This window comes from Paraburkholderia sp. XV, assembly GCF_020177535.1.
Lineage (GTDB): Bacteria > Pseudomonadota > Gammaproteobacteria > Burkholderiales > Burkholderiaceae > Paraburkholderia > Paraburkholderia caribensis.
In genome coordinates this window covers 1-57215 of sequence record NZ_JAGUUD010000031.1, presented here as the reverse complement: position 1 = coordinate 57215, position 57215 = coordinate 1, and the positions used below count along the sequence as shown (strand labels likewise).

Annotated in this window: 52 protein-coding genes and 2 tRNA genes (1 of these 54 running past the window's edge); 35 read left to right on the top strand and 19 right to left on the bottom strand. The window is 63.4% G+C overall.

Going from position 1 to position 57215, the window contains the following annotated elements:
* Nucleotides 1-888, bottom strand: partial view of a tetratricopeptide repeat protein gene (locus KFO72_RS17235; protein WP_225032658.1) — the 5' end (the start) only. It extends 2340 nt beyond the left edge of the window; the window shows 888 of its 3228 coding nt (coding positions 1-888); its start codon is at nucleotides 886-888; its stop codon lies beyond the left edge, outside the window.
* Between the two features lie 291 nt (nucleotides 889-1179).
* The gene (speB, locus tag KFO72_RS17230) at nucleotides 1180-2172 is read right to left on the bottom strand and encodes an agmatinase (RefSeq protein WP_054933983.1); all 993 of its coding nucleotides are present in this window, start codon (nucleotides 2170-2172) and stop codon (nucleotides 1180-1182) included.
* 162 nt (nucleotides 2173-2334) lie between these two features.
* Here speB and KFO72_RS17225 point away from each other — a divergent pair, with 162 nt between their 5' ends.
* Nucleotides 2335-3249 (top strand): LysR family transcriptional regulator, encoded by a 915-nt coding sequence (locus KFO72_RS17225; RefSeq protein WP_054933982.1) that lies wholly within the window; start codon nucleotides 2335-2337, stop codon nucleotides 3247-3249.
* Nucleotides 3250-3258: 9 nt separating this feature from the next.
* On the opposite strand, the gene lolA is transcribed toward KFO72_RS17225, so the two are convergent.
* Together lolA and KFO72_RS17215 are read right to left on the bottom strand one after the other, a co-directional pair.
* Entirely contained in the window at nucleotides 3259-3954 is a 696-nt protein-coding gene (gene lolA, locus KFO72_RS17220; RefSeq protein WP_107203172.1) for an outer membrane lipoprotein chaperone LolA, read from the bottom strand.
* A gap of 104 nt (nucleotides 3955-4058) precedes the next feature.
* Nucleotides 4059-6374 carry a DNA translocase FtsK gene (locus tag KFO72_RS17215; protein ID WP_225032657.1) on the bottom strand — a complete coding sequence of 772 codons (2316 nt, stop codon included), beginning with the start codon at nucleotides 6372-6374 and terminating at the stop codon, nucleotides 4059-4061.
* A 476-nt stretch (nucleotides 6375-6850) separates the two neighbouring features.
* On the opposite strand from KFO72_RS17215, the gene trxB reads away from it, so the two are divergent.
* From trxB to KFO72_RS17200, 3 genes are all read left to right on the top strand, one after another.
* The gene (trxB, locus tag KFO72_RS17210) at nucleotides 6851-7852 is read left to right on the top strand and encodes a thioredoxin-disulfide reductase (protein ID WP_035986045.1); all 1002 of its coding nucleotides are present in this window, start codon (nucleotides 6851-6853) and stop codon (nucleotides 7850-7852) included.
* A gap of 213 nt (nucleotides 7853-8065) precedes the next feature.
* A complete protein-coding gene (locus tag KFO72_RS17205; protein WP_225032660.1) occupies nucleotides 8066-8881 on the top strand; it encodes a Smr/MutS family protein in 816 nt (271 codons plus the stop codon).
* Between the two features lie 15 nt (nucleotides 8882-8896).
* Nucleotides 8897-9517, top strand: coding sequence for a trimeric intracellular cation channel family protein (locus KFO72_RS17200; protein WP_054933977.1), 621 nt, complete (start codon nucleotides 8897-8899; stop codon nucleotides 9515-9517).
* Nucleotides 9518-9990: 473 nt separating this feature from the next.
* Here the strand turns inward: KFO72_RS17200 and KFO72_RS17195 are convergent, their stop codons facing one another.
* The 4 genes from KFO72_RS17195 to KFO72_RS17180 form a co-directional block, all read right to left on the bottom strand.
* Nucleotides 9991-11106 carry an ABC transporter ATP-binding protein gene (locus tag KFO72_RS17195; RefSeq protein WP_054933976.1) on the bottom strand — a complete coding sequence of 372 codons (1116 nt, stop codon included), beginning with the start codon at nucleotides 11104-11106 and terminating at the stop codon, nucleotides 9991-9993.
* Nucleotides 11107-11219: 113 nt separating this feature from the next.
* Nucleotides 11220-12077: a carbohydrate ABC transporter permease gene (locus KFO72_RS17190; RefSeq protein WP_176054276.1), complete on the bottom strand. Its 858-nt coding sequence runs from the start codon at nucleotides 12075-12077 to the stop codon at nucleotides 11220-11222.
* Entirely contained in the window at nucleotides 12067-13005 is a 939-nt protein-coding gene (locus KFO72_RS17185) for a carbohydrate ABC transporter permease (protein WP_054933974.1), read from the bottom strand. Before KFO72_RS17185 ends, KFO72_RS17190 begins: the two co-directional genes overlap by 11 nt.
* Before the next feature lie 165 nt (nucleotides 13006-13170).
* Entirely contained in the window at nucleotides 13171-14418 is a 1248-nt protein-coding gene (locus KFO72_RS17180) for an ABC transporter substrate-binding protein (RefSeq protein ID WP_054933973.1), read from the bottom strand.
* Nucleotides 14419-14948: 530 nt separating this feature from the next.
* Here KFO72_RS17180 and zwf point away from each other — a divergent pair.
* From zwf to KFO72_RS17165, 3 genes are all read left to right on the top strand, one after another.
* A complete protein-coding gene (gene zwf / locus KFO72_RS17175) occupies nucleotides 14949-16406 on the top strand; it encodes a glucose-6-phosphate dehydrogenase (RefSeq protein ID WP_225032656.1) in 1458 nt (485 codons plus the stop codon).
* Between the two features lie 235 nt (nucleotides 16407-16641).
* Nucleotides 16642-17349: a 6-phosphogluconolactonase gene (gene pgl / locus KFO72_RS17170; RefSeq protein WP_060601993.1), complete on the top strand. Its 708-nt coding sequence runs from the start codon at nucleotides 16642-16644 to the stop codon at nucleotides 17347-17349.
* A complete protein-coding gene (locus KFO72_RS17165; protein WP_060601996.1) occupies nucleotides 17327-19243 on the top strand; it encodes a bifunctional transcriptional regulator/glucokinase in 1917 nt (638 codons plus the stop codon). The genes pgl and KFO72_RS17165 overlap by 23 nt, the downstream gene beginning before the upstream one ends.
* A 912-nt stretch (nucleotides 19244-20155) precedes the next feature.
* On the opposite strand, the gene KFO72_RS17160 is transcribed toward KFO72_RS17165, so the two are convergent.
* Nucleotides 20156-21358, bottom strand: coding sequence for a Bcr/CflA family multidrug efflux MFS transporter (locus tag KFO72_RS17160; RefSeq protein WP_054933968.1), 1203 nt, complete (start codon nucleotides 21356-21358; stop codon nucleotides 20156-20158).
* A gap of 193 nt (nucleotides 21359-21551) precedes the next feature.
* On the opposite strand from KFO72_RS17160, the gene KFO72_RS17155 reads away from it, so the two are divergent.
* The 8 genes from KFO72_RS17155 (at nucleotide 21552) to KFO72_RS17120 (ending at nucleotide 29084) form a co-directional block, all read left to right on the top strand.
* On the top strand, nucleotides 21552-22193 hold the full coding sequence (locus tag KFO72_RS17155) for a hypothetical protein (protein WP_054933967.1): 642 nt from the start codon (nucleotides 21552-21554) through the stop codon (nucleotides 22191-22193).
* 210 nt (nucleotides 22194-22403) lie between these two features.
* The gene (gene hemL / locus KFO72_RS17150; protein WP_225032655.1) at nucleotides 22404-23684 is read left to right on the top strand and encodes a glutamate-1-semialdehyde 2,1-aminomutase; all 1281 of its coding nucleotides are present in this window, start codon (nucleotides 22404-22406) and stop codon (nucleotides 23682-23684) included.
* A 39-nt stretch (nucleotides 23685-23723) separates the two neighbouring features.
* Nucleotides 23724-24845, top strand: a complete 1122-nt coding sequence (gene ribD / locus KFO72_RS17145) for a bifunctional diaminohydroxyphosphoribosylaminopyrimidine deaminase/5-amino-6-(5-phosphoribosylamino)uracil reductase RibD (protein WP_054933965.1) — start codon at nucleotides 23724-23726, stop codon at nucleotides 24843-24845.
* A 24-nt stretch (nucleotides 24846-24869) separates the two neighbouring features.
* Entirely contained in the window at nucleotides 24870-25484 is a 615-nt protein-coding gene (locus KFO72_RS17140; protein ID WP_054933964.1) for a riboflavin synthase, read from the top strand.
* A 114-nt stretch (nucleotides 25485-25598) separates the two neighbouring features.
* Complete coding sequence (ribBA, locus tag KFO72_RS17135) at nucleotides 25599-26735, top strand: bifunctional 3,4-dihydroxy-2-butanone-4-phosphate synthase/GTP cyclohydrolase II (RefSeq protein WP_042310510.1); 1137 nt, start codon at nucleotides 25599-25601, stop codon at nucleotides 26733-26735.
* Nucleotides 26736-26813: 78 nt separating this feature from the next.
* Nucleotides 26814-27332, top strand: coding sequence for a 6,7-dimethyl-8-ribityllumazine synthase (gene ribH, locus KFO72_RS17130; protein WP_054933963.1), 519 nt, complete (start codon nucleotides 26814-26816; stop codon nucleotides 27330-27332).
* Complete coding sequence (nusB, locus tag KFO72_RS17125; protein ID WP_007749953.1) at nucleotides 27329-27766, top strand: transcription antitermination factor NusB; 438 nt, start codon at nucleotides 27329-27331, stop codon at nucleotides 27764-27766. The genes ribH and nusB overlap by 4 nt, the downstream gene beginning before the upstream one ends.
* Before the next feature lie 124 nt (nucleotides 27767-27890).
* A complete protein-coding gene (locus KFO72_RS17120) occupies nucleotides 27891-29084 on the top strand; it encodes a pyridoxal phosphate-dependent aminotransferase (protein WP_225032654.1) in 1194 nt (397 codons plus the stop codon).
* Nucleotides 29085-29210: 126 nt separating this feature from the next.
* Here the strand turns inward: KFO72_RS17120 and KFO72_RS17115 are convergent, their stop codons facing one another.
* Entirely contained in the window at nucleotides 29211-30419 is a 1209-nt protein-coding gene (locus KFO72_RS17115) for a transglycosylase SLT domain-containing protein (RefSeq protein WP_176054272.1), read from the bottom strand.
* Between the two features lie 614 nt (nucleotides 30420-31033).
* Between KFO72_RS17115 and KFO72_RS17110 the strand changes: the two genes are divergently transcribed.
* Both KFO72_RS17110 and KFO72_RS17105 read left to right on the top strand, forming a co-directional pair.
* Nucleotides 31034-32611 (top strand): UbiD family decarboxylase, encoded by a 1578-nt coding sequence (locus KFO72_RS17110; protein ID WP_225032653.1) that lies wholly within the window; start codon nucleotides 31034-31036, stop codon nucleotides 32609-32611.
* 47 nt (nucleotides 32612-32658) lie between these two features.
* On the top strand, nucleotides 32659-33336 hold the full coding sequence (locus KFO72_RS17105) for a LysE family translocator (protein ID WP_035986098.1): 678 nt from the start codon (nucleotides 32659-32661) through the stop codon (nucleotides 33334-33336).
* 127 nt (nucleotides 33337-33463) lie between these two features.
* On the opposite strand, the gene KFO72_RS17100 is transcribed toward KFO72_RS17105, so the two are convergent.
* Complete coding sequence (locus KFO72_RS17100; protein WP_054933970.1) at nucleotides 33464-33745, bottom strand: hypothetical protein; 282 nt, start codon at nucleotides 33743-33745, stop codon at nucleotides 33464-33466.
* 99 nt (nucleotides 33746-33844) lie between these two features.
* On the opposite strand from KFO72_RS17100, the gene KFO72_RS17095 reads away from it, so the two are divergent.
* On the top strand, nucleotides 33845-34063 hold the full coding sequence (locus tag KFO72_RS17095) for a hypothetical protein (protein WP_225032652.1): 219 nt from the start codon (nucleotides 33845-33847) through the stop codon (nucleotides 34061-34063).
* 79 nt (nucleotides 34064-34142) lie between these two features.
* On the opposite strand, the gene KFO72_RS17090 is transcribed toward KFO72_RS17095, so the two are convergent.
* Nucleotides 34143-34304 carry a hypothetical protein gene (locus tag KFO72_RS17090; RefSeq protein WP_007735200.1) on the bottom strand — a complete coding sequence of 54 codons (162 nt, stop codon included), beginning with the start codon at nucleotides 34302-34304 and terminating at the stop codon, nucleotides 34143-34145.
* 265 nt (nucleotides 34305-34569) lie between these two features.
* Here KFO72_RS17090 and KFO72_RS17085 point away from each other — a divergent pair, with 265 nt between their 5' ends.
* The 5 genes from KFO72_RS17085 (at nucleotide 34570) to trmB (ending at nucleotide 37829) form a co-directional block, all read left to right on the top strand.
* Nucleotides 34570-35508: a Rossmann-like and DUF2520 domain-containing protein gene (locus KFO72_RS17085; protein ID WP_225032651.1), complete on the top strand. Its 939-nt coding sequence runs from the start codon at nucleotides 34570-34572 to the stop codon at nucleotides 35506-35508.
* 170 nt (nucleotides 35509-35678) lie between these two features.
* Nucleotides 35679-35999: an EthD family reductase gene (locus KFO72_RS17080; RefSeq protein ID WP_054933969.1), complete on the top strand. Its 321-nt coding sequence runs from the start codon at nucleotides 35679-35681 to the stop codon at nucleotides 35997-35999.
* A 136-nt stretch (nucleotides 36000-36135) separates the two neighbouring features.
* On the top strand, nucleotides 36136-36699 hold the full coding sequence (locus KFO72_RS17075; RefSeq protein ID WP_054933958.1) for a YggT family protein: 564 nt from the start codon (nucleotides 36136-36138) through the stop codon (nucleotides 36697-36699).
* Nucleotides 36700-36780: 81 nt separating this feature from the next.
* Nucleotides 36781-36854: transfer RNA gene (locus tag KFO72_RS17070), tRNA-Gly, on the top strand.
* A gap of 186 nt (nucleotides 36855-37040) precedes the next feature.
* On the top strand, nucleotides 37041-37829 hold the full coding sequence (gene trmB, locus KFO72_RS17065) for a tRNA (guanosine(46)-N7)-methyltransferase TrmB (protein WP_107203183.1): 789 nt from the start codon (nucleotides 37041-37043) through the stop codon (nucleotides 37827-37829).
* Nucleotides 37830-37925: 96 nt separating this feature from the next.
* On the opposite strand, the gene KFO72_RS17060 is transcribed toward trmB, so the two are convergent.
* From KFO72_RS17060 to KFO72_RS17050, 3 genes are all read right to left on the bottom strand, one after another.
* On the bottom strand, nucleotides 37926-38762 hold the full coding sequence (locus tag KFO72_RS17060) for an undecaprenyl-diphosphate phosphatase (protein WP_054933956.1): 837 nt from the start codon (nucleotides 38760-38762) through the stop codon (nucleotides 37926-37928).
* A gap of 81 nt (nucleotides 38763-38843) precedes the next feature.
* The gene (locus KFO72_RS17055; protein ID WP_060602023.1) at nucleotides 38844-39437 is read right to left on the bottom strand and encodes a DUF1439 domain-containing protein; all 594 of its coding nucleotides are present in this window, start codon (nucleotides 39435-39437) and stop codon (nucleotides 38844-38846) included.
* A 178-nt stretch (nucleotides 39438-39615) separates the two neighbouring features.
* Complete coding sequence (locus KFO72_RS17050; protein ID WP_054933954.1) at nucleotides 39616-39912, bottom strand: YkgJ family cysteine cluster protein; 297 nt, start codon at nucleotides 39910-39912, stop codon at nucleotides 39616-39618.
* Between the two features lie 251 nt (nucleotides 39913-40163).
* Between KFO72_RS17050 and hemN the strand changes: the two genes are divergently transcribed.
* Together hemN and KFO72_RS17040 are read left to right on the top strand one after the other, a co-directional pair.
* Nucleotides 40164-41576, top strand: coding sequence for an oxygen-independent coproporphyrinogen III oxidase (gene hemN, locus KFO72_RS17045; protein WP_225032650.1), 1413 nt, complete (start codon nucleotides 40164-40166; stop codon nucleotides 41574-41576).
* Nucleotides 41577-41682: 106 nt separating this feature from the next.
* Nucleotides 41683-41767 (top strand) — tRNA-Leu (locus KFO72_RS17040).
* A gap of 156 nt (nucleotides 41768-41923) precedes the next feature.
* Here the strand turns inward: KFO72_RS17040 and KFO72_RS17035 are convergent.
* Nucleotides 41924-43312 carry an amino acid permease gene (locus KFO72_RS17035; RefSeq protein ID WP_060602028.1) on the bottom strand — a complete coding sequence of 463 codons (1389 nt, stop codon included), beginning with the start codon at nucleotides 43310-43312 and terminating at the stop codon, nucleotides 41924-41926.
* Nucleotides 43313-43588: 276 nt separating this feature from the next.
* On the opposite strand from KFO72_RS17035, the gene KFO72_RS17030 reads away from it, so the two are divergent.
* Complete coding sequence (locus KFO72_RS17030) at nucleotides 43589-44533, top strand: alpha/beta fold hydrolase (protein ID WP_060602031.1); 945 nt, start codon at nucleotides 43589-43591, stop codon at nucleotides 44531-44533.
* A 22-nt stretch (nucleotides 44534-44555) separates the two neighbouring features.
* On the opposite strand, the gene KFO72_RS17025 is transcribed toward KFO72_RS17030, so the two are convergent.
* A complete protein-coding gene (locus KFO72_RS17025; protein WP_225032649.1) occupies nucleotides 44556-45815 on the bottom strand; it encodes an MFS transporter in 1260 nt (419 codons plus the stop codon).
* A 114-nt stretch (nucleotides 45816-45929) separates the two neighbouring features.
* Nucleotides 45930-47360 carry a PLP-dependent aminotransferase family protein gene (locus KFO72_RS17020; RefSeq protein ID WP_225032648.1) on the bottom strand — a complete coding sequence of 477 codons (1431 nt, stop codon included), beginning with the start codon at nucleotides 47358-47360 and terminating at the stop codon, nucleotides 45930-45932.
* Between the two features lie 207 nt (nucleotides 47361-47567).
* On the opposite strand from KFO72_RS17020, the gene KFO72_RS17015 reads away from it, so the two are divergent.
* From KFO72_RS17015 to KFO72_RS16990, 6 genes are all read left to right on the top strand, one after another.
* Complete coding sequence (locus KFO72_RS17015) at nucleotides 47568-48743, top strand: mandelate racemase/muconate lactonizing enzyme family protein (protein ID WP_225032647.1); 1176 nt, start codon at nucleotides 47568-47570, stop codon at nucleotides 48741-48743.
* Between the two features lie 63 nt (nucleotides 48744-48806).
* Nucleotides 48807-49844, top strand: a complete 1038-nt coding sequence (locus KFO72_RS17010) for an ABC transporter substrate-binding protein (RefSeq protein ID WP_054933944.1) — start codon at nucleotides 48807-48809, stop codon at nucleotides 49842-49844.
* Nucleotides 49845-49885: 41 nt separating this feature from the next.
* On the top strand, nucleotides 49886-50875 hold the full coding sequence (locus KFO72_RS17005) for an ABC transporter permease (protein WP_054933943.1): 990 nt from the start codon (nucleotides 49886-49888) through the stop codon (nucleotides 50873-50875).
* Nucleotides 50876-50889: 14 nt separating this feature from the next.
* Nucleotides 50890-51711: a quaternary amine ABC transporter ATP-binding protein gene (locus KFO72_RS17000; RefSeq protein WP_225032646.1), complete on the top strand. Its 822-nt coding sequence runs from the start codon at nucleotides 50890-50892 to the stop codon at nucleotides 51709-51711.
* Nucleotides 51712-51848: 137 nt separating this feature from the next.
* Complete coding sequence (locus KFO72_RS16995) at nucleotides 51849-52553, top strand: pseudouridine synthase (protein WP_060602050.1); 705 nt, start codon at nucleotides 51849-51851, stop codon at nucleotides 52551-52553.
* Between the two features lie 165 nt (nucleotides 52554-52718).
* On the top strand, nucleotides 52719-52907 hold the full coding sequence (locus KFO72_RS16990) for a hypothetical protein (RefSeq protein WP_035986131.1): 189 nt from the start codon (nucleotides 52719-52721) through the stop codon (nucleotides 52905-52907).
* A 15-nt stretch (nucleotides 52908-52922) separates the two neighbouring features.
* Here the strand turns inward: KFO72_RS16990 and KFO72_RS16985 are convergent, their stop codons facing one another.
* Nucleotides 52923-53975 carry an NAD-dependent epimerase/dehydratase family protein gene (locus KFO72_RS16985; RefSeq protein WP_225032645.1) on the bottom strand — a complete coding sequence of 351 codons (1053 nt, stop codon included), beginning with the start codon at nucleotides 53973-53975 and terminating at the stop codon, nucleotides 52923-52925.
* A gap of 74 nt (nucleotides 53976-54049) precedes the next feature.
* Between KFO72_RS16985 and KFO72_RS16980 the strand changes: the two genes are divergently transcribed.
* From KFO72_RS16980 to KFO72_RS16970, 3 genes are all read left to right on the top strand, one after another.
* A complete protein-coding gene (locus tag KFO72_RS16980) occupies nucleotides 54050-55081 on the top strand; it encodes a CDP-6-deoxy-delta-3,4-glucoseen reductase (RefSeq protein ID WP_054933940.1) in 1032 nt (343 codons plus the stop codon).
* Nucleotides 55082-55416: 335 nt separating this feature from the next.
* Complete coding sequence (locus KFO72_RS16975; protein WP_224099915.1) at nucleotides 55417-56601, top strand: acetylornithine transaminase; 1185 nt, start codon at nucleotides 55417-55419, stop codon at nucleotides 56599-56601.
* Between the two features lie 14 nt (nucleotides 56602-56615).
* On the top strand, nucleotides 56616-57050 hold the full coding sequence (locus tag KFO72_RS16970; RefSeq protein WP_263627672.1) for a GNAT family acetyltransferase: 435 nt from the start codon (nucleotides 56616-56618) through the stop codon (nucleotides 57048-57050).
* The last annotated feature ends 165 nt before the right edge of the window (nucleotides 57051-57215 follow it).

Genomic DNA, 57215 nt, shown 5'->3' with positions numbered 1-57215 from the left:
CCCGCGCGCCTTGAGCATCGGCAGATAGCGGCAGAACTGGGGGCTGTCGCCGTGTCCCTGCTCGGGCCACACGAGCAACGACTTGCCAGCGAGCGGCTCGCCTTGCCAGATCGGAAATTCGACGGGCGGCGGAGCAATCTTGCGCTGCGGCCACGCGGGATCGTAACGCGTTTCGAACAGCGCCCACCCTTCTTCCAGACGCCCCACGTTGAGCAGCAGATGCGCGAGGTTGATCTTCACCTCGTAGTAATCAGGCTGAAGCGCGAGCGCTCGACGGTATGAGGCTTCCGCTTCGACGAAGCGATGCTGCATCTTGAGCACGACGCCCAGGTTGAAGTGCGCGCTGACGTCGCTCCGATTGGCAGCCAGCGCGCGTTTATACGCGGCCTCTGCTTCGGTAACGCGCATCTGATCCTGGTACAGCACGCCAAGATTCACATAAGCATCGCCGTTGCCAGGCTGAAGTTCGAGCGCATGCAGATAAGCGGATTCTGACTCGTGCGGACGGCCGAGTTCTGCATAGAGCCGCCCGAGGTTCACATAAGCACCCGCGTGCTTCGGCGTGATGGCCAGCGCGTTGCGAAAGCACGCCTCGGCTTCGTCCAGACGACCCAGTTCCTTAAGCGCGACGCCCAGGTTGTTGTGTGCATCGCAGTAATCCGGCTTGACGGCGATCGCGCGACGCCAATACGTCTGCGCATCGCCCAGACGATCCAGCGACAAGCAGCATGCGGCGGCCAGGTTGAGAAACTGCGGGTCAGCGGGTTGCATCGTCAACAGCGGTTCGAGCACAGCCAACGCTTCGTTGAACCTGGCCTTGCCGTAAAGCGAGACCGCGGCTGAAAAGTGATCGACTGCGGCCTCGGAATTCTGAAAATCGCCGTGCATGACTTACCCTGCGAGAGACGTATTGAGATAAAGCACTCGGGGGGCGCGTCTTTACGATTTATCCAAGAATTTCGGTGGAAAGCGCGCCGGAACCCCTTGCAGCGTACCGTTGCGGGCAGTCAGTCTCTAGCTCACTAGTCTTAAAAATGCTGGCGGATCGCCGAATTGCGGCGCGCGGCGATCAGAAAGCACAACGCCCATAACGGACGTTATGGGCGTTGTCTTGTGCGATGCCGCGAACCCTCCTGCTGCTGCATGCGGCGCCATGCAGGCGCCTGAAAGCGGGATGACTTACCGCGTAGCCGGCCGGTATTCGACGCCCGGCAGCACACACAGCAGTTCAAACGCGAGATTCGCGCCAAGCAGCGCCGTGGTGCCGAACGGATCGTACGGCGGCGCGACTTCCACCAGATCGCAGCCGACGATATTCAGGCCGCGCGCGCCGCGAATGATTTCGAGCGCCTGCGGCACCGTCAGACCCGCGATCTCCGGCGTGCCCGTGCCCGGCGCGAAGGCGGGATCGATACCGTCGATATCGAACGTGATATAGACGGGGCCGTCGCCCATCTGCTCGCGCACGCGCGACATCAGCGGCACCAGCGATTGATTCCAGCACGCCTCGGCCTGCACGACCTGGAAGCCTTGATCGCGGCACCAGTCGAAGTCCTCCGCCGCGTAACCCGTGCCGCGCAGACCGATCTGCACGACCCGGTCGCAATCCAGCAGGCCCTCTTCGACCGCACGGCGGAACGGCGTGCCGTGCGCGATCTTTTCGCCCATCATCGTGTCGTTGACGTCCGCGTGCGCGTCGACGTGAATCAGACCGACCTTGCCGTACTTGCGATGAATGGCGCGCAGGATCGGCAGCGCGATCGTGTGATCGCCGCCCAGCGTGATCGGCTTCGCGCCGTGTTGCAGGATTTCGTCGTAAGCGCGCTCAATCCGGCCGATCGAATCCAGCAGGTTATACGGATTGATCGCAACGTCTCCGATATCGGCCACGCGCAACGAGTCGAACGGCGCGGCGCGCGTCGCCATGTTGTACGGGCGCAGCAGCACCGATTCCGCGCGAATCTGACGCGGGCCGAAGCGCGCGCCCGTGCGGTTCGACGTCCCCAGATCGAACGGCACGCCGACGAAACACACGTCGAGCCCTTCCGCCGACCCGACATTGGGCAGCCGCATCATGGTGGCGATCCCGCCCGAGCGCGGCATCGCGTTGCCCGACAGAGGCTGCGGCCGCTCAGTGAGGTCCGGGGAAACGAAATTCGAAGAAGTATTCATCGTGGTTCGCCAATGAAAGGCACAGTGTCTTATAAAAGCGTTGGATCCAGCCGCCGCAAGGCGCGCGGGGCCGGGGCATTTCTTATTTTTGTGCAGTTCCGGCGAAGATAAAATGCCAACAGAAAAAACTTCACATCGATTCGCACCGATGTATTCTGCCGTATGTTCTCGCAACTCACCGATCTAGACCTTCGCCTGATCCGCGTATTCCTCGCCATTGTGGACGCGGGCGGCGTTTCGCCCGCGCAGGCTACCTTGAATGTAGGTCAATCTACGATCAGCACCCAACTATCGACGCTCGAAACCCGCCTGGGTTACCGGCTGTGCGAGCGCGGGCGCAGCGGATTTAGCCTGACCGCGCGAGGCGAACAGTTTGTCGAAGCGGCGCGCGCGCTGCTTTCCGCCGTCGATGCGTTCGGCGCGCAGGCGCGAAACGTCGGACGAAAGCTGGTCGGAACACTCGGAATCGGGATGATTGGACACACGCCGGTGTCGGAAAGCGCGCGAATCAGCGATGCCATTGCCCGCTTCCGCGCCCGAGACGAATCTGTGCGTTTCTCAATTCTCGTGCGCTCGCCGGGCGAACTCGAAGAATTGCTGCTGAGCGGACGGATTCAGATCGGCATCGGATATTTCTGGCATCGCGTGCCGTCGCTTGAGTACACGGAGATTTTCTCCGAGGAACAGCTTGCGTATTGCGCGAAGGGGCATCCGCTTTTCTCCCAGGCGGGCAATGTTTCCCCCGCCGACGCCGCACAGCATGAATGGGCGTGGCGCAGTTATCCGCTGCCCGAAGCCGAAGCGTCGACGACGCCGCACAACGTCACCGCCGTTGCCGACAACATGGAAGCCGTCGCGATGCTCGTGCTGTCGGGACATCACCTCGGCTATCTGCCGGGGCATTTCGCCGCGCCGTATGTGAAGGAAGGTTTGCTCGCCGCGCTGAACCCGCAGCAGATGGGCTACCGCGTCGCGTTTCACATGGTCACGCGCATGCGGCAGCACCGGACGGAAATCGTCGATGCGTTTATCGACGATATGAAGGCCGCGCATCCGTCGCCCGGCCTTCAGGCGTGAACGAGACGCTTAGCCGTTGATCACGTCGGCGCCCTTCGGCACCGTGAACTTGAATGCGTCGGCGGGTAGCGGCGGGTTCTTCTGGATGTTCGAGAATTTCAGCAGCGTCACGTTGCCGAACACGTCGTGTAACTCCATTGCTTCGAGGTTGCCGTCACGAAAACCGATGCCGACGCGCTGGAATTGCGTGTCCTTCGACTTCGGAATCAGTTCGAGCCAGTCGATGCCCGCCTTCACGCCCGCGTCCTTCAGGTTGAAGTTCTTGTCGAGATCGTTGCTGCCGAACAGGATCGCCGCCGGACTCGCGCCGAGCGCGCCGCCCAGCTTGCGCACGGTCACCTGGTTCAGGTCTTTGTCGTAGACGTAGAGCTTGTCGCCGTCGGCCTGCAGCAGTTGCGCGTACGGTTTCTCATACGCCCAGATGAATTTGCCCGGACGCGCGAACGTGAACGTGCCACTCGACACCTTGTTCTGCGACGCGTTCTGCGTCGACAGCACGCCGCTCGCCTGCTGCTGCGCGTTGCTCGGCGCCCGCACTTCCGTTTGCACGAATTCGCCGCGCGCCGAATGGACTTGCGACACGAACTGCTTAAGTTGGTCCGTACCGCCTGCGAATGCATGCGACGCGACGAGCATCGACGCGCCGAAAGCCAGCGTGCGCATCAAATTGCCAAGACGGGTCTTAGACCCAACGATTTGCAGCATATTGTTTTCTCCCTTAACCAGACCGAAGCGTGTGTGAATCAGAGCAGCGGCAGCGCTCGACGCGTGCCGCTGTCCGTCATCAGTCGCATGTGGAACGCCGGATATCAATCCGTCTCGCGCGCCGGCACCAGAATTTCGCGGTTGCCGTTCGACGACATCGCCGACACCAGCCCCGACTGCTCCATCTGTTCGAGCAGACGCGCGGCGCGGTTGTAGCCGATGCGCAGATGCCGCTGCACGAGCGAGATCGACGCGCGGCGGTTCTTGACGACGATTTCGACCGCCTGATCGTACAGAGGGTCGGACTCGCCGCCGCCCGAGCCAGTTCCCGACGCGTCTGCCGAGCCTTCGTCGCCTTCGCCCGACACGCCGCCTTCGAGCAGCCCTTCGATATAGTTCGGCTCGCCCTGTTCCTTGAGTTTCTCGACGACGCGATGCACTTCGTCGTCGGACACGAACGCGCCATGCACGCGAACGGGCAGACCGGAGCCCGGCGGCAGATACAGCATGTCGCCCATGCCGAGCAGCGATTCCGCGCCCTGTTGATCGAGAATCGTGCGCGAGTCGATCTTCGACGACACCTGGAACGCCATCCGTGTGGGCACGTTGGCCTTGATGAGGCCGGTGATGACGTCGACGGACGGACGCTGTGTCGCGAGAATCAGGTGGATGCCCGCCGCGCGCGCCTTCTGGGCGATACGTGCGATCAGTTCTTCAACCTTCTTGCCGACCACCATCATCAGGTCAGCCAGTTCGTCGATCACGACGACGATATGCGGCAGACGCGACAGCGGTTCCGGTTCGTCCGGTGTCAGGCTGAACGGATTCGGAATCTTCTCCTCGCGCTTCGTGGCTTCGTCGATCTTGTTGTTGAAGCCCGCGAGGTTTCGCACGCCGAGCTTGCTCATCAGCTTGTAGCGTCGTTCCATTTCGGCGACGGTCCAGTTCAGCGCGTGACCGGCCTGACGCATGTCCGTGACGACAGGACACAGCAGATGCGGAATGCCCTCGTAGACGCTCATTTCGAGCATCTTCGGATCGATCAGGATCATTCGCACCTGATCCGCGCTCGCCTTATACAAGAGCGAGAGAATCATCGCGTTGATACCGACCGATTTGCCCGAACCCGTCGTACCCGCAACCAGCAAGTGCGGCATCTTCGCGAGGTCCGCGCACACCGGCTTGCCGCCGATGTCCTTGCCGAGACCCATCGTCAGCGGCGAGCCGGCGTCGGCATAGACGGCCGAGCCGAGAATCTCAGACAGCCGCACCGTCTGACGACGCTGGTTCGGCAGTTCGAGCGCCATGAAATTCTTGCCCGGAATCGTTTCGACCACACGAATCGACGTTAGCGACAGCGAGCGCGCCAGGTCCTTCGCGAGGTTCACGATCTGGCTGCCCTTCACGCCAATAGCCGGTTCGATTTCGTAACGCGTGACCACAGGACCGGGATAAGCCGCAACCACGCTCACATCGACGCCGAAATCCTTCAGCTTCTTCTCAATGAGGCGCGAGGTGAATTCGAGCGTATCGGCGGAAATGGTTTCTTGCGATGCGGGCGCGGGATCGAGCAGCGAAATGGCCGGCAGCGTGGAATCGCCGGGCAAGCTGTCGAAGAGCGGCACCTGGCGTTCTTTCTCGACGCGCTCGGACTTCTCCGGTTTCGTCACGGGCGGCACGATCACGACGGGCTCGTGCTCTTCGATCTTCACGCGGCTCTGCACGACCTTGCCTTCGCGCTTCACGGCAGCCGCTTCGCCGAGCTTGCGGTCGCGGCCCGCTTCACGGCGCAGCTTGGCCAGCGTGACACCGTTGATGATCGAATCGCCAACCCGCTCGCACACCGACAACCACGAGAAGCGGAAGTACAGCGACAAGCCAATGCCCAGCGCGATCAGCAGCGCCAGCGTGCCGCCCGTGAAGCCGAGCGCATGCGAGACACCCTTCGCGACCGCCTCGCCGACCACGCCGCCCGGCGCGCGCGGCAACTGCACTTTCAGCGACCACATGCGCAGCGCCTCGATGCCGTCGCAGGCGAGCAGCACCAGTACGAACGCGAACACGTCTGCGAGCCAGCTGTGGTCGCGCGGCGCGTCTTCGTCGGGTTCTTCGTGACGCGTGATGCGCTTGTAATTCGCCGAAATGCGGCGCGCGATCAGCACGATCCACCACCAGGCGGACAGGCCGAAAAGCAGAAGGAAGATGTCGGAGGTCCAGGCGCCGACGCGGCCGGCCCAGTTCGAGATGTGATCGACCTGCGCTGCGTGTGTCCAGCTTGGGTCGCGGCGGCTGTAGCTGATCAGCGCCATCACGAGGAAAACGCCGAGCGCCACCTGAAGAATCCAGCGGATTTCGGTGAAAAGGCGCGACATGCGATGAGGCAATGCCTGCGCGTTCGCGGAATAGGGAGCTTTTGCCATTGAGCCTGTTGCGTGTGCGGCCTGCAGCGGTTTCAGGTGCCGGTCCTCGCGGGGCCGGTTCCCGTTGCCCTTCAATTCACCGTCGGGACCGATCCCGGTGCCGACGCGTTGAGCCGAATCCTGCCGGCAAGCCGCCTGTCGTTCGTCGGCGACTATTGTAAACGCACTGTTGCGTGCAAGGCTGTAAATGACAGTAACGTTGGCCGAACGGCCAGGAATGTCGTAATTCCCATACGTTTTGGGGCAAAACGCGGGCGTTTTGGGCCGGTTTTGGTGCTGAAACAGGGGTTAGGCGGTCGGCGTCGACTATCGGTTTGATCGTAAAGCTTCATGAAGCAGCCGCCAGCCCCGCCCTTTATAATACGGCGCTGATACCCATCTAACGTGTCAAGCAGGTTTTCCGGCTCGACGCCAGTACCGCCGGTCATGGCAGCCGTGTTTCAGCCGCCGACCGACGCTTTTTACGGATTTCGATCATGCCAGCTTCCCCGACCAAACACGCGAAGGTTCTGATTCTCGGTTCCGGCCCTGCCGGTTACACGGCGGCCGTCTATGCGGCGCGCGCCAACCTGTCGCCCGTGCTCGTCACGGGCCTCGCGCAAGGCGGCCAGCTGATGACCACGACGGACGTCGAAAACTGGCCCGCCGACGCCAACGGCGTGCAAGGTCCGGAACTGATGGCGCGCTTCCTCGAACACGCCGAGCGCTTCAACACCGAAATCATCTTCGACCACATCCACACGGCCAAGCTCGACGAGAAGCCGATCCGCCTGATCGGCGATTCGGGCGAGTACACGTGCGATTCGCTGATCATCGCGACGGGCGCGTCGGCGCAATATCTCGGCCTGCCGTCGGAAGAACTGTTCATGGGCCGCGGCGTGTCGGCATGCGCGACCTGCGACGGCTTCTTCTACAAGCAGCAGCACGTCGCCGTGGTCGGCGGCGGCAATACGGCGGTGGAAGAAGCGCTGTATCTCGCGGGCATCGCGAAGAAGGTCACGGTGATCCACCGCCGCGACAAGTTCCGCGCCGAGCCGATCCTGATCGACCGTCTGCTGGAGAAGGAAAAGGAAGGCGTCGTCGAGATCAAGTGGAACCACACGCTCGACGAAGTGAAGGGCGATGACGGCGGCGTCAACGGTCTGCGCATCAAGGATGTGAAGACGGGCGCGACCACGGATATCGAACTGCAAGGTCTGTTCGTCGCAATCGGCCACAAGCCGAATACGGATATCTTCGAAGGCCAGCTGGAGATGAAGAACGGCTACATCATCACGAACGGCGGCTTGACGGGCAATGCAACGGGCACGAGCGTGCCGGGCGTGTTCGCGGCAGGCGACGTGCAGGATCATGTGTACCGTCAGGCGATCACGAGCGCAGGCACGGGTTGTATGGCCGCGCTGGATGCGCAGCGTTATCTGGAAAGCATCCACGAGTCGATCGGCGAGCGCGCGATGAGCGCTGAAGCCGAGCGTTGATCGTTGTTGACGCGTCCGGGTTTGCCGGGTTGTTTCAGCAGAACGGCGGACGCGGATCGGTAGAATAGCGGCAAACACCTGTTTGCCGCGGTTGTTGAGATTGTTTTGACGTTGGAAGGGCCGCGGCGGATGTCGGCGGCCCTTTTTGTTTTGTGTTCGCCCGGGTTGCCGGGTGATTGTCCGTTGTCCGCTTCGAATCATCGTCTGATCGCTATGCCTAAGAATCTGCCCCATCCGAGCGAACCGAAACGGCCGCGTATTGCGGCGGCTACTCCTGCTAACGATGATTCGTCGGCATTGTCTGGTGCTGGGTCGTCTTCGGCTTCGGCTTCATCGAAAAAGCCGTTGGTCGAGTCTGGTGCTGGCTTGGCTGGGCTTGGCGGTCTGCGCGATGCCTTGAAAGTCGCTTCTCAACGCGCTCAACGTCAAAAGGCGGCGGCAGCGCAAGCATCGCGTGAGGCGGCTGCCGATGCCGATATGTTCCGGCGTGAGATCGGCGAAGTCGCGCCGCTCGGCGCGAAACCGCGAGCGACTGTGCCTCGTACGCCGCCCGCGCCTCTCCCCGTTCAGACGAAACTCGATGAAGAAGCCGTGCTGCATGAGGCGATCTCCGATGAGTTCGATCCTGAAGTCTTGCTCGACACCGATGAGTCGCTTTCTTATTGTCGGCCGGGCGTGAGCCAGGAAATCGTTAAGAAGCTTCGGCGCGGTGCCTGGATTGTGCAGGCGCAGCTTGATCTGCATGGGATGCGTCGCGAAGAAGCGCGTGAGGCGCTGTCCGAGTTCATTCGTGAATCGAGCAAGCGCGGGTTGCGGTGCTTGCGGGTGATTCATGGGAAAGGGCTCGGGTCGATTGGGAAAGAACCCGTGCTCAAGGGCAAGGTGCGCGCTTGGCTCGTGCAGAAGGAAGAAGTGATCGCGTTTTCTCAGGCGCGTGCGCATGATGGGGGCGCGGGTGCTGTGCTTGTGCTGTTGCAGCCTGGGTCGGTTGGTTCCGGGTCTTCCTCTTCGTCGTCTAGCAAAGTCTGAGAAGGCTTTTCAACGATGCATCCTCGTCTCACTCTCGCGCTTGCCATCATGGAAGCGCTGGCTATTTTCGCCTACGCAATCTCAGGGTTCATCGAAGCTCGTACCAGACGGCTCGATGCCGTTGGGACTTTTCTTGTGGCGATGGCGACGGCTTTTGGCGGTGGGACGGTTAGAGATATCTTGCTCGATCGGAGACCGTTCTATTGGGTCGAGCATCAGTGGTATGCGATTCTGATTTTTGTTCTCTCGTTTTTTGCGCCGTTTGTGCTGAAGGCTTATACGCGGGTTTTTAATGAGCGCGTGTTGCTGGTGGCGGATGCGGTTGGGCTTGGGCTGTTTAGTATTTCGGGGACTTCGCTCGCGCTCGATGCACAGATGCCCTGGTTCGTGGCTTCGATGATGGGTGTCGCCACCGGCGTGTTCGGCGGGATTATTCGGGATGTGATTTGTAATGAGGTGCCGTTGATCTTGCGGGATTCGAGGCCGTATGCGACTTGTGCGTTGGTTGGGTGTTGGGTTTATCTGCTGCTTGATTACATCAACTTTGATACGGTCTACAGCGTTTTGATTGCTACGGGGTTCATTCTTGTGGCGCGGCTGGTGACGTTTAAGTTGGACGTGCGGTTGCCGCATTGAGAGAAACCGTACAGTTTGAGTCTTCGCGACGGACCACAAGTGAATGACGGCACTCGCGATGCGATGCCGTCTTCTGAAATCACTGTTATTGCGACTCCACATATTCTTGAAGAATCGCCGCTAACAAGAGAACCGCCCGACACTCGCTTCCAAACGGGTGAGCGGGCACATGACAAGGTTGGAAGACCGGAATCGCACACCGGCGAGCCTCGCGGCTCCCCTACCACGGCCCGCCCATAGACGTGCTGAGGCAAATGCTCGGACCCGCTTGCGCGGGCCTTTGCAGTGATGCGACTAGCAGGCTTCCAAACCCGGCCACCTTTGTTTAGGTAGCAATCCAAAGTATATGACTGCCTGCCAACCGCCCTTTCACCCGCACAAGCTAAACCAGAGCCCCAAAAACCAGAAGGCCCCGAGCGCATCTTAAACGCTCGGGGCCTTCCCCAAAACAACTCAACTACAGCAATTAACCTTTAAGCAATCCGCGCTTCAGTCTTAGGATCAAACAGAACCGCCTTAGAAACATCGAACATCAGCGACATGCCTTGATCCGGTTGCGGATTTGCGCTCGGGTGAACGCGGCTAACGATACGCTTCCCATTCACCTGCGCAAACACCAACGTATCCGGTCCAGTCGGCTCGATCACATCGACCTTAACGTCGATCGCTTGCAGCTTGGCGTCGTCAGCGTTATGAGCATTGCGAGCATCGGTAATGCGTTCAGGGCGCAGACCCAAAATCACATCCTGCCCGATATGCGACTTCACAGCGCCATCGAAAGGCAGATTCAGCACCGACCGCTTCACACCCGTATCGAGTTCAAGCCCAACACCGGAACCTTGCTCAACAACCTTACCTTGAATGAAGTTCATCGGCGGCGCACCGATAAACCCAGCCACAAACAGATTCGAAGGCGAATCATAGATCTCTTGCGGCGCCCCAAACTGCTGAACAACACCATCCTTCATGACGGCAATACGATCGCCGAGCGTCATAGCCTCGATCTGATCGTGCGTCACATAAACGATGGTCGTACCCAGGCGTTGATGCAGCAGCTTGATTTCCGAGCGCATCTCGATCCGCAGCTTGGCATCGAGGTTCGACAACGGCTCATCGAACAAGAACATAGCCGGATCGCGAGCCAAAGCCCGCCCCATCGCCACCCGCTGACGCTGGCCGCCTGACAACTGCCCAGGCTTCCGATCCAGCAAATGCTCGATCTGCAGCAATTTGGAAACACGAGCCACAATCTGATCCTGCTCGCCCTTCGCGACCTTCCGGATATTCAACCCGAAAGAAATATTCTCGCGCACCGTCATCGACGGATACAGCGCGTACGACTGAAACACCATCGCGATATCGCGATCTTTCGGCGACAGGTTGTTCACCGTCTTGCCGCCGATCTGAATATCACCCTTCGTCACGGTCTCGAGACCGGCGATCATGTTGAGCAGCGTCGACTTACCGCAGCCCGAGCCGCCGACGAGAATCAGGAACTGACCGTCTTCGATGTCGATATTGACACCCTTCAGGACAGGCACCCCGTTCGGGTAGGTCTTGTACACGTCACGGATGGAAAGGCTTGCCATGCTGTGAATCCTCTAGTCTCTGTACTGCGGATGCGTCGCTAGCTGGCGACGCGAGCCGGATACCGTTGAGCACCGCCGCCCACGCCAACGCGCAAGCAGCGGCCTACACAAAATTAACCCTTCACCGCGCCCGCCGTCAGGCCGCGCACGAAATAGCGGCCGGCGATCACGTAGACGAGCAGCGTCGGCAGTGCCGCGATGATCGCGCCCGCCATGTCGACGTTGTATTCCTTCACGCCCGTCGACGTATTCACGAGGTTGTTCAGCGCCACGGTGATCGGCATCGAATCGACGCCGGAGAACACGATACCGAACAGGAAGTCATTCCAGATCTGCGTGAATTGCCAGATCAGGCACACCATGAAGATAGGCAGCGAGATCGGCATCATGATCTTCGTGAAGATCATGAAGAACCCCGCACCGTCGATACGCGCCGCCTTTACCAGTTCCGCCGGCACGCTCACGTAGAAGTTGCGGAAGAACATCGTCGTGAACGCGATACCGTAGACCACGTGCACCAGCACCAGCCCGCCAATCGTGTTCGACAGGCCGAAGTAGCCTTGCACGCGCGCCATTGGCAGCAGGATCGCCTGGAACGGAATGAAGCAGCCGACCAGCAGCATCGTGAAGAACGCATCCGCGCCGCGGAAACGCCAGTGCGTCAGCACATAACCGTTGAACGCGCCGATGATCGACGACAACAGCACGGCCGGAATCACCATCTTCACCGAATTGAAGAAGAACGGCTGCATGCCTTCGCAACGCACGCCCGTACAGGCTTCGCTCCACGCTTTGATCCACGGCGCGAAGGTCCAGTGCGTCGGCGGCGTCAGCAGGTTGCCGCTGCGCAGCTGGTCGATATCCTTGAACGACGTCGACAGCATCACGTACAGCGGGAACAGGAAGTACAACGCAAACAGAATCAGCGCCGCATAGATGACAACGCGGCTGATGTTCATCTTAGGCTGCATTGCGCGTGCTCCTCGATTCAAGGTACATCAGCGGCACGAGCACGGCCACGACGGTTGCGAGCATCATCATCGACGACGCAGCGCCGACGCCCAGTTGCCCACGGTTGAACGAAAACGTGTACATGAACATCGCGGGCAGCGACGACGACGTGCCCGGACCGCCCGCCGTCAACGCGACGACGAGGTCGAAGGTCTTGATCGTGATGTGGCAGAGAATCAGCAGCACCGAGAAGAACACGGGGCGCATGCTCGGAATCACGATCTTGCGGTAGATAGTGGGCAGCGTCGCGCCATCCACCTGCGCAGCCTTGAAGATCTCGCTGTCCACACCACGCAAGCCGGCGAGGAACAACGCCATCACAAAACCGGTGGATTGCCACACGGCCGCGATCACGACGCAGAAAATCGCCTTGTCGGGGTCGCCCAGCCAACCGAACGAGAAGCTCGTCCAGCCCCAGTCGTTCAGCACTTTCTGGAAGCCGAGATCGGGGTTCAGAATCCACTGCCAGGCCGTGCCCGTCACGATGAACGACAGCGCCATCGGATACAGGAACACCGCACGCAATGCGCCTTCGTTGCGAATCTTCTGATCAAGCAGGATCGCGAGGAACAGACCCAGGCCGACGCAGATCGCGATAAACGGAATACCGAACCAGCCAAGGTTCGCCGCCGACGTCCACCAGACGTCGTTATCGAACAGTTCGACGTACCGGTCGAAACCGGCGAAATCGTAACGCGGCATCAGTCGCGACGTAGACAGCGACAGATAACCCGTGATGAGAATAAAACCGTAGACAAAGACCAGGCTGATAACAATGCTGGGAGACAACACCAGCTTCGGCATCCAGCGGTCGGCCAATGCCGCCATCGGCGACACGCGTGCTGTTGACGCCGTGCCTTTTGCGTTTCCGCTAATAGAAGCAGTCACAACTTGACTCCTGGAACTGTGCCGTCAGGCATCAGGGGAAGACACCGGAACGGCAGAGGCGCGGTGATGCATTGCACCATGCATCGCACCATCGTCGTCCGGCGCGCATGGGTTGTTAAAGGCCATACGCGCCGGGCGTTCTGCTACAACTGTGCTACGACTGCCTTACTTGGTCTTCGCAGCCTTCGCGAGTGCAGCAACGGCCGTCTTGGAGTCCTGATTCGAGTTCATGAACTTCGTCACGACGTCCGAGATTGCGCCTGCTGCTGCGTCCGGCTGAGCCATGCCGTGAGCCAGCGACGGCACGTAGCCGCCCGACTTGATAGCCGTCTGTTCATCAGCGTAGGACTTCTTCGCGCAGTCGTCGAATTTATCCATCGACACACCCAGGCGAACCGGGATCGAGCCCTTGTACAGGCTGAACTGTTCCTGGAATTCCGGGCTCATGATGGTCTTCGCGAGCGCGAGCTGGCCCGGCGTTGCTGCCTTTTGGCCCTTCTGCTGGAAGAACACGAACGAGTCGACGTTGAACGTGTACGACTTCTCCGTGCCCGGAACGGCTGCGCAGATATAGTCCGAACCGGACTTCTTGTTCGCGTTCGCGAACTCGCCCTTCGCCCAGTCGCCCATGAACTGCATGCCGGCCTTGCCGTTGATGACCATTGCCGTTGCCAGGTTCCAGTCACGGCCCGTGCGGCCGCTGTCGAAGTAACCCTGGATCTTGCGGACCGTGTCGAACACCTGGACCATCTTGTCCGAGGTCAGCGTCTTCTGATCGAGGTCGACGAGCGCCTTCTTGTAGAAGTCCGCGCCTTCCGACAGCACGACGTCTTCCCACAGCGTCAGGTCTTGCCACGGCTGGCCGCCCATCGCGATCGGCTGGATGCCGGCTGCCTTCATCTTGTCGGCGACAGCGAAGAACTCGGTCCACGTGGTCGGCACCTTGCCGCCCGCCTTGTCGAGTGCTGCCTTGTTGATGTACAGCCAGTTGACGCGGTGCACCGAGAACGGCGCCGCGACGTAGTGGCCGTCTGCGTGGATGATCTTGTCGATTTCGGGCGGCAGGTTCTTCTTCCAGTCACCCGCGACGGAGTCGATGTTCACCAGCACGCCTTGCGATGCCCAGTCCTGGATCAGCGGACCCTTGATCTGAGCCGCGCTCGGCGCGTTACCCGAGATCACCTGGGTCTTCAGTGCCGTCATGGCCGCTGCGCCCGCACCGCCTGCCACCGCGAAGTCCTTCCACGTGTAACCCTGCTTCTGCAGGTCGTCCTTCAGCACGCCGACAGCCTTCGATTCGCCGCCCGAGGTCCACCAGTGCAGCACTTCAACCGATTCGGCCGCCTGTGCCGTGGCGACGCCACACATCAGACCTGCGGCGCACAGGGCGCCCATGATCGCACGGAATTTCATTGCTTATCTCCTCCAGACACCTGAACTAAAAACGAGTGGCCCCTGATGTCACCAGGGTGTGATGGTTGGTCAAACAGGCAATGCGATGGACGGTCGAGCGTCGGGCAGGCACATGGTGATGTGGTTGTGCCGGCGTGCCGAGGTTCGGCCGCGTGACGCTCAAGAGATGAGTGATTTGCGATGCAAGAACTGTCTCCTCTTTTGATTTTTGCCTGCTCCGCCTTCTGACTGCGGCGCGTTGCAGACTCGAGGTGGTCCGCGCACGTCATTCGCTGAAAACGCCTGTCTCCGCCATGCTGCGCCGCACTCGGAGAGCACTCTGGCGCATGCCGGAACGCGTTGTCCATTAACATGCAGGGAAGCTACGTGCACCCGCGAAAAGGCGCTTGTTCACAAGCCCCGCACGCTTTTTTCATCGAATTCACGTTACCTCTTGATTTGGATTGTAGTTAAACTACAATTCAGTGTCAAAAAATATTTTATCGGACTACGGGCGCCTTACAGGCCCATCGGATATCCCACGGAGACGCATGCAAACCGACTCTAGCTTCACCTTCGTTCTCTTCGGCGGAACTGGCGATCTGTCGATGCGCAAGATTCTCCCTGCTCTGTATGAAGCGCACCGTGCAGGCATGCTCGCGGCGGGCGGCAAGATCGTTGCCGTTGCGCGTCATGAGGAAGACCGTGCGAGTTATCTGCAATGGGTCAATGAACACGTGAAGGCGCATGTCGCGAAGAGCGGCGTCGATGAAAACGCGTGGACGAGCTTTGTCGATCGCATCGAGTACGTGAAGCTCGACCTCGGCCGCGCCGAAGACTTCGTCAAGCTGCGCGATGCGCTGCAGGATCAATCCGGTACGCGCGTGTTTTATCTGGCCACGGGCCCGTCGCTGTTCGTGCCGATCTGCCATGCGCTGGCGTCCGTCGGCTTGAACGAGAATGCGCGCATCGTGCTGGAAAAACCGCTTGGCTACGATCTGCGTTCGTCGAATGCGATCAACGACGCCGTCGGCGAGATCTTCAGCGAAGAGCAGATCTACCGTATCGACCACTATCTCGGCAAGGAGCCCGTGCAGAACCTGCTGGCGCTGCGCTTCGGCAATGCGCTGTTCGAGCCGCTGTGGCGCCGCGAGTGGGTCGAGAGCATCCAGATCACGATTGCTGAAGAACTCGGCGTCGAAGCGCGCGGCGACTTCTACGACAATACGGGCGCGTTGCGCGACATGGTGCAGAACCATTTGCTGCAACTGCTTTCGATCGTCGCGATGGAACCGCCGCATTCGATGGATTCCGATTCCGTCCGCGATGAAAAGCTGCGCGTGCTGCGCGCACTGAAGCCGATCGATCCGCGCGATATCAGCAAGGTCGCCGTACGCGGCCAGTATCACGCGGGCGTCATTCGCGGCACGTCCGTGCCCGCGTATGCGACGGAACCCGGCGTGAAGCCGGACAGCACGACGGAAACGTTTGTCGCGCTGAAGGTGGAGATCGAAAACTGGCGCTGGGCGGGCGTGCCGTTCTTCCTGCGCACGGGCAAGCGGCTCGCTGATCGTGTCGCGGAGATAGTCGTGAATTTCCGCGCGGTGCCGCATTCCGCGCTCGGCGCGTCGGCGTTGCGCGCGGGTGCGAACCGTCTGGTGATCCGCCTGCAACCGAACGAAACCATTCGCCTCTATTGCCTCGCGAAGAAGCCGGGCGAAGGGATGAACCTGTCGAGCGTCCACCTCGACCTCGCCTTCGACCAGTTCTTCAAGGAAGGCCAGATGGAGGCGTATCAACGTCTGCTGCTCGACGTGATCAACGGACGCCTTGCCCTCTTCGTGCGTCGCGACGAGCAGGAAGCGGCATGGAAGTGGGTCGAGCCGATCCTCAACGAATGGGCCGCGTCGGGCAAGCCGAAGCCTTACGCGGCGGGCACGTGGGGGCCTGCCGCCGCGAGCGCGATGCTTGCGCAGCACGGCACCTGCTGGCTCGAAGAAGAGAATTGAACCGGCGTAAGTGGCGTTTGAGCGGCGCGTTTTGTTTTGTCCTGCGATGATCGATGTCCGGTTCGTAGCGCGCCGTAGGAAGGTATCGGTTGAACACAGCATGAATCGCCGCACTGGTCCTGGATCGAAGGACCGTTTGCGGCCGCAGCGGGACACGTCGACGCCGGCTTCTATCGGGAACCGCCGTCGCCCCGCAGCAATTCAGATCAAACAAAGAAAGCAGCATGGAGGAGAAGTGATCGAGCTTCACGCTTTCGACGACCCGCGCGCCCAATCCGACGCGCTGGCGAAGGCGGTCGGCGACGCGTTACATGCGTCGCTCGCCGCCCGTGCGAGCGCCACCCGCGCCCGCGCGACGACGCTTGCCGTGTCCGGCGGCACGAGTCCGCGTCCGTTTCTGCAAACCCTGTCCGCGCAGCCGTTCGACTGGAAGCGCATTGCGGTGACGCTCGTCGACGACCGCTGGGTGCCTGAAACCGACGCCGCCAGCAACGCCCGCCTCGTGCGCGAGACGCTGTTGCAGCATGCCGCGCGTGAGGCCGCATTTCTTCCGCTCGTGGATACGACGCAATCGCTCGACGCCTGCGTTGCCGCGCTGAACGGCGAAGTCGCGAGCGGCGATCGTCAGCTGCCCGATATCGCCGTGCTCGGCATGGGCGAAGACGGCCACACGGCATCGATTTTCGCGGACGCGCCCGAATGGGATCACGCGATCTCGACGGCCGAGCCGTTCGTCGCCGTGCATCCCGGCGCCGCGCCGCATGCGCGCGTGAGCTGGTCGATGTCCGCCTTGAAGAAAATCGACCGGTTGTTTCTGTTGATCGCCGGTCAGAAAAAGCTCGACGTGCTCAATGCCGCCGCAGCCGCCCAACAAAAAAATGCCATCTCGACGTTGGCGAACGACAAGGGAGTGAGACTCGATGTCTACTGGTGTGCAAACTAAGACTGTCCCCGGTGCGGGCCAGCACGCCGACGGACCGAGGCTGCTTGCCGACATCGGCGGCACCAATGCGCGCTTCGCGCTTGAGACGGGTCCTGGCGAAATCACGCAGGTCCTGGTCTATCCCTGCGCGGACTATCCGGGTGTCGCAGAGGTCATCAAGAAGTATCTGAAGGACAGCAAGATCGGACGCGTGAATCATGCGGCGATTGCGATTGCGAACCCGGTCGATGGCGATCAGGTGAGCATGACCAATCACGACTGGACGTTTTCGATCGAAGCGACGCGCCGCGCGCTGGGCTTCGATACGCTGCTGGTCGTCAACGACTTCACGGCCTTGGCAATGGCACTGCCGGGTCTCACCGATGCGCAGCGCGTGCAGGTGGGCGGCGGCGCGCGTCGTCAGAACAGCGTGATCGGTTTGCTCGGGCCGGGCACGGGCATGGGCGTGTCGGGTTTGATTCCCGCTGATGACCGCTGGATCGCGCTCGGCAGCGAAGGCGGCCACGCGACGTTCGCGCCGATGGACGAGCGGGAAGACCTGGTGCTGCAGTACGCGCGCAAGAAGTGGCCGCATGTGTCGTTCGAGCGTGTGGCGGCCGGCCCCGGTATCGAAGTGATTTATCGCGCGCTGGCTCAACGCGACAAGAAGCGCGTGCCCGCGACGCTCGAAGTATCGGAGATCGTGAAGAAAGGCCTTGATGGCGACGCGCTCGCGGCCGAAACGATCGATGTGTTCTGCGGCATTCTCGGCACCTTCGCCGGCAATATTGCGGTGACGCTTGGCGCACTGGGCGGCATCTATATTGGCGGCGGCGTCGTGCCGCGACTGGGCGAAGTGTTCGCGCGCTCGTCGTTCCGCCAGCGCTTCGAGGCGAAGGGCCGCTTCGAGGCGTATCTGAAGAACGTGCCGACTTATGTGATCACGGCGGAGTATCCGGCGTTTCTCGGTGTTTCGGCGATTCTCGCGGAGCAGTTGTCGAACCGTGCGGGTGGCAGTTCGTCAGCGGTGTTCGAACGGATTCGCCAGATGCGCGATGCGCTGACGCCCGCCGAGCGACGCGTCGCGGATCTCGCGTTGAATCATCCGCGTTCGATCATCAACGACCCGATCGTCGATATCGCGCGCAAGGCCGACGTGAGCCAGCCGACGGTGATCCGCTTCTGCCGTTCACTGGGCTGCCAGGGCTTGTCCGATTTCAAGCTGAAGCTGGCGACGGGTTTGACGGGTACGATTCCCGTCTCGCACAGCCAGGTTCATCTTGGCGATACGGCGACGGACTTCGGCGCGAAGGTGCTGGACAACACGGTGTCGGCGATTTTGCAGTTGCGCGAGCATCTGAACTTCGAGCACGTCGAGGCGGCGATCGATCTGCTGAACAGCGCGCGGCGCATCGAGTTCTATGGGCTCGGCAACTCGAATATCGTCGCGCAGGATGCGCACTATAAGTTCTTCCGGTTTGGCATTCCGACTATTGCCTACGGCGATCTTTATATGCAGGCGGCGTCGGCTGCATTGCTCGGTAAGGGTGATGTGATTGTCGCTGTGTCGAAGTCCGGACGTGCGCCGGAACTGCTGCGTGTTCTGGAAGTCGCCATGCAGGCGGGCGCCAAGGTGATTGCGATTACTTCGAGCAATACGCCGCTGGCGAAGCGCGCGACTGTTGCGCTGGAGACGGATCATATCGAGATTCGCGAGTCGCAACTGTCGATGATTTCGCGCGTTCTGCATCTGTTGATGATCGATATTCTTGCGGTTGGGGTGGCGATTCGCCGCGCCGCGCCGGCTTCTGAGGTCAGTGCTGCTGTGACTAAGGCCCGCAAGGGCTCGGATGAGGATACGTCGGCTGTGCTCGACTGGCTGAGTCATGGGGCGGCGGCTTCGCCGCGGGATTGAGGTTTTTGGTTTTTTTTGCCTGCGGCGCTGAGGGTTCGTTGTTGGGGGTTCTCGCGGTGTAGGCGGTTGGTGCTTTTTGTTGGTTTTGGCTTTAGCGTGGGCATTGCGCGGTTTGTCGTGCCGAGGCGCACGTTGTTCTTCGTTTTTTTGCCTTTTGCGCTGGCATCCGCGTTACGTTAGCGTGCTTCACGCATCGCCCCTGTGCGGGGCGGCACCTACTTTTCTTTGCCGCCGCAAAGAAAAGTAGGCAAAAGAAAGCGGCTCACACCGCCAATTCTTGACGTTTGCCCACGGGCCCCCAACGTCCCCGCACTTCACATGGCAACGCACCGGTTCGCGTGCGTTGCCAACGTTCTCTCTGTACGTCTCACCCGCCTCATATACCCGCGTCACTGCACGCCGTTCCAGAAAGTCTGCCGCCGCCCAGGTGGCAAACTGTGTGTCGGCCTTCGCGCCATACGCGCATCACTCCGGACCGGGTAGCAGGATTGGTGTTTCTGATAAGAGCGCTAACGTGTGAGGGGCTACAACCTACACACAGTTTGCCACCTGGGCGGCACATACCATTCGCTGCCGCTTGCCCGGGTACGGGTGCCTGAAGCGGGTGAGGCATCTGTTCGAAGCGTTGGCAACGGGCACTACCAAGGGCACGGGCGTGTGAAGTGTGGGGACGTTGGGGGCCCGTGGACAAAGGTCAAGGGCTGGCGGTGTGAGCCGCTTTCTTTTGCCTACTTTTCTTTGCGGCGGCAAAGAAAAGTAGGTGCCGCCCCGCACAGGGGCGACGCTTGAAGCACGCTAACGTAACGCGGATGCCAGCGAAAGCAAAGACCGACACACCGAACGGCGACGCGCAAACCACAAAACGCAGCAGATGCGCCAGAACACCAACCCAACCCGCGCCGCGAAAACCTCTCAACGCCGCGAATGCCACCTCAAAACCAACCCCCTCCCCACAAAACACAACGACCCAGCGACAGCAATCGTAACCCCCATCCCTTGCGGCGACCCGTCATGCCAGAGCCCAACGGCAAAACTGGACAAAGCGCCGAGTGCAAGCTGCATAGCGCCAAACACCGCCGCCGCCGCGCCGGCATTCCGCGGATAGCGATGCATGAGATCCGTCGTGCAATTAGCCGACAGCAAACCGACCACGCCGACCACAAAGAACAACCCGGCGACGATCGACCACAATCCGCCCCACCCTGTCAGACACATCAGCGCGACGAACAGCGACGCAACGAAGCTGATGGTCGCAGCCGCCGAAATAACAGGCAAAGGCCCAGTACGCCCGACAACCCGCGTGTTGATGAAATTCCCAAGCATGATGCCCACGATGTTCAGCCCGAACAGAAACCCGTAATGCTGCGCGGACACATGAAAGTATTCGATGTAAACAAACGGCGTAGCCGTGATGTAAGCGAACATCGACGCGAACGCCATGCCGCCACACAGCATGTGCCCCCACGTGACGGGGTCTTTCAGCAACGTGCCGTACGCGGCGAATGATTGCAGCACCGCCCCATGTGCGCGCTTCTCGCGAGGCCACGTCTCGGGAACACGCAAGAACGCAGTAACGGCGCAGACCGCGCCAAAAATCGTCAGCGCGACGAAGACGACACGCCAGCCGCCAAGCAGCAACAATTGCCCGCCAATCAAAGGCGCCAGCAACGGCCCTATCGACGTGACGATAGCGAGCATCGACAAAACGCGCGCCGCGTCGCTCGGTCCATGCGCATCGCGGGCAATCGCGCGCGCCAGCACCGATGCCGCGCCCGCACCGAGCGCCTGCAAGAAGCGGAAAGTAATGAGCGCGCCAATTGACAGCGACATCGCGCAGGCAATCGTCGCCAGCGTGTACATGATGATGCCGCCGAGCAGCACGGGACGCCGCCCATACGCATCGGACATCGGACCGTACAGCAACATGCCGATCGAGAAGCCCAGCATGAAGCTGGTCAGCGTGCTCTGCGCGGCGCCCACGCTGACGCTGAACGCCTGCGTGATGGACGGCAGGCTGGGCAGGTACATATCGATCGAAATCGGCCCGCACGCGGCAAGCGCGCCGAGCAACAGAATCAGCCGGGCATCCGGCCGGGATCTGACGTCCTGAGACATGGAATTCCATTGAGAAGCAGCGCACGATGACCGGCCGATGCTCGGCCCAACGGACCGCGCCGCGCTGCGGATACGGCCCCCGATTGTACCCGACGCCCGCCATCGCCCCGCCCGCCCGCCGCCCACGCCGGGCTTTCCTCGCCTGATCGGTTAAGCTGGCCGTCCGTTCCTTCGATACCGACATCCGACCCAGATGACTGCCTTTCTGCTGATCTGGAGCCCGAAGAAGTGGCCGTGGCCCGAGTTGCCGGACGTCGCCAGACGCGTCGCGGCCGGCGAAGCCGTCACCGACGTCTGGGGCTGCGGCTTCTCGCGCAGCATCCTGCCGGGCGACCGCGTGTTCATCCATCGCGTGACGCTGGAGCCGAAGGGCGTGTTCGCGTCGGGCTACGTGACCCGCGCGCCGTACGAAGTGCCCGACGCGACCAAAAAGCGCGGCTACCGGCTGTGCGTCGATTTCGTCTACGACTATCTGGTCGACGCACATCATGAAGTCGTGATCGCACGCGACGAATTGCGCAAGCATCCGTTCTCCGTGCAGACGTGGGACGCCCAAACCTCGGGCATCTCGATCAAGCCGATGGCCGAGGGCGCGCTCGAAAAACTCTGGATCGAACGCACCGGCAAACGCGCGCGGCCCGTAATCGCGCCGCACGCGGACGCGCCCGCCACGTCGACCAAAGAGCAAGCCTCGCAAGCGTGGAGCGCGGCGAACAAAGCCGCTGCCGGCAAGCGCGCGGCGCGGGTCGCGATGTACTTCAGTTCGCCCAAACGGCCCAATAGCACGCCCGGCGACGGCGAAGGCAATGGCGGCGGCGACCCCGGCGACACCTGAGCGCAATACCCGGCGCGTCGCCGCACCGGCACGGCTCGCGGCTGACCGCACACGACTCCGGTACAATTTCGTGAGGTCATTCCCAGGCTCGCGCGAATGCTGCGCGCTTCGCGGCAAGCCTTTGCACCGCATCGATATCGCCCTTGTACCGCATTCGCGCCCGTCATAGCCGCCCGACGCGCGAGCCCAACCCAAGCAGGTCCAACGCTCATGTCCAGCAATCAAGAACTCTTCGACCGCGCCCAGAAAACCATTCCGGGCGGCGTCAACTCGCCCGTGCGCGCCTTCCGTTCGGTCGGCGGCACGCCGCGTTTCATCGAGCGCGCGCAAGGCGCGTACTTCTGGGACGCCGAGGGCAAGCGCTATATCGACTACATCGGCTCCTGGGGACCGATGATCGTCGGCCACGTGCATCCCGACGTGCTGGAAGCCGTGCAGCGCGTGCTGGTGAACGGCTTCTCGTTCGGCGCGCCGACTGAAGCCGAGATCGAGATAGCCGAGGAAATCTGCAAGCTGGTGCCTTCGATGGAACAGGTGCGGATGGTGTCGAGCGGCACGGAAGCGACCATGAGCGCGCTGCGCCTTGCGCGTGGCTTCACGAACCGCAGCCGCATCGTCAAGTTCGAAGGCTGCTATCACGGCCACGCGGACAGCCTGCTCGTGAAGGCTGGCTCCGGCTTGCTGACGTTCGGCAACCCGACCTCGGCGGGCGTGCCCGTCGATATCGCGAAGCACACCACCGTGCTCGAATACAACAACGTCGCCGCGCTCGAAGAAGCGTTCAAGGGATTCGGCAACGAGATCGCTTCCGTGATCGTCGAGCCGGTGGCGGGCAACATGAACCTCGTGCGCGCGACGCCGGAGTTTCTCGGCGCGCTGCGGCGCCTGTGCACCGAATACGGCGCAGTGCTGATCTTCGACGAAGTCATGTGCGGTTTCCGCGTCGCGCTGGGCGGCGCGCAAGAACTGTATGGCATCACGCCGGACCTCACCTGCCTCGGCAAGGTGATCGGCGGCGGCATGCCGGCGGCGGCCTTCGGCGGACGGCGCGACATCATGGCCCATCTCGCGCCGCTGGGCGGCGTGTATCAGGCGGGCACGCTGTCGGGCAACCCCATCGCCGTCGCTGCTGGCCTCAAGACGCTGCAACTGATCCAGGCGCCGGGCTTCTACGACGCGCTGTCGCGTCAGACCACCCGCCTCGTTCAAGGTCTCACGCAAGCCGCGCGCGAAGCCAAGGTGCCGTTCGCGGCGGATTCCGTGGGCGGCATGTTCGGCCTGTACTTCTCGGAATCGGTGCCGGGCAGCTTCGCGGAAATCTCGCGCTGCGACGTGCCGCGCTTCAACACGTTCTTCCACAAGATGCTGGATGCGGGCGTCTACTTCGCGCCGTCGGCGTATGAAGCAGGCTTTGTGTCGAGCGCGCATGACGACGCGATCGTCGACGCCACCATCGAAGCCGCGCGCGGCGCATTCAAGTCGCTCGCCTGAGCCACTACGACGAAATACTGAACGGATAACCCGAAGCCGATGTTTTCGCAGAACGATTTCGTCCACATGGAACGTGCGCTGGCCCTCGCCTGGCGCGGCCTGTACACGACCGACCCGAATCCGCGCGTCGGTTGCGTGCTGGTGAGAAACGGCGAGGTGATCGGCGAAGGCTACACGCAGCCTGCCGGACACGATCACGCGGAAATCCAGGCGCTCAAGGACGCGCGCAGTCGCGGCAACGATACGCGCGGCGCGACCGCCTACGTGACGCTCGAGCCGTGCAGCCACTTCGGCCGCACGCCGCCGTGCGCGAACGCGCTGATCGAGGCGAAGGTCGCGCGCGTGGTCGCCGCGATGGAAGATCCGAACCCGCGCGTGTCGGGACGCGGCCTGACGATGCTGCGCGAAGCAGGTATCGAAGTGCGCTGCGGCCTGCTCGAAACGGAAGCGCGCGAACTGAACATCGGTTTCGTCTCGCGGATGATGCGCGGCAGGCCGTGGGTGCGGATGAAGGTGGCAGCCTCGCTGGATGGCCGCACGGGTTTGCCGTCGGGCGAAAGCCAGTGGATCACGGGCGAAGCGGCGCGCAACGACGGGCATGCGTGGCGCGCCCGCGCATCGGCGATCCTGACGGGCATCGGCACCGTGAAGGAAGACAATCCGCGCATGACCGTGCGCGCCGTCGATACACCCCGCCAGCCGCACCGCGTGTTGATCGACAGCCAGCTGGAAGTGCCGCCCGAAGCGCAGATTCTGGCCGGCGCGCCGACGCTGATTTTCTGCAGCACGCTCACGCCCCTGCTCGAAGAGCGCGCCGCCGTGCTGCACGACCGCGGCGCCGAGATCGTGCCGCTCGCGAACGAGAACGGCAAGGTCGATCTGCCGCGCATGCTCGAAGAGCTCGCGAAGCGCGAGGTCAACGAACTGCATGTCGAAGCCGGCTACAAGCTGAACGGCTCGCTGTTGCGCGAAGGCTGCGTCGACGAATTGCTGGTTTATCTCGCGCCAAGCCTGCTCGGCAACGAATCGATGAGCATGTTCAATCTCGCCGCGCCCGGCTCGCTGGATGTGCGCACGCAACTCGAATTTCATGCCGTGGACCGGATTGGCAGTGACGTGCGGATTCTCGCGCGCCTGCTGCCGACGCCGCCCGCGCACTGACCGATAGATAGAGGACACGACACGATGTTTACGGGAATCGTCGCGGCTGTCGGCCGCATTGCAGCGATCAAGCCGCTCGGCAACGAACCGGACGCAGGCGTCCGCCTGACCGTCGAAGCGGGCGGCCTCGATCTCGACGACGTGCAACTGGGCGACAGCATCGCAATCCAGGGCGCGTGCATGACCGTGATCGACAAAACGCCGGCTTCCTTCGACGTCGACGTGTCACGCGAAAGCCTGAACCGCACGGTGGGCCTCGGCGACACGGGCGAAGTGAACCTCGAAAAGGCGCTGCGCTCGCACGATCGTCTTGGCGGCCATATCGTCTCGGGCCATGTGGACGGGCTCGGCACGGTGACGCGCTTCGCGCGCGTGGGCGAATCGCACGAACTGCGCGTGCTGGCGCCGCGCGAGATCGGCAAGTACCTCGCGTACAAAGGCTCGATCACCGTGAACGGCGTGAGCCTCACCGTGAACTCGGTGACGGACCGCGACGACGGCTGTGAATTTTCGATCAATCTGATTCCGCATACGGTTGAAGTGACCACGCTCAAGGCCTTGAAGGAAGGGACGAGGGTCAATCTGGAGATCGACCTGATCGCGCGCTACGTGGAGCGCATGCTCAACGCACCGAAGTAGTCTCGCGCCACTCTTCGCGGCTGAACATTCGTCCGGACGGCATATGCCGTTCGGACGGGCGACTTGCGGGGCGGCGTGGCGTAAAATACGCGCTTTCCCAAACTTCTCGCCAACATGACCCTCGCCTCCACCCTTGAAATCATCGCCGAGCTCAAAGCGGGCCGGATGGTGATTCTTGTCGACGAAGAAGATCGCGAAAACGAGGGCGACCTCGTCATCGCAGCGGAATTCATCACGCCGGAAGCGATCAACTTCATGGCGCGCTACGGCCGCGGCCTGATCTGTCTGACGCTCACGCAGGAGCGCTGCCGGCTGCTCAACCTGCCGCTGATGACGCACCGCAACGGCACGCAGTACGGCACGGCGTTCACCGTCAGCATCGAGGCTGCAGAAGGCGTCACCACGGGCATTTCGGCGGCGGACCGCGCGCATACCATCGCCACGGCCGTTGCGGCGAACGCGCGCACCGAAGACATCGTCCAGCCGGGCCACGTGTTTCCGATCATGGCGCAGCCGGGCGGCGTGCTGGTGCGGGCGGGCCACACCGAGGCCGGTTGCGATTTCACGGCGCTCGCGGGCCTCACGCCCGCTGCCGTGATCTGCGAAATCATCAAGGACGACGGCACGATGGCGCGCCTGCCCGACCTGCTGACGTTCGCCGAAGAACACGGCCTGAAGATCGGCACGATCGCCGACCTGATCCACTATCGCAGCCGCACGGAATCGATCGTCGAACGCGTCTGCGAACGCACCATGCAAACCGTGCACGGGCCGTTCCGCGCAGTGATGTATCTGGACCAGCCGAGCGGCCAGCCGCACATGGCGCTGGTGCGCGGCACGCCCACGCCGGACCGCGAAACCATGGTGCGCGTGCACGAGCCGCTCTCGGTGCTGGATCTGCTGGAAGTCGGCACGTCCACGCACTCGTGGACGCTCGACGCCGCCATGAAGGAAATCGCCGCGCGCGATCATGGTGTGATCGTGCTGCTGAACTGCGGCGACTCGAAGGAACACATGATCGACGTGTTCAAGGCATTCGACGAAAAGAGCCGGGCCGAGGCGCTCAAGCGCCGCCCGGTGGACTTCAAGACGTATGGCATCGGCGCGCAGATTTTGCGCGAACTCGGTGTCGGCAAGATGCAGGTGCTGTCGAACCCTCGCAAGCTCGGCAGCATGTCCGGCTATGGGCTCGAAGTCACCGGCTTCGTGCCGATGCCGGGCAGCGCGGCCGAAAAGCCGCAAAACTGCTGAACGCATCAACTGCTTTCACGACCAGTTTTCGCCCAGTTCCCGCGTATCTGCGCTCAACCAACACACTACGGATCTCACATGGAAATCGGACAATATCAACCGAATCTCGACGGCGACGGTCTGCGCATCGGCATCGTCCAGTCGCGCTTTAACGAACCCGTCTGCAACGGCCTCGCAGACGCATGCATCGAAGAACTCGAACGCCTCGGCGTGACGGGTGAAGACGTGCTGCTCGTCACCGTGCCGGGCGCGCTGGAAATCCCGCTCGCGCTGCAAAAGCTCGCTGAAAGCGGTCAGTTCGACGCACTGATCGCGCTCGGCGCGGTCATCCGCGGCGAGACGTATCACTTCGAACTCGTGTCGAACGAAAGCGGCGCGGGCATTTCGCGCATTGCGCTCGACTTCGGCACGCCTATCGCAAACGCCGTGCTGACGACGGAAAGCGACGAGCAGGCGGTCGCCCGCATGACCGAAAAGGGTCGTGACGCGGCGCGCACCGCTGTCGAAATGGCAAACCTTGCGGTCGCGCTCGAACAGCTGGACGGCGGCGACGACGAGGAAGACGAAGACGAAGACGACGAAGAGGAACGGGCATGAAGAGCGCACGCCGACGCTCCCGCGAACTGGCCACGCAGGGGCTTTATCAGTGGCTGCTGTCGGGTTCGCCGGCAGGTGAAATCGACGCGCAGTTGCGCGGTGCCCAAGGTTACGACAAGGCCGACCACGAACATCTGGACGCGATCCTGCATGGCGTGATCCGCGATTCAGAAGCCTTGTCCGCGGACCTCACGCCCTGCCTCGACCGCCCGATCGACCAGCTGTCGCCCGTCGAGCGCGCCGTGCTGCTGGTGGCCGCGTACGAGCTGAAGAATCACGTCGACATTCCGTATCGCGTCGTCATCAACGAGGCAGTCGAACTCGCGAAGACCTTCGGCGGCTCCGACGGCTACAAGTACGTGAATGGCGTGCTCGACAAGCTGTCGGTGAAACTCCGCGAGGCGGAAACGCAGGCGGCCGGCCGCAAGCAGTAAGCGCGCGCAACGCGCGTAGCTGGCTTCAGATGTTGGCGATGCAGGCGGGTCCGGCGTTACGCGGGCCCGCCTTTGTTTTTTGCGCCGCTTTGCGCGCGCTTTTGTATTGAACTGGACTCATCGAATGAACAGCGTGACCGAACCCCTCGTGAAACTGGCCGCCCGCGTCGACGCCATCCAGCCGTTCTATGTGATGGAGCTGGCGAAACAAGCGGCACTGCTGGAGCGCGCCGGGCGCGACATCATCCATATGGGCATCGGCGAGCCCGATTTCACCGCGCCGGAACCCGTGATCGAAGCCGCGACGCGGGCGCTGCGCAGCGGCGTCACGCAGTACACGAGCGCACTCGGCATTCACCCGCTGCGCGAGGCCATCGCCGGTCATTACAAGCACGCGTATGGTCTGGACATCGATCCCGCCCGAATCGTCGTGACGGCAGGGGCTTCGGCGGCGCTGTTGCTGGCGTGCGCGGCGCTCGTCGACCGCGACGACGAAGTGCTGATGCCCGACCCGAGCTATCCGTGCAACCGCCATTTCGTCGCCGCCGCCGAGGGCAAGCCTGTGCTGGTGCCAAGCGGCCCGGCCGAGCGCTTCCAGTTGACGGCCGATGACGTCGAGCGCCTGTGGAACGCGCGCACGCGCGGCGTGCTGCTCGCCTCGCCGTCGAATCCGACGGGCACGTCGATCGAGCCGGCAGAGCTGAAGCGCATCGTCGAAGCGGTCCGCGCGCGCGGCGGCTTCACGATCGTCGACGAGATTTATCAGGGCTTGAGTTATGACGCGCCGCCCGTGTCGGCGCTGTCGTTCGGCGAGGATGTCGTCACCGTCAACAGCTTTTCGAAGTACTTCAACATGACGGGTTGGCGGCTGGGCTGGCTCGTGGTGCCGCCCGCGCTCGTCGGCGCATTCGAGAAGCTCGCGCAGAATCTGTTCATCTGCGCGTCGGCGCTTGCGCAGCACGCGGCGCTCGCCTGCTTCGAGCCGGATACGCTCGCGATCTACGAAACGCGCCGGCTGGAGTTCAAGCGCCGCCGGGATTTCATCGCGCCCGCGCTCGAATCGCTGGGCTTCACGGTGCCCGTCATGCCGGACGGCGCCTTCTATGTCTATGCGGACTGCCGCAGCGTCGCGCATCCCGCCGCCGGGGACAGCGCCGCGCTGACGAGCGCGATGCTGCACGACGCGGGTATCGTGCTCGTGCCAGGCATGGACTTCGGTTCGTATCAGCCGCGCGAGTATATCCGGCTGTCGTATGCGACGGCATATTCGAAACTCGAAGAGGCTGTGGAGCGTCTGCGGAAGCTGTTCGGCGGGTAAGTGCGCGGCGGCGGTGCCCGCGCACCGCTGAAAACTAGCCTCAAGACGTAAGAAAACTCGCCATCGAACAAAAAGGGCACCCGAAGGTGCCCTTTTCTCTTATGCAACCAGCGTGTTCGAACTCGATCAGGCGCCCAGTTCAGGCTGCTGCGCCGCGTGCTTCGCCGCATTCGCGCTTGCGTCATCTTGTTCCGCGCCCTTCACGGGCGTTGCGGCGCTCAACGGGTGGCCGTCGAGCGTCATCTGCACGCGCTTGTTCGCACCGTTCGACGCGGCGGCTGCCGGCGACGAGGTCGAAGCCGTCACCGTCGACGGAGCCTGCGGAGAGTTGATCGGCACCTTGCGGCCACGCGCGATATCGCGCAAGCGCGTGCGCTCGGCCATCACCTTCGCGCCGTAACCGCCGTCGTCCTGGGACGTCGAGCCGACGTACAGGCGCAGACCGCCCGGCAGCGAGCCGCCACGCGCGATGCAATCCTTCAGCACGATCGCGCCGACCTTGATGTTCGCGAGCGGTTCGAGCGCCGCGCTCTGGCCGCCGAAGTAGCGGAACTTGTCCGAGTGAACCGTGGACATCACCTGCATGAGGCCCTTTGCGCCCACGCCGCTTTCCGCGTACGGGTTGAAGCCCGACTCGATCGCCATCACGGCGAGCAGCAGCAGCGGATCGAGGCCGACTTCGCGGCCGGTGTCGAATGCAGCCTTCACGAGTTCGCTGACGGGCTCCTGAGCGACGCGATAGCGCCGCGCGATGAAGGTCGCGACGAGGTCCTGCTCGCGGGTGGAAACCAGCACGCGGTCGTCGCGGGCGTCAGGCGACACGCGTTGCGACGGAATCATCGAAGCGATCGTGCCGACGCTGGGCAGCGTGCGCGGGTCGAGGCCGTTGAGCGCAGCCGAAGAAAGCCCGGTGCTCACGCCCGTACCGGACGGCGCCGTGAAGCTGCTGTTGTCGCTGGCGACGTTGTAGCCGGCGTCAGCGGCGGCAGCCGCCGTGTTGGGGTTGTCCGCCGGGCTCGACGAGATGGACGAGCTCGACAGCGTATCGTCTTGCGGCGCCGCGTTGCCGCGCTGTTGCGGCGCAAACGACGGCAGCGGGTTGCCCTGCAGCAGACGGGCGGGGCCAGCCTGCACGGCGGCCGTAATGAAGGGCATCAGCCGCGTTGCCAGCGTCAGGCGCCAGCTCGGCATCAGCCACAGCGTGAGCGCGAACAGGACTGCAAACCCGCCAACCACGCTGAAAAGATGATGACTTACACGCGTCCCTTGACGCAGCGCGCCGCGCATGACTTGCGCGATCCGCTCGTTGGGACGCCACGATAACCAGGCGTTCATTCAGATCTCCCATGTTGCTGGCTTTCGCGAACACCGAAAAAAAGACCGGCTGGACTACTGTTCGAAAGAGCCAAGACGCCGCCTGCTCTGGTTAAGGCGACAACGACGTCGGGAAAACGGCAAAAAGTACCGTTGGGGGGCCAAAACCTTAAAAAGGGCCGCCTGCATGCCGAAAAGGCACGCACACGATGGCTCCCACGCGAAAAACCAGCGTCGATATGCGCTGGTGGAGACTACATTTGACCGTCAATACCGAGCAGGGGCGGTAAGAGCGACGCGTAGCGTCTGAAGGACCGGGGGACGGTGGTAAAAACTATCAATTCCCTGCAACCAATGTGTCCGGATTCTAGCAGGGTTTTATAGATCGTCAACACTATAGAATGTCAAAACTATAACCAATTGTAATAATGAACACTGTTCAGACCGCCGAATCCCCCTGCGCAAGGGGCTTTCCGGCCGATTGGCAAATTCGGTATTCAACGTGCGCTTCCTAACGCAGGTAAAATCGACAATCCGTTCGGGCCGCTTGTTGGTCGGTTGATGTCACCGCGCCGCCCGCTTCGCCACCGTTTTCAGCCCTTGCATGGCCGCTTCACGGCTGCCAGACCGGACCGATGAAATACAAAGACCTGCGCGACTTCGCGAGCCGCCTCGAAACGCTCGGCGAACTGCGCCGTATCCCGCAAAACGTGTCGCCTATCCTGGAAATGACCGAGCTGTGCGATCGCGTGCTGCGCGCGGGCGGGCCCGCGCTGTTGTTCGAGTCGAAGCAGACTCATGCGTTCCCGGTGCTCGGCAATCTGTTCGGCACGCCACGGCGCGTCGCGCTCGGCATGGGCATCGATACCGCCGCGCAAGGCGCCGCCGACAGCGACAGCGCGGCGCTGGAGTCGCTGCGCGATGTCGGGCGGCTGTTGTCCGCGCTGAAGGAGCCGGAGCCGCCCAAGGGCCTCAAGGACGCTGGCAAGCTGCTTTCGCTCGCGAAGGCCGTGTGGGACATGGCGCCGAAGACGGTGAGCGCGCCGCCCTGTCAGGAAATCGTCTGGGAAGGCAATGACGTCGATCTTGCGAAGCTGCCCATCCAGACCTGTTGGCCCGGCGACGCAGGACCGCTGATCACCTGGGGGCTGACCGTCACCCGCGGGCCGAACAAGACGCGGCAGAACCTCGGCATCTATCGTCAACAGGTGATCGGGCGGAACAAGGTCATCATGCGCTGGCTCGCGCATCGCGGCGGCGCGCTGGACTTCCGCGAGTTCGCGCTGAAGCACCCCGGCAAGCCGTATCCCGTCGCCGTGGTGCTCGGCGCCGATCCCGCGACGATCCTCGGCGCGGTGACGCCCGTGCCCGACACGCTGTCCGAATACCAGTTCGCCGGCCTGCTGCGCGGCGGACGCACCGAGCTGGCGAAGTGCATCACGCCCGGCGTCGATACGCTGCAGGTGCCCGCCCGCGCGGAGATCGTGCTGGAAGGCTTCATCTACCCGCAGGAAGGCGCGTTGGCGCCCGCGCCCGCAGGCGCGCCGCCGCGTCCGTCGAAAGGCGCGAGCGCCGGTTATGAGCACGCGCTCGAAGGGCCGTATGGCGATCACACCGGCTACTACAACGAGCAGGAGTGGTTCCCCGTCTTCACGATCGAGCGCATCACGATGCGCCGCGACGCGATCTATCACTCCACTTACACCGGCAAGCCGCCCGACGAGCCCGCCGTGCTTGGCGTCGCGCTGAACGAGGTGTTCGTGCCGCTGCTGCAGAAGCAGTTCACCGAGATCACCGACTTCTATCTGCCGCCCGAAGGCTGCAGCTACCGGATGGCCATCGTGCAGATGAAGAAGAGCTATCCGGGCCACGCAAAGCGCGTCATGTTCGGCGTGTGGAGCTTCCTGCGGCAGTTCATGTACACGAAGTTCATCGTGGTCGTCGACGAGGACGTGAACATCCGCGACTGGAAGGAAGTGATCTGGGCCATCACCACGCGCATCGACCCGACGCGCGATACCGTGCTGGTCGATCGCACGCCAATCGACTATCTGGATTTCGCGTCGCCCGTCGCGGGACTCGGCTCGAAGATGGGGCTCGACGCGACCAACAAATGGCCCGGCGAAACCGACCGCGAATGGGGTCGCCCAATCGTCATGGACGATGCCGTGAAAGCGCGCATCGACGGACTGTGGAGCGAACTCGGTCTGTGAGTCGAGCAAGGTTTCAATAACAACAAATCATCAACACGGTTGGACGGATGCATAGCTTGTCGATGTTGTCGGATGGTTTTTTTCTGTCGTTGTCGTTGTGCCTCGATATCGGTCTCGTCAACGTCGCGATCATCTCGCTGACGTTGTCACACGGCTTCAGACCGGGCTTCTGGCTCGGCCTCGGTTCCTGTTTCGGCGATCTCATCTACGCGGCCCTCGCGCTTGCGGGCATGGCAGCGCTGCTGCAATTCGAATCGGTGCGCTGGGTCGTATGGATCGGCGGCGCGGCGATCCTGCTGTTCCTTACGTGGAAGATGGCACGCGAGGCGCTGGTCCCCGCCTCGGCGCCTCCCGTCGAAGGCGAAGCCGATGCCGCCACGCCGCATCTCGATCCCGCGCGCGGCTTTCTGCGCGGCGTGCTGCTCGCCGTCTCGTCGCCCAGCGCGATCCTGTGGTTCGCTGCTGTCGGCGGGGCGCTGATCGCCAAGGCAGGCGCGACGACGGTGACGACCGCGCCGGTATTCCTCGGCGGATTTTTTCTCGGCGGGCTGTGCTGGACGCTTTTCATCTGCGGACTGGCGAGCCACGGGCGCAAACGCGCGGGCACGGGTCTGCTGCGCATCTGTCACGTGCTATCCGCGCTGTTGTTTGCTTATTTTTCGTACAGCGTGATCGTCAATGGCTACCACGACCTGATCGTTCAGACTGCGCACGCGGCAAGCTGATAAGAAGCGTCATGGCCGCGAGGCGATCGGCCCGTGAAATGCAAACGGCGCAACGCGGCGATCAGCCGGCGTTGCGCCGTTTTTCCATTCGACTTGCGTAGCGCCGTTGGGCTACGCAGCCAGAACATCAATAGCGGTAATACGGACGGCCGTAATAGCCGTGACGGTAATAAGGCCGGTGATAGCCGTAATACCCGCCAACGACGACAGGCGGCGGCGCATAAACCACGGGCGGCGGCGCGTAGACCACAGGCGGCGGCGGAGGCGCGTAATACACAGGCGGCGGCGCGGCATACACGGGATACGCGGGCACACCGATGCCGATACCAACCGACACATGAGCCTGCGCCGCAGTGGCCATGCCCACCCCGAGTGCGGCAGCAGCGATAAACGGAATGATCTTCTTCACTTGTATTTCTCCTGGCGGCTCGGCTATCACTGCCGGGTCGCATGACGGACATGCTCCGAATTCAATGTATCGAAAAAGCCTGCATGGCGTTGTCTGCATTTGTTGCAAATTGCAATTACCGTAAAGCGGCCCGTCGGTCAGCGCCCTCTTTATATTGGTCAGATGATGCAGATCATCGCGAAAATCAAGGGCTTGGCCGCCGGTTGGCGGCAGATCGGGCGTACCCACCGTCCCTGCCAGTCGGGCCTCGCGCGCTTTGGTAATGTTTATTTACAAATTCACCAGTCTGCGTTGCGGGCGCGCATCAGTCGCAGCTAAAAGGCCGGAAAGCGCCGCGCAAACGAAAAACGCCCGGCGCGTGGCCGGGCGTTTCGCATGTTCGGCAATGAAATGAGCGTCAACCGACTTTCACATAAGTGAACTCGCGCGTGACGTTGGGCGGCACATAAGCGCCGCTGATCTTGACCCGAGGCGTAAGACGCTTCTTCTGATCCCACCAGCGACGGCGTTGGGAATGTGTGAGGAACCGCAAGTGCTTTCGGTAAGCAAAGATGCTCATCGTAACCTCCCGATTCTGACTGCGAGACATTGAAAACCAAGGTGACTGCCAATCCACTCCTACGGAAATCCTGAAGCAGTTTTCGCGCCTGTTTGCCCGTGCTGCCACGACCATGCGTGGCGAGCGCCCCTGAAAGCATCAGTTGACCGCGAAACGCGCGTCGGCATGCGCCCAAACCACCTGCGGAAACCGCCAGTTCGCGCCCTGGATTTATTGGAGCGCGATACTCGAGCTTCCTCGTTCAGTCCCGTCGGGAGCAGGAACCATGTCCCAGCCTTCCCTGCCGCGCCTCGGCTTCGTCGGCGCGGGCCGGATTGCGCGCTGCCTTGCGCCCGGCTTCGCACGCGCCGGATATCCCGTCACGGCCATTGCGAGCCGCTCGCCCGAATCGGCACGGCGGCTCGCCAGTCAGATCGAATCCTGCGCCGCGTATGACGATCCTCAGCGGATCGTCGAGTCGGCGGACATACTCTTTTTAACCGTCCCCGATGACAGCATCGGTTCGACAGCGAACACACTCGCGTTTCCCGCCCGCGCGGCGCCCGGCAAGGAAGCCTGGGCCGTCGTGCATTGCAGCGGTGCGTCGTCCGTCGAACTGCTTGCCCCGGCGCGGGACCAGGGCGCGTCGATCGGCGGTTTTCATCCACTTTACCTGTTCAGCGGCGATTTGACAGATGTCGATCGTATCGCCGGGTGCTCGGTGACGATCGAGGCCGACGGCGCGCTCAAGGACGCGCTGACGGCACTCGCCGCCGCATTGCGCTGCCATCCGCTGTCGATTCCCGCTGGCGGGCGGCTTCTGTACCACGCGGCGGCCCACTATGCGGCGAGTTTCGCCTTATGCAGTCTGGCTGAGAATGTGAATCTGTGGCGCAAGCTCGGCTTCGACGAACACGACGCGCTGCGCGCGTTGCTCCCGATGATGGCGGGCACGCTCGAAACGGCGCGCGACCGGGGCCTTGCCAACGCGCTCGCGGGACCGGTTTCGCGCGGCGACCTCGGCGTGGTGGAAAAGCAACTGTCGCTGATGGAGGAACTCGGCGGCGATCATGGCGTGCTGTTCGGACTGATGTCGCGGCGCGCGGTCTCGCTCGCGCGCCAACGCGCGACGCCGCCCGCCGCCGTCGACGCCATCGGCGCGGCAGTCGAGCGCTCGCTGACCCGCACCCTCGAAGGCGCGGCGAAAGGTGCAAGCGCCGAGTAAGCCGTGATAATGTGACGTCCGGCATGAGCGGGCCGTCATGTCTGCCGTCCCTGACGGGGCGCGGCGGCACGGACGGCCCGCCGGCAACGCTGGACCACCACGCGGGCAACGGTACGCAGCAGGCGCACGACGCCTTCCTGCGCATCGCGACCAATCGACGAGAACGCACAATGATCAAGGTCAGCATCCTCTATCCGTATCGAGAAGGCGGACGTTTCGACGTCGACTATTACTGCGGCACGCACATGCCGCTCGCCGCGAAGCTGTTCGGCGCGGCGCTCAAGGGCTGGTCGGTCGATATTGGCATCAACGCCGGGCCGCCGGGCTCGCCGCCGCCGTTCGTGGCGGCCGGCCATTTTCTGTTCGATACGACAGACGCATTTTATGAAGTCTTCAAACCCGCCAGCGACACATTGCTCGCCGACATTCCGAATTACACGGACGGCGGCAACGGCAAGATCCTGATTAGCGAGGTCAAGGTCGCGGTCTAGCGCCGCGACGGGCGCGCACAGCCATTCTGACGAGGCGCGCAAAGCACGTCGCGCGCTCGATGTTTTCAGCCGTCCGCCGGCCCGCCGGCGCCATGCGTCCCGCCCACGGGACGTTTTCTGAAGGAAAGGACCCACGATGTTCGGCGATATCGCCCGTTTTCTGCTCAATACCATCTTCACGCTGTTCGGCGCGGCGCTGCTGCTGCGCGCCTGGCTCCAGTTCATCCGCATGCAGCCGTACAACCCGGTGTCGAGCGCGGTGATGCAGGTGACCAACTGGCTCGTGCTGCCGCTGCGCAAGATTATTCCCAGCACGCGCGGGATCGACTGGGCGAGCATCGTCGCCACGCTGCTCACGTCGCTCGTGTATGTCGTGCTGATGGTGGCGATCGTCGGCGTCGATCCGCTCGGGCTGATGCCGTCGCTGCTGATCGTCGCGCTGCTGACCGTGATCAAATGGGCGCTGAACCTGCTGATCTGGCTGACCATCCTGATGGCGCTGCTGTCGTGGCTCAACCCGCGTTCGCCCGCCATGCCGATCCTGTATCAGTTGACGGCGCCGTTTCTCGATCCGCTGCGCAAGATCATGCCGCGCCTGGGCGGCATCGATCTTTCGCCGATCCTGCTGTTCGTGATCGTCCAGGTGTTGCTGATGGTCGTGACGCGCGCAGCGGTATCGCTGACGCTGTTCGGCATCTGAACGGGCTGGCGGCGCGCCGGGTGCGCTGCGCATCCGGCAATTTGCCCAAAGCCGCCGAAACCGCGTAAAATAGCGCGCTCTGCGGGCGTCGTATAATGGTAATACCCTAGCTTCCCAAGCTAGAGCCGTGGGTTCGATTCCCATCGCCCGCTCCACTTTCAGCCGCTCCCTCTGCCGCAGCACGCACTGGCGGAGAGATCCGGCGGAGAAGCCAGCGTGAGAGCCGCCTCCCTGAAGGCGGCTTTTTTATAGCGTGCGTCCTGCCGCGAATGTCAAACGACGCTCGAACGACGCGCCCTCACGCGCAGCCGTTTCCCGCCGCCACTCATGTCTTCATCACGATGATTCACGATCCGAACGAAGCCGGTCTGCCGCGCGATCCTTCCGGGCTTTCCAGCGACAACCCCACTGAACGGCCCGAAACCACCGACGCCACCGCGCCGGACAATGCGCTGCATCTGCGCCGCATCCGCAGCTTCGTGACGCGCGCCGGCCGCGTGTCGACGGGACAGCGCCGCGCGATGGACGAACTCGGCCCGCGCTTCGTCGTGCCCTACACGCCCGAGCAGCCTGATTGGGACGCCGTCTTCGGGCGCCGCGCGCCGCGCATTCTGGAGATCGGGTTCGGCATGGGCGCGACCACGGCCGAGATCGCGTCGCACCGCACCGGCGACGACTTTCTCGGCGTCGAAGTGCACGAGCCGGGTGTCGGCGCGCTGCTGAAGCTGATGGGCGACCAGAACCTGTCGAACATCCGCATCATCCAGCACGACGCCGTCGAGGTGCTCGAAAACATGATCGCGCCGCAGAGTCTGGACGGCGTGCACATCTTCTTTCCGGACCCGTGGCATAAGGCGCGTCACCACAAGCGCCGCCTGATCCAGCCGAAGTTCGTCGCGCTGCTGGTGTCGCGCATGAAGCCGGGCGCGTACATTCATTGCGCGACCGACTGGCAGAACTACGCGGAGCAGATGCTCGAAGTGCTCGGCGCGGAGCCCGCTTTGGAGAACACCGCCGATGGCTACGCACCCCGCCCCGACTATCGTCCTGTGACGAAGTTCGAGAAACGCGGCCTGCGCCTCGGGCATGGCGTGTGGGATCTGATTTACAAACGCCGCCCGAATAGCTGAAGCGCAACACCGGCTTCAGAAACAGAAACGGCCTGCGGTTCGCGAACCGCAGGCCGTTTTCACATCTGCCAGATACCCGGCAGAGCGGCAAGCACCTCAATCCGCCCAGCTCAACCCGCCGCTGTAGCCAATCAGCAGGATCAACAGGCCGAAGCCGATCCGATACCAGGCAAACGCGCTGAAATCGTGCGCCGCGATGTAGCGCAGCAGCCACCGCACGCACGCAAACGCGCTGACGAACGCCGCCAGAAAGCCGATCGAGAAAAGTCCGAGCGCATCCGTCGACAGTTCGTGCCAGCCCTTGTGCAGTTCGTAGACGGTCGCGCCGAAAATGATCGGGATCGCGAGGAAGAACGAGAACTCGGTCGCGACGCGCCGGTCGAGCCCGAACAGCATGCCGCCGATAATCGTCGAACCCGAGCGCGACATGCCGGGAATCAGCGCGAAGCATTGCGCGAGGCCGACCTTCAGCGCGTCGAGCGGGCTCATGTCGTCCACCGAATGCACGCGCGCCTGGACGTCGGGACGGTTGCGCTGCCGTGACTCGACCCAGAGAATCAGCACACCGCCCACCACCAGCGCAAGCGCGACGGGCACGGGCGAAAACAGCACCGCCTTGATCGACTTCTCGAGCAGCAGACCCAGCACGATGGCCGGAATCGTCGCGATGATCACGTTGAGCGTGAAGCGGCGCGCCTCAGGCCGTGTCCCGAGCCCCGACACGACGTCGACGATGCGCTGGCGGAACTCCCAGCACACGGCGAGAATCGCGCCCAGCTGGATCACGACATCGAAAGTCTTTTCCTGCGGCACATCGAAGTTCAGCACGCTGCCCGCGACGATCAGGTGACCCGTGCTCGAGACCGGCAGAAATTCGGTCAAGCCTTCCACGACGCCGAGAATCAGCGCCTTCAACGTGAGTATCCAGTCCATCCGTGGCCTTTTAGCTTGGAGTTGGTAGGCGATGCACAGCCGCGTCAGCAAGGCTGGTGCGGCCGTCCGGCCACGCGTATGTCACTTTTCGACGATCTGCACGCGTATGCCGTTTGTAAGGACCGTGATTGTACCGGGTTCGTAGTTCACTCCGGCAAATTGAAGCTGCTCGGGCTTGAATGTGTAGACGGGATAGTTGGCCAGCAGCTGGGTGGCCATCAGCGCCGCGGCCGCGTTGATCTGCTGCGCGTAGACCTGCGCGTTGCCGTCGACGCTGACGTTATCGACATTGGGCGAGCGCAGCACGACGGAACGGCTCTGCGGATCGTATTCGAGCTGGCTCGACAGCGTGAGCACACCGCTCACGGGTTGCTGCAGGAACGGACTGGCGAGCCGCGCATCGACCCGCACCGACACGCGGTTCGTATCGGGCAGCAAGCCGACGACGGGATTGCTCAACGCCACATCGAGCACCTGCGACACCGTGCGCTGATAGGGAAACTTGCGCTGGACGGCGTCCTGAACCTGCTTTTGCGAAAACGTGTAGTGATCCGGAATAAACGGAAACGTCGACGTGGCGCATGCGGCGAGCGGCGCCGTGATGCTCGCGGCCGCGCAGACGGACAGCGCGGAAATCAGAAAGCGGCGCCGTGCGGGCGCAGCGGTTTGGGTCATGCGGATTCTCCTGTCGGCCATGCGCGATGGCCGCTGTGAAACGGCGCGCGCCGCGTCGGTGTTGCCTGTTTTCCGGACCCGACCGGTCCGCGCCGGAGGCCGTACGGGACCGCGTCGGCGCACGGATTCGAGTGACTGTTTTCCGGCGGATGATCTGTGCCACGAGCCTGCGCCGCGATCACGGCCGCGTGTCGGCCTCCAGACGCGCGAGCCAGACGAGCGCCTCGTCGCGCGAGCCGCCGCACATTTCCGCCTGCGGCTGTAGACCCGAGCAGCAGGCCGGACGTTCCGGCTTGCCGAAAATCGCGCAGCGCAGATCGTCGCCGAGCTGCACGCAGCGCACGCCTGCGGGCTTGCCGTGCGGCATGCCCGGAATCGGGCTGGTGATCGACGGCGCGATACAGCACGCGCCGCAATCAGGGCGGCACGCGTGATCCGCGGTCGCGGACGGCGGTTGAGACAAAGGGACGGACACTACGCACTTCCTGAAACATGAACACGCTAAACAGCGGATCAATCGGTCGATAGCTTGACGCTGATCAAACCATCATTGTGCCATCTGCCGAGTGCGACCTTTTTACCCGATCTCGCGCGCACGTGCTCCCGTACACTCATTCGAGCTCAACCCACGCACGCGCGGCGCCTGCCCGGTTCGACCGGGCGTCACTGCGAGCCGCATCCAAAGCGGCTTGCGCATCGTCCGGCGGGCGTCTGGAGACCGATCCGATGAACACCGCTCCTTCCGGCCCACGCTTCCCCTCGGCGGATTCGCTGTTCCGCCCCGACCTGCTCGCCAAATACAGCGCGAACGGCCCGCGCTACACGTCCTATCCGACCGCCCTGCAGTTCCACGACGACTTCCTGCTCGACCACTATCGCCGCGCGGCCGCCGACAAAGGCGCGACGGAAACCGACCTGTCGCTGTACTTCCACATTCCGTTTTGCAACACCGTCTGCTTCTACTGCGGCTGCAACAAGGTCGTGACGAAGAACCGCGCGCGCTCGGCGCCATATCTCGCGCGGCTCAAGTGCGAAATCGCGTTGCAGGCGTCGCTGTTCGATACCGCGCGGCCCGTGTCACAACTGCATTGGGGCGGCGGCACGCCGACGTTTCTGTCGCACGACGAAATGACGGAGCTGATGGCGACGACACACGAGCACTTCCTGCTGCGCAGCGACGCCGAAGGCGAGTTTTCGGTCGAAGTCGATCCGCGCGAAGCGTCGCCGAAGACCATCGTGCATTTGCGCAATCTCGGCTTCAACCGCCTGAGTCTGGGCGTGCAGGACTTCGATCCCGTCGTGCAGCGCGCGATCAACCGCATCCAGCCGCTCGAGATGACGGCCAGCGTGATGTGCGCCGCCCGCGCAACGGGCTTTCATTCGATCGGCGTCGATCTGATCTACGGGCTGCCGTATCAGACGGTCCGCAGCTTCAGCAGGACGCTCGACACGATGCTCGAACTCGCGCCCGACCGGCTTTCCGTGTTCGGCTACGCGCACATGCCGCAGCTCTTCAAGATGCAGCGGCAGATGGATGCGTCCGCGTTGCCCTCTCCCGCCGAGCGGCTCGCGCTGTTACGGCTCGTGGTCGAACGCCTGACGGGCGCGGGGTATGTCTACATCGGCATGGACCACTTCGCGCTGCCTACCGACGAACTCGCGCGCGCCCAGGCGCGACGCACGCTGCATCGGAATTTCCAGGGTTACAGCACGCGCGCCGAGTGCGATCTGATCGGCTTCGGGGCATCGTCGATCGGCAAGGTCGGCGATGTCTACGCGCAAAACGCGAAAGACCTGACGGGCTACGCGGCCGCCATCGACAAAGGCGAACTGGCGATCCAGCGCGGCGTGCGCCTGAGCGCCGACGACCGGCTGCGCCGCGACATCATCACGCAACTGATGTGCAATCTCGAACTGCGCTTCGACGAGTTCGAAGCTGCGTACGGCATCCGCTTCCATGACGCGTTCGCGCCGGAGCTGGAGCGGCTGCGCGCCTTCGAGGACGACGGTCTGGTGAAGATCGGCACACGCCGGCTGGATGTGGAACTCGCCGGGCGGATGCTCGTGCGCAACATTGCGATGGTGTTCGACCGTTATCTCGGCCAGCAGGCGATGCAGCGCTTTTCGCGGACCGTCTGAACCGCATGGACGGGTCGGCTTGCCCGCTGACGGGTTTTCCGCCATAATCTGCGTCTTCGCCTGGCGTCAAAGCCGTGCGAGACAGCCTGCAAAGGCCGCAACACAAGCCCAGGTGGTGAAACAGGTAGACGCAGGGGACTCAAAATCCCCCGCCGCAAGGCGTGCCGGTTCGAGTCCGGCCCTGGGCACCAGAATTCAGCTTCACACGAACCCGCGTTCATCGTCAGATGCCGCGGGTTTTGTGTTTTCTGGCCGCGCGCCGTGCCCTTGTGCCCCGTGCTTGTAAAAAAGCCGGATCGCCTCACGGCCAATCCGGCTTCTGTCTGATCGGAAGCGTCAGGCGCGCGTCAGCGCCCGCCCGCCACGCCCGCCAACTGATGCGCAGCCGCACGCCTGCGTTTCACGACATAGCCGATCCACATCACGAAGAGCCACACTGGCACCAGCAGCACCGACACGTTGAGTCCTGGCGTCATCGCGAGAATGACGAGAATCATCGCCATGAACGCAAGACAGATCCAGTTGCCGACCGGGAACCATAGCGACCTGAACACGAGCGTCTCGCCCTGCGCGAGCATCGCGCGACGCGACTTCAGATGCGTGAGGCTGATCAGCGACCAGTTCAGCACCAGCGCGGCGACCACCAGCGCCATCAGCACGTCGAGCGCCTTCGCGGGAATCAGGTAATTGATGATCACGCAAGCAAACGTCGCCACCGCCGACAGGCCGATCGCCATGTACGGCACGCCCCGCCCGTCGACCCTGAGCAACGCGCGCGGCGCATTGCCCTGCTCGGCGAGACCGTACAGCATGCGGCTATTCGCGTAGACGCCGCTGTTGTACACGGACAATGCCGCCGTCAGCACGACCACGTTGAGCACGTTCGCCGTCAAACCCGCGCCGATCTGCGAAAAGATCATCACGAACGGGCTGCCGCCTTCCGCCACCTGATTCCACGGATACAGCGACAGCAATACCACCAGCGAGAGGATGTAGAAAATCAGAATTCGGTAGATCACCTGATTCACGGCCTTCGGAATGCTCTTTTGCGGATCGTCGGCTTCCGCGGCCGTGATGCCGATCAGTTCCAGCCCGCCGAACGAGAACATGATCACGGCGAGCATCATGAAGAGGCCGTGGAAACCGTACGGGAAGAAGCCGCCCTTGCTCCACAGGTTCGAGATCGATGCCTGCGGACCGCCATGCCCGCTCAGCAGCAGATAGCCGCCGAACACGATCATGCCGATCACGGCCACGACCTTGATGATGGCAAACCAGAACTCGGTCTCGCCGTACGCCTTTACGTTCGCGAGGTTGATCGCGTTGATGATGACGAAGCACACGAGCGCCGACACCCACGCCGGCACTTCCGGCCACCAGAAGTGCACGTAGGTGCCGACGGCCGTCAGTTCGGCCATGCTGACGAGCACATACAGCACCCAGTAGTTCCAGCCCGACAGGAAGCCGGGGAAATCGCCCCAGTACTTGTACGCGAAATGGCTGAACGAGCCCGCGACGGGTTCCTGCGCCACCATTTCGCCGAGCTGCCGCATGATCAGAAACGCGATGAAGCCGCCGATCGCGTAGCCGAGAATCATCGACGGCCCCGCCGACTTCAATACGCCCGCCGAGCCGAGAAAAAGCCCCGTGCCGATCGCGCCACCCAGCGCGATCAGCTGGATATGCCGGTTCTTCAGGCCACGCTTCAGGCCGTCATGCTGCTGTCCGTTGCTCAAGATGTCTCACTCCACTGCATTGAATACGCACTGCCCGGGCAGAACCCGTCCGGAAAAGCCGTAAATTGTACCCTTCGACGTAGTGCCCACCTATCGGGCAGACCCGGCGCGGTCCGCGTCGTGACGCGCTGCGCCTGCACTAGCGCCGCCGCGACAGATTTCCACGCAACCGCCAAACCGTTGCTCAACGTGTCCGAAAACTCCGTGTGATAGCGGTTGTCACCATGACCCGCGTTCGGTATGTTCCCAGAATCCCGTCCAGCCGATGGAGTCGCCATGTCGCCGAAACGTCTGCTCTATGCCGTTCTCCTTGGCGCTTGCATCGCCACAACCGGCGTGTTCGCGCAGACGGGACAACCCGCGCCGCAAGCAGCGCCGGCGGCGGCGCCCGCCGCACCTGCGCCGGATATGCCGCCCGCTCCGCCCGCCCCCTCCGCCGCCGAGCCTGCACCGCCGCCGCCCGCAGCAGCGCCGGCCCCCGCGCCCCGCCCCGCCCCCGCCGCTGCCGCGCCGCCGAGCGGCCCGGTGCAGAACATCGTGCTGGTGCACGGCGCGTTCGTCGACGGTTCGAGCTGGAACGGTGTGATCGCGCGGTTGCAGAAGAAAGGCTATCGGGTTGCGTCGGTGCAGATTCCGCTGACGTCGCTCGCCGACGACCTCGCCGCGACGAAACGGGTGCTCGCCCAACTATCTGGTCCGACCGTGCTGGTCGGGCATTCGTGGGGCGGCGTGGTGATTACGGAGGCCGGCTCGGGACCGGACGCGTCGAAGGTGGTTGGCCTCGTCTACGTCTCGGCCATCGCGCCGGACGTCGGCGAGTCGGCCGTCGATATTTTGAAGCGCGGCCCGCAGATGCCCGCCAGCTCGGCAATGATCAAGGACAGCACCGGCTTTCTGTGGCTCGATCCCGCGCGATATCACAGCGATTTCGCCGCCGACGTGCCCGAAACCCTGACGCGCGTGCTGGTCGCCGCGCAGCAGCCAATCGCGGCCAAAGCCTTCGAGGAACGCGCAACGCAAGCCGCCTGGCGCTACAAACCGTCGTTCTACCTCGTGACGTCGCGCGACCGCGCCGTGTCGCCGGAAATCCAGCGCTGGATGGCGCACCGGATCGGCGCGACGATCGTCGAGACGCCGTCGAGCCATCTGGTGCCCGTCGCGCATGCGGGCGCGACGGCAGATGCAATCGACCGTGCAGCGAAGGAGTTCGGCAAGGAATGACGGCCGTGCGTCGCGAGCAGCGTCACGGCGACGGCACTGCGGCACAGTCGGGAATCCGCGCCAGCCGCGCCGCCGGCGAAATCACGATGATCCACGCCTGCACCGCAAAGCCGAGCGCGGCCGCGACCAGACAGGCGTCCATGCCGAAGCGGGCGCTGATCGTCGCGCCGAGCAGCGCGCCCACCGGCCGCGCGCCGTACGTCGCCGTGCTGTTGAGCGCCGACACACGGCCCATCATGCCCGCGGGCGTGATTGCCTGACGCAGCGTCGTCGAGCCGACCGTCCATAGAATCGGTCCCGCCCCCAGCAGAAAGAAGCTCGCCGCCGCGAGCCAGAACGACGGCGCGGCAAGCGTCGCGACCATCACGAGCGAAGCAGCCAGTCCGCAAAACGGCCCAACCAGCAACATGCGCCCGAACGTCATCCGCCGCGCGACGAAGGGCGCGGCGAGCGCCCCGCACACCATGCCGATGCCGAACGCGCCCAGCGTCGTGCCAATGGCCGACGCGCTCAAACCCAGCCGATGCACGGCATAAGGCACATACACCGCCTGCAGCGTGAAAAACCCGATGTTGAAGAACACGGCCGTCGCGAGCATCGGGCGCAGCAGTGAGTCGCCGAACACGAATCGCGCGCCGTCGCGCAACTCGACCATGAAATGACGCGTAGCCGTCGTCACGCGCGGCGGTTCATGCAGGCCGGCCAGCAACGCGGCCGCGAGCGTCGACAGGGCCGCCGCGCATCCGTAAGCCCAACCCGCGCCGATCCCGCCAACCAGCAGCCCGCCAAGCGCCGGCCCCGCCGAATACGCGACGCTGCGCGCCAGCTCGATGCGCCCATTCGCCACAGGAAGCGCAGCGCGCGACACGAGTGCAGGCACCAGCGCCGGCGCGGCGACGCTGTACGCCACCGTGCCCGTCGCCGCGAGAAAGCCGAGCACGGCGAGCAACGGCAGCGTCAACGCATGCGCCAGCACGAGCAGCAGCACGCTCGCCATCGCCAGCGCGCGCACGCCTTCCGACACCGCCATCAACGCGCGGCGCGAGCGGCGGTCGGCGTAGACGCCGAGGGGTATCGACAGCAGCAGGAACGGCAGGGTCTGCGCCGTTTGCAACAGCCCGGTATCGCGCGCGGACGCGCCGAGCGTGAATACGGCGACGAGCGGCGCGGCGGCAAGACTGATCTGCTCGGCGGATTGCGCGATCAGGTTGGACCACGCCAGCTGCTGGAACGGCGCGGGCAATAGCGCGCGGGATGAGAAAAACGGCAAGGGAAAGCGCATCGGCAGCCTCCGTGACGCGATGACGAAAAGCCCATCGTCACGGTTTCAGCCGATCGTTACGCTCCGCTTCTTGCTCTGTGATTCCATCAGACAACGACGTGCCGCAGACGCGGATCAAGGCGCGTATGACGACGCCATGCCGCTTTCCAGCCCGTGATCGAGCGTCGTGCGGATCAGCGCGAGTCCGCGCGCAAGCGCATCGAGCGAGACCGCGCCGCTCATGCACACGCGGATCGCGTGCGGCGCGGCATTGCGGCCAATCACGAAGCTGTCGGCCGTTTTCACCAGCACCCCTTCCTGGCGCAGCGCCGCTGCGAATTCCGCCGCGCGCCACGGGTCGGGCAGCGGCAGCCACAGGTGCGAGCTGGTTGGCGCGCGCCGGTAAGCGACGCCTTCCAGCGCTTCGTCCGCGATCGCGTGCTCGGCGTCGATGCGCGCGCGCTGCAACGCGTTGAGCCGGTCCATCTCGCCGCTTTCGATCCAGCGCGACACGATCTCGGCCATCAGCGGTGCCGTCATCCAGCAGTCGCTGCGGATCACAGCGGCGACCTTCGAGCACCACGCGCTCGGCGCCTGCAGATAGCCGACCCGCAACCCCGGCGCAACCGACTTCGACAGCCCCGCGATCAGGAACGCCTGTTCCGGCATGCGCACGGCGAGCGGCTCGGGCGGCGCTTCCATCAGCATCGCGGGAACGATGTCCTCGATCAGCAGCACGCTGTGACGCTGCAGGATTTCCGCGACGGCGTCGCGCCGTTGTTCCGACATCGTCGCCGTCGTCGGATTGTGAATGGTCGGCACGCAGAAGATCGCGCGCGGATGCAGCGACTTGCACGCGAGTTCCAGCGCGCCGGGCACCAGCCCTTCCTGATCGATCTCGACGCCGACCAGATGCAGCCGCAGTTGCCGCGCAAGCGCGATGATGCCCGGATAGCTGACCACCTCGGCCAGCACGGTGTCGCCCGGACGCGTGACGGCGCGCAGCACCGACGCCAGTGCATGCTGCGCGCCCTGCGTGACGAGCACGCGAGCGGCGCTCGCCGGACTGCCCGCGCGGCCGAGCCAGGCGGCGCCCGCGAGCCGGTGGCGCATCGAGCCGGCTTCGGGCGCGTATTGCAGCAGTTCGGCTGCGAGGCGCTGGTCGGTGGCGATCCCGGCGAGCGTCGTGCACAGCGCCGCCGCCTCTTCCGTCGACTGCGGTACGTTCTGACCCAGGTCGATCAGCGGCGGCGCGCTGGCCACGCCGGTACGCAGCGTCCCGTAGCCGCTGGCAGCGGGCGGCAACTCGCGCGAACGCGCCTGCGCGACATACGTGCCGTCGCCGACGCGCGCGTTCGCGAGGCCTTGCCGCTCCAGTTCGGCATAGGCGCGGCTGATCGTGCCCGTCGTCACCTTCAGTTCGCCCGCAAGCGAACGGTGCGGCGGCAACTTCTCGCCGGCGGGCAATTGCCCGTTGAGGATGGCCTGCGCGAACGCGCGGGCAATGACCTGATATTTCGGTTCGCTGCCCGCCTCGATTCGTGGCAGCCAGGCATTCATCGCCATGTTGCGACGGTCTCCGGAAGTTCGTTGAGTTGTGTCACTGGATGATACGCAACGCATATCTCGGAATTGGATGCAGTCATTTACTTTTATTGAAGCGATTGAGTTGCCCGCGCCACATTCATAGCATGGCGTCATTCTTATCCCATTCGAGACGCATTGCGCAGCACATTGAATGCCGCACTGCGTCAATTCAGGAGGAGACGCCTGATGGATCGTGAAGCAAGCGAGGCCGTGAACCGCCTCGCGCAAACGGCCCGCATCACCCGCATCGACGTAACGCAGCATCAGCTGATGCTCGATCCGCCCTTTCCCGCCTCGTGGGATAGCCAGCCGCGCCGCAAATTTCCCGCCACGATCGTGCGCGTGCACGACGACGCCGGCCGGGTCGGCATCGGCTCCGGCGACGCGATGTACGGCTTCGCCGACTACCAGCATCTGTTCATCGGCAGCGATCCGCTCGACCTCGCGCGCCACAGCGCCGTGCTCGACAACATCGGCTTTCACGCCGGCCGTCCGTGGCCGCTCGATATCGCGCTGTGGGACCTCGCCGGAAAAATTCGCGAGCAGGCGTGCTGGCAGATGGCGGGCGGACGCAGCAACCGGATTCGCGCGTACGCGTCGAGCGGCGTGCATCGCCGCCCCGACGAGATGGCGCGCATGGCGCTGCATGTCGTCGAACGCGGCTTTCCGGCGCTCAAAATCCGCTTCGGGCGTCCGCAACTGAAAGACGATCTCGCCGTGCTCGCCGCCGTGCGCGAAGCCGTCGGCGACCGGCTCGAACTGATGGTCGACTGCAACCAGGGCTGGCGCATGCCGTGGGACACGGCCGCGCCGTGGACTTTCGACGAAGCGCTCGCTGTCGCGCGCGCACTGGAAAAGCACAACGTCTACTGGATGGAAGAGCCGCTGCATCGCGGCGACTACGACGGCATGGCGAGGCTGCGCAAGGCGGTGTCGCCGGCATTGCGCATGGCCGGCGGCGAGATGACACGCGAGCGCTACGAGTTCGATCAACTGCTCGCGCGCGATTGCCTCGATGTGTTCCAGCCGGACGTCGCGTGCTCGCTCGGCATGGAAGGGCTGCGCAAGCTCGCGCAAGCCGTCGAGGCGCACGGCAAGGTCTTCACGCCGCACACGTGGGGCAATGGCATCGGCCTCGCCGCGAACCTGCATCTGACGGCGGGCGCCGCAAGCGCGCCGTTCATCGAATTTCCGTACGACCCGCCCGAATGGTCGATCGCGCGCCGCGACTTCATGCTGAAGGACCCGATCGATATCGACAGCGAAGGCTGGATCACGCTGTCCGACGCGCCGGGCCTCGGTCTTTCCATCGACGAAACGATCCTCGCCGCGACGCTCGGCTCCAGTAGCACATACGGCTGACGCCTCGGCCCAAAAGGCGCTCGACGACAGCGCCAGACATCCAATCACAATCGGAGACACACCATGCAGATCAGATCCCTGATGCGCACCGTCACGGTCGCGCTCGCCGCCGGCGCGTTATGGCCCGCCGCCGCTCACGCCGGCACCTGGTGCTCGGCGGGCAAACCCGTGCGCTTTGCGGGCGTCACGTGGGAAAGCGGCTCGTTCACGTCGGAAGTGCTGCGCTTCATCACGGAGAAAGGCTACGGCTGCAAGACGGACACGATTCCAGGCAACACGGCCGCGACGGAAACGGCGCTGTCGCGCGACGACCTGCAAGTGTGGTCCGAACAGTGGACGGGCCGCTCGGAAATCATCGCGAAAGCGGTGAACGACGGCCGCGTGAAGCTGCTCGGCGACACGCTGCCGGGCGGCACCAACGAAGGCTGGTTCGTGCCCGAGTATGTCGTGAAGGGCGACGCGAAGCGCAACATCAAGCCCGTTGCGCCGAACCTCGCGTCCGTGACCGATCTGCCGAAGTACAAAGGCGTGTTCGAAGACGACGAAGAGCCCGGCAAAGGCCGCTTCCTGAACTGCCCGTCGGGCTGGGACTGCGAGCGCGTGAACCGGCGTCTGTTGAAGACGCTGAATCTCGACGATTCATACACCGACTTCCGCCCCGGCACGGGCGCCGCGCTCGATGCCGCGATCGAATCGGCATATCAGCGCGGCAAGCCGATCCTCTTCTACTACTGGGAACCCGCCGCGCTGATGGCGAAGTACAAGTTCGTCCAGCTGAAGATGCCCGCGTTCAACCAGAAGTGCTGGGACACGCTGCGCGCGGATAACAGCACGTCGCAATGCGCGTCGTCGTATCTCGTGTCGCATCTGAAGGTCGGCGTATCGACGCCGTTCTATCAGGCCGAGCCGCAACTGATGGACACCTACTCGAAAGTCAGCTTCCCGATGGACTTCCTCAACAAGACCATCCTCGACATGACGAGCAAGAAGATCGACGGCCCGACGATGGCAAGGCAGTTCCTGCGCGATCACCCTGACATGTGGAAAGCATGGGTACCCACCGACGTCGCGCAAAAGGTTCAGGCCGCGCTGGCTGGCTGATATCGACACCGACGCGTCATGACGCACGGGAGGGTTTCAACATGAATTCGATCTTTCTGCATCTGTCGATCGCCGACTGGGTGAACGACCATGTGCAATCGTTCGTCGCCGCGTACGGCGACAGCTTCCACGACTTCAGCACGGCGCTGTTGCGCTACGTGCTGGTGCCGCTCGAAGGCGCGCTGCGCGCGACGCCCGCGTGGGCGATCCTGATCGCCGTCGGCCTGCTCACGCTGAACGCGACGCGGCGCATCGGCATTGCGGCCTTTTTCGTGCTGCTGCTGTATGTGATCGGCTGCTTCGGTCTGTGGGACAAGCTGATGCAGACGCTCGCGCTGATGCTGGTCGCGACCGTGCTGTCTGTCGCGCTCGGCGTGCCGCTCGGCATCTGGGCGTCGCGCAGCCCGTGGATGCGGCGCGTGCTGCTGCCCGTGCTCGACATCATGCAGACGCTGCCGAGCTTCGTGTATCTGATCCCCGTGCTGATGCTGTTCGGCCTCGGCAAGGTGCCCGCGATTCTCGCGACGATCATCTACGCGCTGCCGCCGCTGATCCGCCTGACCGATCTCGGCATCCGTCATGTGGATGCGGATGTCGTCGAAGCGGCGCGCGCCTTCGGCACGACGCGCTGGCAGTTGCTGGTCAACGTGCAGTTGCCGCTCGCGCGTCCCAGCATCATGGCGGGTATCAACCAGACCACGATGATGGCGCTGTCGATGGTGGTGATCGCGTCGATGATCGGCTCGCGCGGACTCGGCGAAGACGTGCTCGCCGGCATCCAGACGCTCGATATCGGCAAGGGCATGCAGGCGGGCATCGCGATCGTGATTCTCGCGATCGTCATCGACCGGATCAGCCAGGGCTACGGGCAGGACCGCCGCACGCGCAGGCTCGTCGCGCAACGCCGCAGGGCGAAGGCGGCGTCGCGCGTTCCCTATCGGAACGCGGGCGCGCCGCGTGAAGACGGCGCGCCGGCGGCAGCCAACGAAAACGCCACGCAGCGCGGCCTCGAAGCCCGCACGGCGGACTGACGGAGGGCATGGACATGTCATCGATCGAAGTGAAGAACGTGTACAAGCTCTTTGGCCCGGAAGCCGGTCACCGGCGCGTGCTCGACCTGCTGAAGAGCGGCCGCAGCAAGGCTGAAGTGCTCGCGCAAACGGGCTGCAACGTCGGCCTGGACAACGTGAGCCTGCATATCGGTTCGGGCGAGATTTACGTGATCATGGGTTTGTCGGGTTCAGGCAAGTCGACGCTCGTGCGCCACTTCAACCGGCTGATCGAGCCGACGGCGGGCGAGATCGTGATCGACGGTTCGGACGTCATCAAGCTCGACCCGCACGGTCTGCGCGAATTGCGCCGCTACAAGGTCAGCATGGTGTTCCAGAACTTCGGCCTGCTGCCGCATCAGACCGTGCTCGACAACACCGCGTATGCACTGCGCACGCGCGGCGAGAGCAAGGCGGAAGCGAACGAGAAGGCGCGCATGTGGCTCGGCAAGGTCGGGCTCGACGGGTACCGCGATCATTATCCCGATGAGCTGTCGGGCGGCATGCGGCAACGCGTCGGTCTGGCGCGCGCGCTCGCCGCCGATACCGACGTGCTGCTGATGGACGAAGCCTTCTCCGCGCTCGATCCGCTGATCCGCACGGAAATGCAGGACCAGCTTCTGCAACTGCAGGCGACGCTCAACAAGACCATCGTGTTCATCACGCACGATCTGGACGAAGCGCTGCGCATCGGCAACCGCATCGCGATTCTGCGCGACGGCACGCTGGTGCAGGAAGGCACGCCGAACGAGATCCTCACGAAGCCCGCCGACGATTACGTGGCGCGGTTCGTCGAGCGGCGCTCGGGCGCGCACTAAGTCTGGTCGTGCGCTTACGCTGGCGGGGCAAACCAGGGCGGCGGGTAAAATGCAGGCAATGACGGCGTCCTTCGCAACGAAGGACGCCGTCGACGTTTGATGCATCGCTGCTCGTGTCCGCCCTTCTGCCCGCTCCAATGAATCTCGAAAGCGTTCTCTTTTCCCAAGGTTTCGGTTCGCGCCGCCAGTGCCGCGCATTGATCGCGGACGGCCGCGTGTCGGTCGGCGGCGCGACGCTCGCCGATCCCGACGCCGACGTCGATACCAATGCGCTGGCGTTCGAAGTCGACGGCGCGGCCTGGCCTTATCGCGAGCGCGCATACATCCTGCTCAACAAGCCTGCGGGCTATGAATGCTCGCGCGATCCGCAGCATCATTTGAGCGTGTTCAATCTGTTGCCCGCGCAGTTTGCGACGCGCGGCGTCCAGTGCGTGGGCCGGCTCGATCAGGACACGACGGGCCTGCTGCTGCTCTCCGACGACGGCCAGTTCGTCCACGCGTACACGTCGCCGAAACGCAAAGTGCCCAAGGTCTACCTCGCGACAACCCGTCATCCGCTCGACGACGCGCAACTCACCGCATTGCGCGAAGGCGTGCTGCTGCACGGCGAAGCGAAGCCGATCGCGGCCGTCGCCGCTCATGCGCGCGGCGAACACGCGCTGGAACTCACCGTGCTGGAAGGCAAATACCATCAGGTGAAGCGGATGGTCGCGGCGGCGGGCAACCGTGTAGAGGCGCTGCATCGCGAGCGGGTCGGTGGGCTGGCGTTGCCGGCTTCGCTCGCTGAAGGCGCGTGGCAATGGCTCGATGAAGCCGACCTGGGCGCATTACGGAACGGGTAAACGATCAATGCCCACCCCGCCTCGTCTCAAGCCATTGAGACTACGTGGGATTCCGAACAAAAGCGCCACAAAAACCTTGCAGAACGCTGCGCCGCAGCATGCTTGCTCCGAACGCCCGTCCTATACTCGGATCAACAAAGATTACAAAGCAGGCAAGGAGGCGCCATGGTCATCTACGGCAACCTGGCGGTTTCATACGCGATGATCGCGTTCATCGGACTCGGCCTTTTGCTGATTGGCGGCGTGCTGGCCGTCATGCATCGTCGGCACAGGTACGAGCCGAATCTGCTCGCTGCGCTGATCGGCGCGTTCTTCTGCTTCCTGTTACTGGAAGCGCTACCTGCCCTCACCTGATCGCTGCGTTTTCCGTTATGGCTTGTCTGGGCGCGGCTGCGTGCGGCTCGGGCTCGCCACCGTGCGCAGAAAGTCGTCGACGCTCGGATAGCGCAATCTGAAACGCAACTCTCGCTTCAGCCGCGTATTGACGAGCCGGCGCGACTCGCGCATGAACGACAGCATCATCTCGCCGAGCTGCTGTTCTGCTTCGTCGCGTGCAATGCGCGGCGCGCGCTCGATGCCGAATGCATCCGCCACCCGGTCGAAGTACTCGCCCATTTTCAACGTCGTGTCGTCGGACGCGTGGATCACGCGCGACGGTCGAGCGTGCGTCGACATACGCAGCAGGATCGCGGCGAGATCGTCGGCGTGGATGTGGTTCGTGTAGACGTCGTCGGCATCGAAGAGCGCCGGCGTGCGTTTTTCCAGCCGCGCGAGCGGCAGCCGGTTGCCCGCATAGATGCCCGGAATGCGCGCGATGCTGGCCGTGATCGCACGTCGCGCCGCCGCGCGCCGCAATTGCGTCTCCGCCGACACGCGGCGTTTCGCGCGCTCGTTGGCGGGCGCGACAGGACGCGTTTCGTCGAGCCACGCGCCGCCGCAGTCGCCATAGACGCCCGTCGTGCTCGCATAGACCACGCGCGAACGCCGGCTCGGCCGATGCCCGGCCCGCGAAGCCGGACACCCCCCGTCGGGTACAATACTGGATGTTTTGCGCGCACGAATGCCGTGCTGCGCGCGCCGCAAGCGCCCCGTCGCCAGATGACGGGCACGCCGGGCACGCGGCGCAGTCAGCGTGGCGATCAGCGCGCGCGTGCGCGTGTCGGCCTCGCCCGTTCTTTGCGGAGGCGCGAGATGCAGGACGGTCGGCGCGAGATGGGCAAGACGAGCCAGGCTCGCGCGCACGTCGAGATCGCCGACAATCGGCGTGACGCCCGCCGCGCGCAGTTCGTCGCGGCGCTCCGCGTGACTGGTGAGCGCATAGAGGCGTGCGCGTCCTTGCAGTTGCCGCACGCAGCGCATGCCGACATCGCCGCAACCGACGATCAGCACGCGCGGTCTGCGCAATTTTCGTGTCGCTTTCATCGTGGACGCATTGTAGCCGCGATCCACGACACGCATTGGTTACCGACTTTCTGTATTCGAAGACTGAACGACTTATGGCATTCAACGTAACGCTCCGGCAAAGCGGCCGGCAGTTTCAGGTGGAACCCGACGAACCCGTGCTGACAGCCGCCCTTCGCCAGGGCATCGGCCTGCCGTACGGCTGCAAGAACGGCGCATGCGGCTCGTGCAAGGGCGCGGTGGTCGGCGGCGAGGTCGAGCAGCGTGCGCATTCGTCGTCGGCGCTGTCGAACGATGAGAAGACACGCGGCCTCGCGCTGCTGTGTTGCGCGACCGCGTGCACCGACCTCGAGATCGACATCCGCGAAGTGACGGGCATCGGCGACGTGCAGATCAAGAAATTGCCGTGCCGTGTGAGCGCCATCGAGCGCAAGGCCGACGACGTCGTCGTGCTGAAGCTGCAACTGCCCGCGAACGAGCGCCTTCAGTATATGGCGGGCCAGTACCTGGAATTCATCCTGAAGGACGGCAAGCGCCGCAGCTATTCGATGGCGAGCGCGCCGCACGCGGACGGTCCCGTCGAACTGCATATCCGCCACATGCCGGGCGGCGCGTTCACGGACCACGTCTTCAACACGATGAAGGAGCGCGACATACTGCGCTTCGAGGCGCCGCTCGGCACGTTCTTCCTGCGCGAAGAGTCGGACAAGCCGATCGTGCTGCTCGCGTCGGGCACGGGCTTCGCGCCGCTGAAAGCGATCGTCGAGCATGCGGTGTTCAAGAACATCACGCGCCCGATGACGCTCTACTGGGGCGCACGTCGCAAGAAAGACCTGTACATGATGGAGCTCGCCGAGCAATGGGCGCGCGAGATTCCGAACTTCAAGTTCGTGCCGGTTCTCTCGGAACCGGATGCGGACGACGCATGGACGGGCCGCACTGGCTTCGTTCATCGGGCCGTCATCGAAGATCTGCCAGACTTGTCGGCGTATCAGGTGTATGCGTGCGGCGCGCCGGTGATGGTCGAGTCGGCGCAGCGCGATTTCACGCAGCATCATCGCCTGCCGGAAGACGAGTTCTATGCGGATTCGTTCACGAGCGCAGCCGATCTCGCGAACCCCGTCTGATCGTTGCGCCAGCACGCTTCACTTCTGAGAACGGCCGGCAGTGCGTAGAGACATGCAAATTGCAGGTTTACACGGGCGCCGGCATTGTCGTATTCTTTCGCGCATGAACCGCATCCAGTCCGAACTTCGACGTCGCCGCTCGCTGCTCCCTTAGGGGCGCCGCTGGCTTTGTCACGGATTCGCGCGAACAACGCGCACGCAGTTCGAATCATGAAAGCCACGGCATGCCGTGGCTTTTTGTATTTCTGCCTTACCCGTCGTGCTTTTTTCTTTCCGTTGCTGGGCCATGTTGTCCGAGGCGGTTTTTCATCCCTGTTTGCCTGGAGCCTGTAGCCATGAACTTCAATGAGTATCCGATCGATTCGCTGATGTACATCACGAACCGGCCCGAAATCGTTTTCACGCACGGCAAGGGCTCGTGGCTCTACGACAACACCGGCAAGCGATATCTGGATTTCATTCAGGGTTGGGCGGTCAACAGCCTGGGCCATTGCAACGACGGCGTGATCGAAGCGCTGACGCAGCAGGCGCGCACGCTGATCAATCCGTCGCCCGCGTTCTACAACGAACCGATGGCGAAGCTCGCGGGCCTGCTTACGCAGCATAGCTGCTTCGACAAGGTGTTCTTCACGAACAGCGGCGCCGAGGCAAACGAAGGCGCGATCAAGCTGGCGCGCAAGTGGGGCAAGAAGTTCAAGGGCGGCGCATACGAGATCATCACGTTCGATCACAGCTTCCACGGCCGCACGATCGCGACGATGTCCGCAAGCGGCAAGCCGGGCTGGGACACGATCTATGCCCCGCAGGTGCCAGGCTTTCCGAAGGCTGACCTGAACGACATCGCGTCCGTCGAGAAGCTCATCAACGACAAGACCGTTGCCGTGATGCTGGAGCCGATCCAGGGCGAAGGCGGCGTGATCCCTGCATCGCGCGAGTTCATGCAGCAACTGCGCGCGCTGACGACGAAGCACAACCTGCTGCTGATCGTCGATGAAGTACAGAGCGGCTGTGGCCGTGCGGGCACGCTGTTCGCGTACGAGCTGTCGGGTATCGAGCCGGACGTGATGACGCTGGCGAAGGGTATCGGCAGCGGCGTGCCGCTTGGCGCGCTGTTGTGCAAGAAGCATGTCGAGGTGTTCGAAGCGGGCGACCAGGGCGGCACGTACAACGGCAATCCGCTGATGACGGCGGCCGGGTATTCGGTGATCTCGCAACTGACGGCGCCTGGCTTTCTCGATGGCGTGAAGACGCGTGGTGAATATCTGCGCACGAAGCTGCTGGAACTGTCTGCGGAGCGTGGCTTCGAGGGCGAGCGCGGCGAGGGTCTGCTGCGTGCGCTGCTGCTTGGGAAGGATATCGGCAACCAGATCGTCGAGAAGGCGCGTCTGATGCAGCCGGATGGGCTGCTGCTGAATGCCGCGCGTCCTAATCTGCTGCGTTTCATGCCCGCCTTGAACGTGACGACGGAAGAGATCGATCAGATGATGGCGATGCTGCGGTCGATTCTGGATACGCTGTGATTGACGCTTCGTCCATGTCGATTCGCGTGTTCGACGCGGGCGACACGGATGCCGTGATCGCGCTGTGGCTCGAAGCGTTTCCTGAGTATCAGGATGCGAGCCGGCCGCAGCGTAATCCGCATCTGTCGATCGCCAACAAGCTGGCTACGCAGCCTGAACTGTTCTTTGTCGCCGTGAAGGATGGGGGCATCGTTGGAACTGTGATGGCTGGGTATGATGGGCATCGGGGCTGGCTGTATTCGCTTGCGGTCGGGGCGGCGTTCAGGCGCCTTGGGATTGGCACTGCACTTGTGCGGCATGCGGAAGCGGCGCTCGCCGCGCGCGGGTGTCCTAAGGTCAATCTTCAGGTGCTGAGCGCAAAGGCTGATGTGCAGGCTTTTTATGAGTCGCTGGGGTATGTTGCTGATGCCGTGGTTAGTCTTGGGAAACGGTTGGGGGCGGTGGCTTAGGTTTGGGTTTTTTTTGGGTTTTTTTGGCTTCGCCTTCGCTTCTTTTGGCGTCCGCGTTATGCCTTCGCGATTCACACGTCGCCGTTCGCCGTTCGGCGTTTCGGCCTTTGCGCTGGCATCCGCGTTACGTTAGCTCGCTTCACGCGTCGCCCCTGTGCGGGGCGG

Coding starts and splice junctions, on each gene's coding strand:
- speB (WP_054933983.1), bottom strand. CDS start 2,172: ATGAATACTTCTTCGAATTTCGTTTCCCCGGACCTCACTGAGCGGCCG.
- KFO72_RS17225 (WP_054933982.1), top strand. CDS start 2,335: ATGTTCTCGCAACTCACCGATCTAGACCTTCGCCTGATCCGCGTATTC.
- lolA (WP_107203172.1), bottom strand. CDS start 3,954: ATGCTGCAAATCGTTGGGTCTAAGACCCGTCTTGGCAATTTGATGCGC.
- KFO72_RS17215 (WP_225032657.1), bottom strand. CDS start 6,374: ATGGCAAAAGCTCCCTATTCCGCGAACGCGCAGGCATTGCCTCATCGC.
- trxB (WP_035986045.1), top strand. CDS start 6,851: ATGCCAGCTTCCCCGACCAAACACGCGAAGGTTCTGATTCTCGGTTCC.
- KFO72_RS17205 (WP_225032660.1), top strand. CDS start 8,066: ATGCCTAAGAATCTGCCCCATCCGAGCGAACCGAAACGGCCGCGTATT.
- KFO72_RS17200 (WP_054933977.1), top strand. CDS start 8,897: ATGCATCCTCGTCTCACTCTCGCGCTTGCCATCATGGAAGCGCTGGCT.
- KFO72_RS17195 (WP_054933976.1), bottom strand. CDS start 11,106: ATGGCAAGCCTTTCCATCCGTGACGTGTACAAGACCTACCCGAACGGG.
- KFO72_RS17190 (WP_176054276.1), bottom strand. CDS start 12,077: ATGCAGCCTAAGATGAACATCAGCCGCGTTGTCATCTATGCGGCGCTG.
- KFO72_RS17180 (WP_054933973.1), bottom strand. CDS start 14,418: ATGAAATTCCGTGCGATCATGGGCGCCCTGTGCGCCGCAGGTCTGATG.
- zwf (WP_225032656.1), top strand. CDS start 14,949: ATGCAAACCGACTCTAGCTTCACCTTCGTTCTCTTCGGCGGAACTGGC.
- KFO72_RS17165 (WP_060601996.1), top strand. CDS start 17,327: ATGTCTACTGGTGTGCAAACTAAGACTGTCCCCGGTGCGGGCCAGCAC.
- KFO72_RS17160 (WP_054933968.1), bottom strand. CDS start 21,358: ATGTCTCAGGACGTCAGATCCCGGCCGGATGCCCGGCTGATTCTGTTG.
- KFO72_RS17155 (WP_054933967.1), top strand. CDS start 21,552: ATGACTGCCTTTCTGCTGATCTGGAGCCCGAAGAAGTGGCCGTGGCCC.
- hemL (WP_225032655.1), top strand. CDS start 22,404: ATGTCCAGCAATCAAGAACTCTTCGACCGCGCCCAGAAAACCATTCCG.
- ribD (WP_054933965.1), top strand. CDS start 23,724: ATGTTTTCGCAGAACGATTTCGTCCACATGGAACGTGCGCTGGCCCTC.
- KFO72_RS17140 (WP_054933964.1), top strand. CDS start 24,870: ATGTTTACGGGAATCGTCGCGGCTGTCGGCCGCATTGCAGCGATCAAG.
- ribBA (WP_042310510.1), top strand. CDS start 25,599: ATGACCCTCGCCTCCACCCTTGAAATCATCGCCGAGCTCAAAGCGGGC.
- ribH (WP_054933963.1), top strand. CDS start 26,814: ATGGAAATCGGACAATATCAACCGAATCTCGACGGCGACGGTCTGCGC.
- nusB (WP_007749953.1), top strand. CDS start 27,329: ATGAAGAGCGCACGCCGACGCTCCCGCGAACTGGCCACGCAGGGGCTT.
- KFO72_RS17120 (WP_225032654.1), top strand. CDS start 27,891: ATGAACAGCGTGACCGAACCCCTCGTGAAACTGGCCGCCCGCGTCGAC.
- KFO72_RS17115 (WP_176054272.1), bottom strand. CDS start 30,419: ATGAACGCCTGGTTATCGTGGCGTCCCAACGAGCGGATCGCGCAAGTC.
- KFO72_RS17110 (WP_225032653.1), top strand. CDS start 31,034: ATGAAATACAAAGACCTGCGCGACTTCGCGAGCCGCCTCGAAACGCTC.
- KFO72_RS17105 (WP_035986098.1), top strand. CDS start 32,659: ATGCATAGCTTGTCGATGTTGTCGGATGGTTTTTTTCTGTCGTTGTCG.
- KFO72_RS17090 (WP_007735200.1), bottom strand. CDS start 34,304: ATGAGCATCTTTGCTTACCGAAAGCACTTGCGGTTCCTCACACATTCC.
- KFO72_RS17085 (WP_225032651.1), top strand. CDS start 34,570: ATGTCCCAGCCTTCCCTGCCGCGCCTCGGCTTCGTCGGCGCGGGCCGG.
- KFO72_RS17080 (WP_054933969.1), top strand. CDS start 35,679: ATGATCAAGGTCAGCATCCTCTATCCGTATCGAGAAGGCGGACGTTTC.
- KFO72_RS17075 (WP_054933958.1), top strand. CDS start 36,136: ATGTTCGGCGATATCGCCCGTTTTCTGCTCAATACCATCTTCACGCTG.
- trmB (WP_107203183.1), top strand. CDS start 37,041: ATGATTCACGATCCGAACGAAGCCGGTCTGCCGCGCGATCCTTCCGGG.
- KFO72_RS17060 (WP_054933956.1), bottom strand. CDS start 38,762: ATGGACTGGATACTCACGTTGAAGGCGCTGATTCTCGGCGTCGTGGAA.
- KFO72_RS17055 (WP_060602023.1), bottom strand. CDS start 39,437: ATGACCCAAACCGCTGCGCCCGCACGGCGCCGCTTTCTGATTTCCGCG.
- hemN (WP_225032650.1), top strand. CDS start 40,164: ATGAACACCGCTCCTTCCGGCCCACGCTTCCCCTCGGCGGATTCGCTG.
- KFO72_RS17030 (WP_060602031.1), top strand. CDS start 43,589: ATGTCGCCGAAACGTCTGCTCTATGCCGTTCTCCTTGGCGCTTGCATC.
- KFO72_RS17025 (WP_225032649.1), bottom strand. CDS start 45,815: ATGCGCTTTCCCTTGCCGTTTTTCTCATCCCGCGCGCTATTGCCCGCG.
- KFO72_RS17020 (WP_225032648.1), bottom strand. CDS start 47,360: ATGGCGATGAATGCCTGGCTGCCACGAATCGAGGCGGGCAGCGAACCG.
- KFO72_RS17015 (WP_225032647.1), top strand. CDS start 47,568: ATGGATCGTGAAGCAAGCGAGGCCGTGAACCGCCTCGCGCAAACGGCC.
- KFO72_RS17010 (WP_054933944.1), top strand. CDS start 48,807: ATGCAGATCAGATCCCTGATGCGCACCGTCACGGTCGCGCTCGCCGCC.
- KFO72_RS17005 (WP_054933943.1), top strand. CDS start 49,886: ATGAATTCGATCTTTCTGCATCTGTCGATCGCCGACTGGGTGAACGAC.
- KFO72_RS17000 (WP_225032646.1), top strand. CDS start 50,890: ATGTCATCGATCGAAGTGAAGAACGTGTACAAGCTCTTTGGCCCGGAA.
- KFO72_RS16995 (WP_060602050.1), top strand. CDS start 51,849: ATGAATCTCGAAAGCGTTCTCTTTTCCCAAGGTTTCGGTTCGCGCCGC.
- KFO72_RS16990 (WP_035986131.1), top strand. CDS start 52,719: ATGGTCATCTACGGCAACCTGGCGGTTTCATACGCGATGATCGCGTTC.
- KFO72_RS16985 (WP_225032645.1), bottom strand. CDS start 53,975: ATGAAAGCGACACGAAAATTGCGCAGACCGCGCGTGCTGATCGTCGGT.
- KFO72_RS16980 (WP_054933940.1), top strand. CDS start 54,050: ATGGCATTCAACGTAACGCTCCGGCAAAGCGGCCGGCAGTTTCAGGTG.
- KFO72_RS16975 (WP_224099915.1), top strand. CDS start 55,417: ATGAACTTCAATGAGTATCCGATCGATTCGCTGATGTACATCACGAAC.
- KFO72_RS16970 (WP_263627672.1), top strand. CDS start 56,616: ATGTCGATTCGCGTGTTCGACGCGGGCGACACGGATGCCGTGATCGCG.